The sequence below is a fragment of the Streptomyces thermospinosisporus genome (assembly GCF_039526425.1).
Lineage (GTDB): Bacteria > Actinomycetota > Actinomycetes > Streptomycetales > Streptomycetaceae > Streptomyces > Streptomyces thermocarboxydovorans.
Genome location: NZ_BAAAIZ010000067.1, coordinates 57,736 through 112,587 on the forward strand (window position 1 = coordinate 57,736; position 54,852 = coordinate 112,587).

47 protein-coding genes, 2 pseudogenes and 1 riboswitch are annotated in these 54,852 nt (G+C 72.0%); of the genes and pseudogenes, 29 read left to right on the plus strand and 20 right to left on the minus strand.

The features are described from left to right. Window positions 1-58: 58 nt before the first annotated feature. Entirely contained in the window at window positions 59-286 is a 228-nt protein-coding gene (locus ABD207_RS21605; RefSeq protein ID WP_344014746.1) for a DUF7455 domain-containing protein, read from the minus strand. 439 nt (window positions 287-725) lie between these two features. On the opposite strand from ABD207_RS21605, the gene ABD207_RS21610 reads away from it, so the two are divergent. The 3 genes from ABD207_RS21610 to ABD207_RS21620 all read left to right on the plus strand — a co-directional run bounded on the left by ABD207_RS21610 (window position 726) and on the right by ABD207_RS21620 (window position 5,043). Next, window positions 726-2,849: a DNA gyrase/topoisomerase IV subunit B gene (locus ABD207_RS21610; RefSeq protein WP_344014748.1), complete on the plus strand. Its 2,124-nt coding sequence runs from the start codon at window positions 726-728 to the stop codon at window positions 2,847-2,849. A 122-nt stretch (window positions 2,850-2,971) separates the two neighbouring features. Continuing rightward, on the plus strand, window positions 2,972-3,454 hold the full coding sequence (locus tag ABD207_RS21615) for a DUF485 domain-containing protein (RefSeq protein WP_344014749.1): 483 nt from the start codon (window positions 2,972-2,974) through the stop codon (window positions 3,452-3,454). Beyond that, complete coding sequence (locus ABD207_RS21620; RefSeq protein WP_344014750.1) at window positions 3,451-5,043, plus strand: solute symporter family protein; 1,593 nt, start codon at window positions 3,451-3,453, stop codon at window positions 5,041-5,043. Before ABD207_RS21615 ends, ABD207_RS21620 begins: the two co-directional genes overlap by 4 nt. A 293-nt stretch (window positions 5,044-5,336) precedes the next feature. Here ABD207_RS21620 and ABD207_RS21625 read toward each other — a convergent pair. The 7 genes and pseudogenes from ABD207_RS21625 to ABD207_RS21655 form a co-directional block, all read right to left on the minus strand. Then, window positions 5,337-6,031: pseudogene (locus tag ABD207_RS21625) on the minus strand (response regulator). Beyond that, a complete protein-coding gene (locus tag ABD207_RS21630) occupies window positions 6,028-7,701 on the minus strand; it encodes an ATP-binding protein (protein ID WP_344014751.1) in 1,674 nt (557 codons plus the stop codon). The pseudogene ABD207_RS21625 and the gene ABD207_RS21630 overlap by 4 nt, the downstream one beginning before the upstream one ends. A gap of 104 nt (window positions 7,702-7,805) precedes the next feature. Beyond that, window positions 7,806-8,744: a ferredoxin family protein gene (locus ABD207_RS21635; RefSeq protein WP_344014752.1), complete on the minus strand. Its 939-nt coding sequence runs from the start codon at window positions 8,742-8,744 to the stop codon at window positions 7,806-7,808. 88 nt (window positions 8,745-8,832) lie between these two features. Beyond that, on the minus strand, window positions 8,833-10,230 hold the full coding sequence (locus ABD207_RS21640) for an NAD(P)/FAD-dependent oxidoreductase (protein WP_344014754.1): 1,398 nt from the start codon (window positions 10,228-10,230) through the stop codon (window positions 8,833-8,835). Next, window positions 10,223-11,413 carry an MAB_1171c family putative transporter gene (locus ABD207_RS21645; protein ID WP_344014755.1) on the minus strand — a complete coding sequence of 397 codons (1,191 nt, stop codon included), beginning with the start codon at window positions 11,411-11,413 and terminating at the stop codon, window positions 10,223-10,225. The genes ABD207_RS21640 and ABD207_RS21645 overlap by 8 nt, the downstream gene beginning before the upstream one ends. Next, on the minus strand, window positions 11,410-12,018 hold the full coding sequence (locus ABD207_RS21650; protein ID WP_344014756.1) for a toxin: 609 nt from the start codon (window positions 12,016-12,018) through the stop codon (window positions 11,410-11,412). The genes ABD207_RS21645 and ABD207_RS21650 overlap by 4 nt, the downstream gene beginning before the upstream one ends. Continuing rightward, window positions 12,015-12,497: a hypothetical protein gene (locus ABD207_RS21655; protein WP_344014757.1), complete on the minus strand. Its 483-nt coding sequence runs from the start codon at window positions 12,495-12,497 to the stop codon at window positions 12,015-12,017. The genes ABD207_RS21650 and ABD207_RS21655 overlap by 4 nt, the downstream gene beginning before the upstream one ends. Before the next feature lie 407 nt (window positions 12,498-12,904). Between ABD207_RS21655 and ABD207_RS21660 the strand changes: the two genes are divergently transcribed. Beyond that, window positions 12,905-13,183 carry a hypothetical protein gene (locus ABD207_RS21660; RefSeq protein WP_344014758.1) on the plus strand — a complete coding sequence of 93 codons (279 nt, stop codon included), beginning with the start codon at window positions 12,905-12,907 and terminating at the stop codon, window positions 13,181-13,183. A 63-nt stretch (window positions 13,184-13,246) separates the two neighbouring features. Here ABD207_RS21660 and ABD207_RS21665 read toward each other — a convergent pair. Together ABD207_RS21665 and ABD207_RS21670 are read right to left on the minus strand one after the other, a co-directional pair. Next, window positions 13,247-13,438 (minus strand): annotated as a pseudogene (locus ABD207_RS21665) (beta-glucosidase); the annotation flags it as partial. Between the two features lie 182 nt (window positions 13,439-13,620). Continuing rightward, a complete protein-coding gene (locus ABD207_RS21670) occupies window positions 13,621-14,181 on the minus strand; it encodes a DUF6082 family protein (RefSeq protein WP_344014759.1) in 561 nt (186 codons plus the stop codon). Window positions 14,182-14,495: 314 nt separating this feature from the next. Between ABD207_RS21670 and ABD207_RS21675 the strand changes: the two genes are divergently transcribed. Then, window positions 14,496-15,611, plus strand: a complete 1,116-nt coding sequence (locus tag ABD207_RS21675; protein WP_344014761.1) for a CobW family GTP-binding protein — start codon at window positions 14,496-14,498, stop codon at window positions 15,609-15,611. A gap of 125 nt (window positions 15,612-15,736) precedes the next feature. Here ABD207_RS21675 and ABD207_RS21680 read toward each other — a convergent pair whose 3' ends face one another. Next, window positions 15,737-18,196 (minus strand): DNA gyrase/topoisomerase IV subunit A, encoded by a 2,460-nt coding sequence (locus ABD207_RS21680; RefSeq protein WP_344014762.1) that lies wholly within the window; start codon window positions 18,194-18,196, stop codon window positions 15,737-15,739. 477 nt (window positions 18,197-18,673) lie between these two features. On the opposite strand from ABD207_RS21680, the gene ABD207_RS21685 reads away from it, so the two are divergent. The 4 genes from ABD207_RS21685 to ABD207_RS21700 all read left to right on the plus strand — a co-directional run bounded on the left by ABD207_RS21685 (window position 18,674) and on the right by ABD207_RS21700 (window position 23,622). Continuing rightward, on the plus strand, window positions 18,674-20,053 hold the full coding sequence (locus ABD207_RS21685; protein ID WP_344014763.1) for a M16 family metallopeptidase: 1,380 nt from the start codon (window positions 18,674-18,676) through the stop codon (window positions 20,051-20,053). Further along, window positions 20,050-21,438 (plus strand): M16 family metallopeptidase, encoded by a 1,389-nt coding sequence (locus tag ABD207_RS21690; RefSeq protein WP_344014764.1) that lies wholly within the window; start codon window positions 20,050-20,052, stop codon window positions 21,436-21,438. Before ABD207_RS21685 ends, ABD207_RS21690 begins: the two co-directional genes overlap by 4 nt. A 275-nt stretch (window positions 21,439-21,713) precedes the next feature. Further along, window positions 21,714-21,879, plus strand: a riboswitch (cyclic di-AMP (ydaO/yuaA leader). Window positions 21,880-21,891: 12 nt separating this feature from the next. Continuing rightward, window positions 21,892-22,665 (plus strand): M23 family metallopeptidase, encoded by a 774-nt coding sequence (locus tag ABD207_RS21695; RefSeq protein WP_344014765.1) that lies wholly within the window; start codon window positions 21,892-21,894, stop codon window positions 22,663-22,665. 258 nt (window positions 22,666-22,923) lie between these two features. Further along, window positions 22,924-23,622 (plus strand): GntR family transcriptional regulator, encoded by a 699-nt coding sequence (locus ABD207_RS21700; RefSeq protein WP_344014766.1) that lies wholly within the window; start codon window positions 22,924-22,926, stop codon window positions 23,620-23,622. A 179-nt stretch (window positions 23,623-23,801) separates the two neighbouring features. On the opposite strand, the gene ABD207_RS21705 is transcribed toward ABD207_RS21700, so the two are convergent. Continuing rightward, complete coding sequence (locus ABD207_RS21705; RefSeq protein ID WP_343997917.1) at window positions 23,802-24,083, minus strand: HPr family phosphocarrier protein; 282 nt, start codon at window positions 24,081-24,083, stop codon at window positions 23,802-23,804. A gap of 178 nt (window positions 24,084-24,261) precedes the next feature. Here ABD207_RS21705 and ABD207_RS21710 point away from each other — a divergent pair, with 178 nt between their 5' ends. The 4 genes from ABD207_RS21710 to ABD207_RS21725 are packed head-to-tail and all read left to right on the plus strand — an operon-like array spanning window position 24,262 to window position 29,835. Then, complete coding sequence (locus ABD207_RS21710; RefSeq protein WP_344014767.1) at window positions 24,262-27,282, plus strand: GNAT family N-acetyltransferase; 3,021 nt, start codon at window positions 24,262-24,264, stop codon at window positions 27,280-27,282. A 51-nt stretch (window positions 27,283-27,333) separates the two neighbouring features. Further along, window positions 27,334-27,921 carry a DUF5998 family protein gene (locus ABD207_RS21715; RefSeq protein ID WP_344014768.1) on the plus strand — a complete coding sequence of 196 codons (588 nt, stop codon included), beginning with the start codon at window positions 27,334-27,336 and terminating at the stop codon, window positions 27,919-27,921. Next, window positions 27,921-29,141, plus strand: a complete 1,221-nt coding sequence (locus ABD207_RS21720; RefSeq protein WP_344014769.1) for an alkaline phosphatase family protein — start codon at window positions 27,921-27,923, stop codon at window positions 29,139-29,141. The genes ABD207_RS21715 and ABD207_RS21720 overlap by 1 nt, the downstream gene beginning before the upstream one ends. A gap of 43 nt (window positions 29,142-29,184) precedes the next feature. Continuing rightward, window positions 29,185-29,835, plus strand: a complete 651-nt coding sequence (locus ABD207_RS21725; protein WP_344014770.1) for a thymidine kinase — start codon at window positions 29,185-29,187, stop codon at window positions 29,833-29,835. A 46-nt stretch (window positions 29,836-29,881) separates the two neighbouring features. Here the strand turns inward: ABD207_RS21725 and ABD207_RS21730 are convergent, their stop codons facing one another. Further along, complete coding sequence (locus ABD207_RS21730) at window positions 29,882-30,685, minus strand: VOC family protein (RefSeq protein ID WP_344014771.1); 804 nt, start codon at window positions 30,683-30,685, stop codon at window positions 29,882-29,884. 357 nt (window positions 30,686-31,042) lie between these two features. Here ABD207_RS21730 and ABD207_RS21735 point away from each other — a divergent pair, with 357 nt between their 5' ends. Further along, the gene (locus ABD207_RS21735) at window positions 31,043-31,891 is read left to right on the plus strand and encodes a sulfurtransferase (protein ID WP_344014772.1); all 849 of its coding nucleotides are present in this window, start codon (window positions 31,043-31,045) and stop codon (window positions 31,889-31,891) included. Between the two features lie 88 nt (window positions 31,892-31,979). Here ABD207_RS21735 and sepH read toward each other — a convergent pair whose 3' ends face one another. The 3 genes from sepH to ABD207_RS21750 form a co-directional block, all read right to left on the minus strand. After that, complete coding sequence (gene sepH / locus ABD207_RS21740) at window positions 31,980-33,023, minus strand: septation protein SepH (protein WP_344014773.1); 1,044 nt, start codon at window positions 33,021-33,023, stop codon at window positions 31,980-31,982. Between the two features lie 415 nt (window positions 33,024-33,438). Beyond that, complete coding sequence (locus tag ABD207_RS21745) at window positions 33,439-34,758, minus strand: D-arabinono-1,4-lactone oxidase (RefSeq protein WP_344014774.1); 1,320 nt, start codon at window positions 34,756-34,758, stop codon at window positions 33,439-33,441. Next, entirely contained in the window at window positions 34,718-35,956 is a 1,239-nt protein-coding gene (locus tag ABD207_RS21750) for an MFS transporter (RefSeq protein WP_344014775.1), read from the minus strand. The genes ABD207_RS21745 and ABD207_RS21750 overlap by 41 nt, the downstream gene beginning before the upstream one ends. 230 nt (window positions 35,957-36,186) lie before the next feature. Between ABD207_RS21750 and ABD207_RS21755 the strand changes: the two genes are divergently transcribed. Together ABD207_RS21755 and ABD207_RS21760 are read left to right on the plus strand one after the other, a co-directional pair. Continuing rightward, window positions 36,187-37,314, plus strand: coding sequence for a ferrochelatase (locus ABD207_RS21755; RefSeq protein WP_344014776.1), 1,128 nt, complete (start codon window positions 36,187-36,189; stop codon window positions 37,312-37,314). Between the two features lie 8 nt (window positions 37,315-37,322). Next, window positions 37,323-38,138 (plus strand): inositol monophosphatase family protein, encoded by an 816-nt coding sequence (locus tag ABD207_RS21760; protein ID WP_344014777.1) that lies wholly within the window; start codon window positions 37,323-37,325, stop codon window positions 38,136-38,138. A gap of 203 nt (window positions 38,139-38,341) precedes the next feature. Here the strand turns inward: ABD207_RS21760 and ABD207_RS21765 are convergent, their stop codons facing one another. Continuing rightward, on the minus strand, window positions 38,342-38,515 hold the full coding sequence (locus ABD207_RS21765) for a hypothetical protein (RefSeq protein WP_167998296.1): 174 nt from the start codon (window positions 38,513-38,515) through the stop codon (window positions 38,342-38,344). Between the two features lie 394 nt (window positions 38,516-38,909). Here ABD207_RS21765 and ABD207_RS21770 point away from each other — a divergent pair, with 394 nt between their 5' ends. The 4 genes from ABD207_RS21770 to ABD207_RS21785 all read left to right on the plus strand — a co-directional run bounded on the left by ABD207_RS21770 (window position 38,910) and on the right by ABD207_RS21785 (window position 42,484). Next, a complete protein-coding gene (locus tag ABD207_RS21770) occupies window positions 38,910-39,563 on the plus strand; it encodes a response regulator transcription factor (RefSeq protein ID WP_010353034.1) in 654 nt (217 codons plus the stop codon). 7 nt (window positions 39,564-39,570) lie between these two features. After that, complete coding sequence (locus ABD207_RS21775; RefSeq protein ID WP_344014778.1) at window positions 39,571-40,812, plus strand: sensor histidine kinase; 1,242 nt, start codon at window positions 39,571-39,573, stop codon at window positions 40,810-40,812. 393 nt (window positions 40,813-41,205) lie between these two features. After that, the gene (locus ABD207_RS21780) at window positions 41,206-41,502 is read left to right on the plus strand and encodes a DUF4193 domain-containing protein (protein WP_003993510.1); all 297 of its coding nucleotides are present in this window, start codon (window positions 41,206-41,208) and stop codon (window positions 41,500-41,502) included. A gap of 13 nt (window positions 41,503-41,515) precedes the next feature. Beyond that, window positions 41,516-42,484 (plus strand): hypothetical protein, encoded by a 969-nt coding sequence (locus ABD207_RS21785; RefSeq protein WP_344014779.1) that lies wholly within the window; start codon window positions 41,516-41,518, stop codon window positions 42,482-42,484. Window positions 42,485-43,412: 928 nt separating this feature from the next. Here the strand turns inward: ABD207_RS21785 and ABD207_RS21790 are convergent. Then, window positions 43,413-43,892, minus strand: coding sequence for a DUF3093 domain-containing protein (locus ABD207_RS21790; RefSeq protein WP_344014780.1), 480 nt, complete (start codon window positions 43,890-43,892; stop codon window positions 43,413-43,415). A gap of 58 nt (window positions 43,893-43,950) precedes the next feature. Between ABD207_RS21790 and ABD207_RS21795 the strand changes: the two genes are divergently transcribed. The 6 genes from ABD207_RS21795 to ABD207_RS21820 all read left to right on the plus strand — a co-directional run bounded on the left by ABD207_RS21795 (window position 43,951) and on the right by ABD207_RS21820 (window position 48,194). Beyond that, the gene (locus ABD207_RS21795; protein ID WP_344014782.1) at window positions 43,951-44,535 is read left to right on the plus strand and encodes a PaaI family thioesterase; all 585 of its coding nucleotides are present in this window, start codon (window positions 43,951-43,953) and stop codon (window positions 44,533-44,535) included. After that, window positions 44,532-45,083, plus strand: coding sequence for a dUTP diphosphatase (dut, locus tag ABD207_RS21800; RefSeq protein ID WP_344014783.1), 552 nt, complete (start codon window positions 44,532-44,534; stop codon window positions 45,081-45,083). Before ABD207_RS21795 ends, dut begins: the two co-directional genes overlap by 4 nt. Window position 45,084: 1 nt before the next feature. Next, entirely contained in the window at window positions 45,085-45,837 is a 753-nt protein-coding gene (locus ABD207_RS21805) for a DUF3710 domain-containing protein (protein ID WP_344014784.1), read from the plus strand. 190 nt (window positions 45,838-46,027) lie between these two features. Then, window positions 46,028-46,720 carry an ABC transporter ATP-binding protein gene (locus ABD207_RS21810; RefSeq protein WP_344014785.1) on the plus strand — a complete coding sequence of 231 codons (693 nt, stop codon included), beginning with the start codon at window positions 46,028-46,030 and terminating at the stop codon, window positions 46,718-46,720. A gap of 292 nt (window positions 46,721-47,012) precedes the next feature. Continuing rightward, complete coding sequence (locus tag ABD207_RS21815) at window positions 47,013-47,411, plus strand: OB-fold nucleic acid binding domain-containing protein (protein WP_167998288.1); 399 nt, start codon at window positions 47,013-47,015, stop codon at window positions 47,409-47,411. A 3-nt stretch (window positions 47,412-47,414) separates the two neighbouring features. Further along, window positions 47,415-48,194, plus strand: coding sequence for a DUF3159 domain-containing protein (locus ABD207_RS21820; RefSeq protein ID WP_344014786.1), 780 nt, complete (start codon window positions 47,415-47,417; stop codon window positions 48,192-48,194). A gap of 128 nt (window positions 48,195-48,322) precedes the next feature. Here the strand turns inward: ABD207_RS21820 and ABD207_RS21825 are convergent, their stop codons facing one another. Together ABD207_RS21825 and ABD207_RS21830 are read right to left on the minus strand one after the other, a co-directional pair. Continuing rightward, the gene (locus ABD207_RS21825) at window positions 48,323-49,000 is read right to left on the minus strand and encodes a potassium channel family protein (protein WP_344014787.1); all 678 of its coding nucleotides are present in this window, start codon (window positions 48,998-49,000) and stop codon (window positions 48,323-48,325) included. Then, the gene (locus ABD207_RS21830; protein ID WP_344014788.1) at window positions 49,000-49,671 is read right to left on the minus strand and encodes a potassium channel family protein; all 672 of its coding nucleotides are present in this window, start codon (window positions 49,669-49,671) and stop codon (window positions 49,000-49,002) included. The genes ABD207_RS21825 and ABD207_RS21830 overlap by 1 nt, the downstream gene beginning before the upstream one ends. A gap of 264 nt (window positions 49,672-49,935) precedes the next feature. Here ABD207_RS21830 and ABD207_RS21835 point away from each other — a divergent pair, with 264 nt between their 5' ends. The 3 genes from ABD207_RS21835 (at window position 49,936) to ABD207_RS21845 (ending at window position 54,841) form a co-directional block, all read left to right on the plus strand. Further along, window positions 49,936-50,865 carry a PfkB family carbohydrate kinase gene (locus ABD207_RS21835; RefSeq protein WP_344014789.1) on the plus strand — a complete coding sequence of 310 codons (930 nt, stop codon included), beginning with the start codon at window positions 49,936-49,938 and terminating at the stop codon, window positions 50,863-50,865. Between the two features lie 372 nt (window positions 50,866-51,237). After that, window positions 51,238-53,295 carry an APC family permease gene (locus tag ABD207_RS21840; RefSeq protein ID WP_344014790.1) on the plus strand — a complete coding sequence of 686 codons (2,058 nt, stop codon included), beginning with the start codon at window positions 51,238-51,240 and terminating at the stop codon, window positions 53,293-53,295. A gap of 217 nt (window positions 53,296-53,512) precedes the next feature. Next, window positions 53,513-54,841: a class I SAM-dependent RNA methyltransferase gene (locus tag ABD207_RS21845; protein WP_344014791.1), complete on the plus strand. Its 1,329-nt coding sequence runs from the start codon at window positions 53,513-53,515 to the stop codon at window positions 54,839-54,841. The last annotated feature ends 11 nt before the right edge of the window (window positions 54,842-54,852 follow it).

Genomic DNA, 54,852 nt, shown 5'->3' on the forward strand with positions numbered 1-54,852 from the left:
GGAGGCGGCCGCCCGTGTGCCGGCCTGTGCCGGGCTGCTCGTCGTCGTACGCGAGATGTCAGCGCTCTTCGCCGGAGGCGTTGCCCGGGGCGGTGAGCCGCTCCGTCTCGTCCTGTATCTCAGCGGCGATCTTCTTGAGTTCCGGCTCGAACTTGCGACCGTGGTGGGCGCAGAAGAGCAGTTCTCCGCCGCTCAGCAGGACGACGCGCAGGTAGGCCTGGGCGCCGCAGCGGTCGCAGCGGTCGGCGGCCGTCAGCGGGCTCGCGGAAGTCAGAACAGTAGTCACGTCGCCTCTTCTCTAGCTCGACGAGCTGTCGTACCAGGGTCAACATCCAACCAGCCCCAAAACGTTCCCGCTCGTGGCTTTCTCTCGAAAAAATCTTCCGAGACGGCTGGCTGTTGCCGGTTGGCGGCGAATGTGCCGTATTGCGTGTCTCTGTGTCGTACGGATTCGCGTCGTATTCGGTGGTCGGCCCTCCCGGCTGGGTTGCCGGTTGTTCATGAGGACGTGCCCGGAGCCTAAATGGTTCATGCCCGGAAGGGAACGTGATGTGTGCTTCACTCCATCGAGGGATCGAACAAGTATACGACTCGGGACTATGCTGTGGTCAGTCGAGGGTGGCGTTACAACGGCTCTACCAGGCCTCGGTACCCTCCTACCGGTGACTGAAGCGGTGCCCTTACCCACGAGGGCCCCAACTGAAATTCAGCGAGGAGCGAACCGCGTGACCGCCGAGACGTCCGTGCCGTCCACAGCGCTGCTGGCAGGAGCAGACCGCGACGGTTCCAACTACACCGCGCGGCACCTGCTCGTCCTCGAGGGGCTCGAGGCCGTGCGGAAGCGCCCCGGCATGTACATCGGATCCACCGACAGCCGCGGTCTGATGCACTGCCTCTGGGAGATCATCGACAACTCCGTGGACGAGGCCCTCGGCGGATACTGCGACCGCATCGAGGTGATCCTGCACGACGACGGCTCGGTGGAGGTCCGGGACAACGGCCGCGGCATCCCCGTGGACGTCGAGCCCAAGACCGGCCTGTCCGGCGTCGAGGTCGTGATGACCAAGCTGCACGCCGGCGGCAAGTTCGGCGGCGGCTCCTACGCGGCCTCCGGCGGCCTGCACGGCGTCGGCGCCTCCGTGGTCAACGCCCTCTCCGCCCGCCTGGACGTCGAGGTGGACCGCGGCGGGCACACCCACGCCATCAGCTTCCGCCGGGGCGTGCCCGGAGAGTTCTCCGGCCCCGGGCCGGACGCGAAGTTCGAGGCCAAGAGCGGGCTGCGCAAGATCAAGAAGATCCCCAAGAGCCGCACCGGCACCCGCGTGCGCTACTGGGCCGACCGGCAGATCTTCCTCAAGGACGCCAAGCTCTCCCTGGAGAACCTGCACGCCCGCGCCCGCCAGACCGCCTTCCTGGTGCCCGGCCTGACCATCGTCGTCCGCGACGAGTACGGGCTCGGCGAGGGCGGCAGCAAGGGCGAGGAGTCCTTCCGCTACGACGGCGGCATCAAGGACTTCTGTGAGTTCCTGGCCTCCGACAAGCCCATCTGCGACACCCTCCGCTTCACCGGCCAGGGCACCTTCAAGGAGACCGTCCCGGTGCTCGACGAGCGCGGGCAGATGACCCCCACCGAGGTCACCCGCGAACTCGGTGTGGACGTGGCGCTGCGCTGGGGCACCGGCTACGACACCACCGTCAAGTCCTTCGTCAACATCATCGCCACCCCCAAGGGCGGCACCCATGTCGCCGGCTTCGAGCAGGCCGTCACCAAGACGCTGAACGAGGTGCTGCGGGCCAAGAAGCTGCTGCGCGTCGCCGAGGACGACATCGTCAAGGACGACGCGCTGGAGGGCCTCACCGCGGTCGTCACGGTGCGCCTCGCCGAGCCGCAGTTCGAAGGTCAGACCAAGGAGGTCCTCGGCACCTCCGCGGCCCGCCGCATCGTGAACAATGTGGTCTCCAAGGAGCTCAAGGCGTTCCTGACCTCCAGCAAGCGGGACGCCGCCCAGCAGGCCCGGGCCGTCCTGGAGAAGGCCGTCGCCGCGGCCCGCACCCGCATCGCGGCCCGCCAGCACAAGGACGCCCAGCGCCGCAAGACGGCCCTGGAGTCCTCCTCGCTGCCCGCCAAGCTCGCCGACTGCCGCAGCGACGACGTCGACCGCAGCGAGCTGTTCATCGTCGAGGGCGACTCCGCGCTCGGCACGGCCAAGCTCGCCCGGAACTCCGAGTTCCAGGCGCTGCTGCCGATCCGGGGCAAGATCCTCAACGTCCAGAAGTCGTCCGTCACGGACATGCTGAAGAACGCCGAGTGCGGCGCGATCATCCAGGTCATAGGAGCCGGCTCCGGGCGGACCTTCGACATCGACGCGGCCCGCTACGGCAAGATCATCATGATGACCGACGCCGATGTGGACGGCTCCCACATCCGCACCCTGCTGCTGACCCTGTTCCACCGCTACATGCGCCCGATGGTCGAGGCCGGCCGGGTGTTCGCCGCGGTGCCGCCGCTGCACCGGATCGAGATCGTCCAGCCCAAGAAGGGCCAGGACAAGTACGTGTACACGTACTCGGACCGGGAACTGCGCGACAAGCTCATGGAGTTCCAGAGCAAGGGCATCCGCTACAAGGACTCCATCCAGCGCTACAAGGGCCTCGGCGAGATGGACGCCGACCAACTGGCCGAGACCACCATGGACCCGCGCCACCGCACGCTGCGCCGGATCAACCTCACCGACCTGGAGGCCGCCGAGAAGGTCTTCGAGCTCCTCATGGGCAACGAGGTCGCCCCGCGCAAGGAGTTCATCTCCAGCTCGGCCGCCACGCTGGACCGCTCGCGCATCGACGCCTGACCGCCGCACGGGGCCGTTGCCGGGCGCAACGGCCCCCGTGACCAGCACGACGCGTCACCTGATGGGGTGAAGGCGCCGGGGAAGAAGAGTCAGGGATCTTCCCGTTCTGTCCATCCTTGGACATGCAGTCAAGCAATGGACGGCCCGGCGTTCCGTCACGGGACGCCGAGTACGACGACCCGTGGTACGACGCCCTCGCCGCGGGCTGGGGCGAGTCCGCCGAACCGCCCGCGCCGGTGCCCCCGGCGCGGGCGGGGGACGCAGCCGCCGCCGACCCCGCCGACGTGTATCTCCAGGTCCAGCGCAGCGCGGCCTTCCAGGAGGTCCGCAGCCGCTACCGCAGGTTCGTCGTCCCCGGCGTCGTCGCCTTCCTCGTCTGGTACGTGGCTTATGTCGTCACCGCCACCACCGCGCCGGAGCTGATGGCCCGGCAGGTCACCGGAGCGGTCAACGTGGCCATGCTGGCAGGACTCGGACAGTTCCTCACCACCTTCCTGCTGACCTGGGCCTACGCACGCCACGCCAGGCTCCGCCGGGACCGGGCCGCGCTGGACCTGCGCTGGGACACCCAGGAGCTGTCGCGCTCCAGAGGCGGTGCCGCATGACGGGTGACCACCAGACCCTGGCCCTGCTGCTGTTCAGCGCGTTCGTCGCGATCACCCTCGCCATCACCACCTGGGTGAGCCGGCACCGGCAGGGCTCGGCGGAGGAGTTCTACGCGGGCGGGCGGCTCTTCACCCCGATGGAGAATGGTTTTGCCATCGCGGGCGACTACATGTCCGCCGCCTCCTTCCTCGGCATCTCCGGACTCATCGCCCTGGTCGGCTACGACGGGATGCTCTACTCCGTGGGCTTCCTGGTCGCCTGGCTGGTCGTGCTCTTCCTCGTCGCCGAGCTGGTGCGCAACTGCGGCCGGTTCACCCTCGCCGACGTCGTCGCGTCCCGCATGCGCGAGCGGCCGGTGCGGATCGCCGCGGGCACCTCCTCGGTCACCGTGTCCGTGCTCTACCTGGTGGCGCAGATGGTGGGCGCCGGCAGCCTGGTCGCGCTGCTGCTCGGCGGCAGCAGCGAGGCGGCCCGCGCCTGGACCGTCATCGGCGTCGGAGCGCTCATGGTGATCTATGTGTCGGTGGGCGGCATGCGGGCCACCACCTGGATCCAGATCGTCAAGGCGGTCCTGCTGCTCGGCGGCACCGTCGCCCTGACCGTCGGCGTACTGCTGCGCTTCCACGGCGACATCAACCGGCTGCTGTCCACCGCCGCCGAGCGCAGCGGCCACGGCGAGGCCTTCCTGGCCCCCGGCCTGTCCTACGGCGGCGACTGGACCGCCCGCTTCGACTTCATGAGCCTCGGCCTCGCCCTGGTGCTGGGCACGGCCGGTCTGCCGCACATCCTCTCCCGCTTCTACACCGTGCCCACCGCGCGGGCGGCGCGCCGGTCGGTGATCTGGGCGATCGGACTCATCGGCGGCTTCTACCTGATGACCATCGTCCTCGGCTTCGGCGCCGCCGCCATCGTCGGCACCGAGACCGTCCGCACTTCGCACGCCTCCGGCAACACCGCGGTGCCGCTGCTCGCCCTCGACCTGGGCGGCGGCGCCGGCTCCACCGGCGGAACGGTCCTCTTCGCGGTCGTCGCGGCGGTCGCCTTCGCCACCATCCTCGCCGTGGTCGCCGGCATCACCCTCGCCTCCTCGGCGTCCGTCGCCCACGACCTGTACGCCACGCTGCGCCGCCCCGGCGGAAAGCAGCGCAGCGAGGTCGCCGTGGCCAAGGCCGCCGCCGTGGCCATCGGCGCGGTCGCCATCGCCCTCGGCCTGCTGGCCCGCGACCTCAACGTCGCCTTCCTGGTCGGCCTCGCCTTCGCGGTCGCAGCCTCCGCCAACCTGCCCGTGCTGCTGTACTCCCTGTTCTGGCGCGGCTTCACCACCCGGGGTGCCGTCTGGGCCGTCTACGGCGGTCTCGTCCCCTCGGTGCTGCTGGTCCTGCTCTCACCGGTGGTCTCCGGCAGTCCCGAATCCCTCTTTCCCGGCGTCGACTTCCAGCTGTTCCCGCTGCAGAATCCGGGCCTGCTCTCCATCCCGCTCGGCTTCCTCGCCGGCTGGCTCGGCACCGTCACCTCCGACGAGGAACCGGACGCGGCACGCCACGCGGAGACCGAGGTGCGCTCCCTGACCGGGGCCGGGGCGGTGTGAGCACCGGGGGCGTGACCGAGGCGCCGGGCTCGGTGCGAGGACCGGCCGGTGACCAGGGCGCCGGGCGCGCAGCGAGGAACGGCCGGTGACCGGGCACCCGGCCCGGTGTGAGGAACGGCCGGTGACCGGGGCACCCGGCCCTGTGTGAGGAACGGCCGGTGACCGGGCACCCGGCCCTGTGTGAGGAACGGCCGGTGACCGGGGCACCCGGCCCGGTGTGAGGACCGGCACGTCATGGAGACGCACGGCGCCCCCGTCCGTATGTAGGGAGGGCACGGTTCCTTCCCCCGCCCCTATGGGCCGTGTCCCGAGGCGCGGGTCGCCCACACATAACGGTGTTCCGGGCGGCCCGCGTCGCCGTACTTCAGCGTCAGCGTGGCCCGGCCGGTGCGCTCCAGCAGCTTCAGATAGCGCTGCGCGGGCTGCCGGCTCACCCCGGTGAGTCCGGCGATCTCCTGGGCGGACAGCGGCCCTCGGCGTTCATCAGCGACCGCCGCACCAGGTCGGCCGTGGTGGGCGAGTGTCCCTTGGGCAGCTGGGGCTCCCCGGAGGCGGACAGGGCGCCGAAGATGCGGTCCACCTCCGCCTGCTCCGCCTCACCGCCGCCGTCCAGCGTCCGCCGCAGCTCCGCGTACGCCTCCACCTTGGCGCGCAGGCCCGCGAAGGCGAACGGCTTGACCAGGTACTGCAGCGCACCGTGGCGCATCGCCGCCTGCACGGTGGACACGTCCCGTGCCGCCGTCACCATGATCACGTCGGTCTGGTGGCCGCGCCGGCGCATCTCCCGCACGACCGCCAGCCCCGTGTCGTCCGGCAGATAGTGGTCCATCAGCACCAGGTCTGGCACCGGCCGCCGCTCCAGTCCGGCAAGCGCCTCGGCGGCGGAGTGCGCGAGCCCGGCGACATGGAAGCCCGGGACCTTCTCGACATAGGCGGCGTTGACCCGCGCCACCCGGACGTCGTCGTCCACCACCAGGACCTCGATCATCGCGACTCCTCCTCGGCGGCCCCCGGGCCTGCCGTGCCGGACAGGGCGGGCTGCGGCTCGGTGTCCGTCAGCGCCTCCGGCAGGACCACGGTGAACTCGGCACCGCCGCCGGGTGCCTCGCCCACGGTCGCGCTGCCGCCCTGACGCTCGGCGGACCTGCGCACCAGGGAGAGTCCGATGCCGCGCTCGCGGTGCTCCGGCGCCCGCTTGGTGGACCAGCCCTCGGTGAACACCACCTCGCGCTGCTCGGGCGCGATCCCGGGCCCGGTGTCGCGCACCACGAGCACCACCGTTCGCCCCTCGGTGCGCAGCTCGACCTCCACCCGCGCCCCCGGAGTGCCCGCGGTGGCGTCCAGGGCGTTGTCCACCAGGTTGCCCACGACCGTCACCAGCCCCCTGGGGTCGATCAGCCGGTCCGGCAGCCGGGTGCCGTCCGAGACCTTCAGGGCCACACCCCGCTCGGCGGCGACCGTCGCCTTGCCCACCAGCAGCGCGGCGAGCAGCGGGTCACGGATCCTCTCGGTGACCTGCTCGGCGGTGGCCCGGTGATCCCCGACGACCTCGCCGACGAACTCCACCGCCTCCTCGTACATCTCCAGCTCGAGCAGCCCCAGCAGGGTGTGCATGCGGTTGGCGTGCTCGTGGTCCTGGGCGCGCAGCGCGTCGATCAGACCGCGGGTGGAGTCCAGCTCCCGGCCCAGCTGGTCCAGCTCCGTGCGGTCGCGCAGGGTGGCCACGGCGCCGCCGTCGTCGGTCGGCATCCGGTTCGCCACCAGCACGCGGGGCCCGCTCACCGTCAGCAGATCGGTGCCCGTCACCCGGCCCGCCAGCACATCGGCCGTGCGGCCCGCGCCGAGCGCCTCGTCCGGGGTGCGGCCCACGGCCTCGCCGCCGATGTCCAGCAGCCGTTGCGCCTCGTCGTTCAGCAGGCGGATGCGCCCGGCGCGGTCGAGGGCGACGACGCCCTCCCGGATGCCGTGCAGCATGGCCTCCCGCTCGGCCAGCAGGGCAGCGATGTCCGAGAAGGCCAGGTCACGGGTCTGCCGCTGCACCCGCCGGGAGATCAGCCACGCGGCGAGCGCGCCGACGGCCAGCGCGCCGCCCGCATACGCGAGCAGCCCTGGGATCGCCTGGATGAGCCGGGCCCGCACACTGTCGTAGGCGATGCCGACCGAGACCGCCCCGACGATCTCGCCGCTGTCGTCGCGCAGCGGCACCTTGCCCCGTGCGGAGCGCCCCAGGGTGCCCTCGTCGATCTCCATGACCTCGTGGCCGGCCAGGGCCCTGCCCGGGTCGGTCGAGACATGGCCGCCGATCCGGCGCGGGTCGGTGTGCGACCAGCGCACCCCGCGCTTGTCCATCACCACCACGTACTCGGCCCCGGTGGTCTTGCGGATCCGCTCCGCCTCCTGCTGCACCGGCCCGTCCGGCGACGGGGGAGTGCTGCGCAGGTCCTCGGCGATCCGGTCCTGCTGGGCCGTGGTCTGTGCGATCGCCAGCGCGCGGCGCATGGCCTGGTCGTCCAGCTGATCGCCGAGCGGCGCGAGAAACAGCCCGGTCGCCAGCACAGCGACTCCCGCGGCGATCGCCAGCTGCATCAGCAGCACCTGCGAGAACACCCGCCGGGGCAGTCCCAGACGCAGCCGGCGAGCGGGGGGAGTGGCGCTCATGCCCATGACGGTACGTGCGCGGGCGCGAGGCGCCGTAGGGGTGTGGCGTGGATCTCGCCCGACGTTCGCATGCCGACCGCGAGCGGCCCCGGCCCTGCCCCTGCTCAGCTCGCCAGTGCCGCCATCGTCACCTCGTGCAGCGCGACCACGTCCATGCGCGTGGGCGAGCCCAGCACCGAGCCGCAGCTCTCCGGGCGCGGCGGCAGGGACGCACCCTGGGCCACCTCGACGAGCCACCGGCGGCCGTCGGCGTGGGCGACGGTCACCCGCCAGCGCGGAGCCGCGCCGTCCGTCCGCACCACGCGCAGCGCCTCCGCCGCGTACTCGCCCGCCGCCTCGCGCACGGCCAGCTCCGCCGCCTGGCCGGGACGCTCCCAGGCGGAGCTCCCGCGGCAGCCGTCCACCACGACCCTGCCCTCCCGCGCCGCCTGCAGGACCTCCTTGACGGAGTGCGCCTCGGCCCTGCCGTACGCGTAGCCGTACGGCAGCACCAGCACCGTCGGCGCGAAGCGGTGCCCGCCGAGATGCGTCACCTCCCAGACCCCGTCGACACCGGAGGAGACGAGCTCGGCCGCCAGCGGACGCCCGAGCAGTGCGCAGCAGCGGTCGCGCTTGCCGTTGGTGCAGACGAGGGTCAGCGGATCGCCATCGTGCGGCCGGCCGCCGAGCGCCGAGCCGAAGGTGGCGTGCTCGCCCCTGCCGAGCGCGGCGAAGTCGAGGCCGAGGAGCTGCCCGGGATCCGTGGTGGTGGCGGAGTGCAGCCATACGTTCCCCGGAACGATGTGGGCCGCATACACCTGGCGGGTAGCAGGTGCGTGGAAGTCCGCGTGCCGCCCCGGGCGGCGGATCAGCGCGATGCGCACCCCGGTGCCCTGCGCGGCCGCCTCCAGGGCCCGGCCCAGAGCCGGGTCGAGATGGCTCGACGTCAGCGCCTTTGCACCCCAGGGTCCTGGCTGCTCCAGCAGCAGCCAGGTCCTCGCGGTCGCCGCGGTTCCCGCGACGGGCTCGTCGAGCTCGCGGGAGACGGTTGAGCACGTACTCACAGAGGTGAGCCTAACCTGACTTGCTCCGGCGTGCCGTGGCACCCCACCGTGTCCCCGGCCGGGGCCGCCCGAGGGAGCGGCACCCGGGTCAGGAGACGGCCGACTTCCGTTCGTGCTCGGCGAGCGGTGGGCCCTGCAGGAGCGGCTTCCTCGGGCCGAACAGCATGGGGACGAGCATGTCCCGGGAGAGGAAGCGGGTCGGCGGCTTCTCCAGGCTCATGACGTCGAGCAGAGCCGTCATGGCGCGGGGGTTGCGGGCGCCGGTGACCACGGCCCGGTCGACGAGGCGTGCGAGGAACCTCTCCAGGGCGGTGGGCGGCGAGTCCGTGGCGCCGGGGTAGAAGGCGTCCTGCCCCACCGCCAGGTCCCAGGCGGCGGCGACGGGACGGGCCGCGGCGCGCTGGAGGAGGCGTGCGGTGCCGGGGGCCGTGATGCGGTGGTCACGCAGCACGCTGCGGACGGCGAGGGCGCACTGGGCGGCGACGGTCAGACCGTGCCCGTAGACGGGGTTGTAGCCGGCGACGGCGTCACCGAGAACGGTGAACCCGTCGGGCCACCGGCGGAGTTTCTCGTAGTAGCGACGGCGGTTGGCGGTGGAGCGGGTGGTGACGACGTCGCTGAGCGGTTCGGCGGCCTTCAGCAGTTCGCCGATGACGGGGTCGCCGAGTCCGAGCGCGAAGTCGAGGAACCCGTCGGGGTCGGCGGGGGGTTCACCACCTCGGGATCCGGCGAGGGTGACGATCCAGCGACCGCCCTCGACGGGGAGGATGACGCCGCCCTGGCCCGGGGGCTTGGCGGGGTTGGCCTGGACGTTGATGAGCGGGAAGTCCGTGTCGGCGGTGCTGCCGGGGGCGCGGTAGAGGCGGGTGGCGTAGGCGATGCCGGCGTCGACCTCGCGTTCGGCGACCTGCGGGAGGCCCAGGCCGGTGAGCCAGCGGTGGGCGTGGGAGCCGCGGCCGGAGGCGTCGACGACCAGATCGGCGGTCAGGGTGGTCTCCTGCCCGCCGCTGCGTATCCGGACGCCGGTGATGCGGTCGGCGTCGCCCGCCAGGCCCAGGACGGTGGTGTCCTGACGGACGGTGACGTGGTCGCGGGTCAGGACGTGCTGTCGGGTGACGTGGTCGAGGAGGTCGCGGGAGCAGACCAGATTGCGGTGGTGGCCGTGCTCGAAGCGGCGGAACCAGACCTCGTTGGGCGCGCGGGAGACCATGTCGGCCATCACGCGGATCAGCCGGCCCCCGTGGGCCACGACGTCCTCGACGAGACCGGGCAACAGGTCCTGGAGGGCGAGCACCCCTCCGCTCCACACGAGATGAGCGTGCCGCGCCTGGGGCACGCCCCGCCGGGGCGCCGGGCCGTCGGGGAGCATGTCGCGTTCGACGAGGATGACGTCGGCGTGGTCGGCGAGTGCGGCCGCGGCGAACAGGCCCGTGGAGCTGGCGCCGATGACGACGGCGGTGGGCCGGCAGGTGGCTGTGTCAGGCATGTGCGTTCACGCTTTCTGTGCTGGTCACCCGCTGGCGGATGCGGTCGAGGGTGCGGGGCCGGTACAAGGACCGGGAGATGTCGTCGATGTGGTCGGTGACGGCGGGGCCGATCTGCGAGGGCAGGTCGCTCGTGCTGCGAGGGGTGCCCGCGCGGTACGCCTCGACGGCTGCGCGGATGGCGACGGCACCCGCGATGCCGCGTGCCCGGGCCGGGTCGTGCCCGGCCGCCGCCACGGCGTGGACGCGTTCGTACAACGCGGGGTCGAAATAAGGGGCGAGCAGACGGAGGGCGTCATGGATGCGTTGCTGACGCTGCATCAGACGCAGGTCCAGAGGCGCCCACCAGCCGAACCGGGCGGGTGCGGCGGCCGGCCGGACGACGCGGACCGTGCGCCACAGGGGGCGCAGCCGCAGGTGCTCGCGCTGGTCGCGGCTCCACGTCCGCAGAAAGGGCCCGACCTGCGGAACCAGGAAGCCCAGCGCCACCAGGCAGGCCTGGGTCAGCGCGAAGGGGGGAGCCACATGGGTGCTCAGGATGTCCAGGTCGTTGCCGGTCCAGCGGGCTGCGACGGCGATCAGCTTGCACGCGTCGAAGACGAGCCCGGTGGCGTACCCGGCTTGCAGCAGCACGACCCCCCACTTGATCCACCGGTTGGAGATCTCGGAGAACCAGGTCCACAGCATGGAGGCGGTGACCAGGCACGACACCATGTGGGCCAGCACGTAGAGCAGGGTGTGCTCCCGCATCCACGGGGTGGTGGCGTAGTAGGTGTCGAGGTCGTAGACCCGCGGCTCGGGCACGTCGGCCAGGAGGAACGTCACCCACAGGGCGACGATGACGCCTCCGTAGATGCAGTAGATCGCGATCATGCGCCGCCGGCGTCGTTCGGAGGGCGCCTCCCGCCACCGGATGATCATGATGAGGGCCGCCGCGCAGAACCCGGTGAGGAAGCTGTAGGCCCACGGTGCCGCGATGTTCGGGACTCCGGTCCAGACGTTCAGCCGGTGGATGTTGACCGGGGTGATGACGACGAGGACGGCCGTGGCGCAGGCGAGCAGCGCGGTCGTCGCCCGGATGTGAGGGTCGCGCCAGGCCCGCAGCAGCGTGGGGAATTTGCAGAGCAGCGCCAGCGCCAGGAGCAGCGTCGGTACGGTGTAGGGGATGTGGATGCGGGGGCTCATCGGATGATGCGCCCGCCCCGGCCGAGCAGCGACAGATTGAGCCGGCCCTCGACGGTGGTGGGATTGACGGGATCCTGTGCGTAGCGCCCCGTCATCCAGGTGCGCACCTCACGGCCGAACAGCAGCCCGAAGGTCTCGGCGGTGACCTCGTGGTCGTCCACGGACCCGGCGCGGGCGGCCACGGCCAGCAGGGCCTCGCGGGATACTTCCCCGGTGGTGAGAATCTGCTCCACCGCCCGCTGAACCGCGTCGGAGGGCTGGTCGGTGAGGGCGCGCGCCGCAGCGGGCATCCCGGCGACGTGGTGCCCGCAGTCGCCCTGCTCCTCGTGCCACAACTCGTGTCCGAGAATCACGAGCTGTGCCTCGGGCACCGTGTTCCCCTCGACCACGATGATGGTGCTCTCCCCGAGGTCGAGGCGCATCCCGGAGACGGGTATGTCCGCCGGGAAGGCACGGAACAGCAGTTGGATCGGGCGGCCCGTTCGTGCGCTCATCGCCTGGCAGAACGCACGCATGACGACCCGTGGTTCGGCGGGTCGTTGTACGAACCTGCTCGCCTCCTTCCCGAGCGCGGCGAGCAGGGACTTCATTAATCGGGTGCTCAACGTGCGGTGCCTCCCTCCGGTGGCAGGACGGACTTGATCACACCCTCGAGGAGGGTCTCGAGCTGCTCGGGCGTCAGACAGCCGTGCGAGCGCAGGTCCGTGGCCCGCACGCCGTACTTCCGCAGCAGGGCCTGGACCGGGTCGGACGCGGGATTCTCGTACTTCTCCAGCAGCGGCAGCAGGGTCCGGTTCAGCGCGTCGGCCGCGGGTGCGGTGAAGAAGACCTCTCCTCCAACGACGTCGAAGAAGTCGGCGAGGCCGTGCAGGAGCGGCACATTGGGCAGCTTCTCGCCCTTGAGCAGTTTGCGGGCCCAGACCTGGGAGATGCCGAGGCGGGCCGCGATCTCGGAGACCAGATCGCCAGGCCTCCTGCCGGTGCGGACCACATGGGCCTCGGCGAGCGTCCTGATGCGCTCACAGACGCGTTCCTCCACCGTGTCGGCAGGTCCCTCCTCACCGTGCAGCAGAGCGCGCACCACGTGCTCGGGAAGGGCCGTCCGGGCAGCCAGGTCCGCAGGATCGAGGCCGTCCTCTCCGACGTGCGCCCTCAGTCGCCGGAGTGTCTCAGCCAGCGGGTGCTCCACCGATCCGCTCCCGGGTGTGTGACGGTGTCGATCGCACAGTACGCGGCGAGCCCATGGCGTTCAAACGATTGTTTCGTCGTGAGAAAGGACCGTTACGGTCGACGGGCGGGCTGTGGCACGTCGGCCGACGCGATGTTCTCTGCCCAAGTGGGCGCGGACACCTGCGAGGGGACCCTAAGATTCCGTCAAGTTTCAGCCCTTTGTTCTCGTTGTTAACAGGGGCGATGTGGGTGCTGCTCGCGCGGCGAGCAGCACGCTCCAACCAGCGTGTGGGTCCATGATTGCCCCAGGGCGACCGCAGCATGGCGAGACGCTCGTGCCAAGAACAGAGGAGATTTACAGTGAGTCAGATCATCCGCCGCCTCGGTGTCGCTCCCCGCTTCCGGGGAAGCACCACGGGTGGGACGTGCCCAGACATCTTCGAGCTGGCGAACGGGAAGTTCGCGGTCATCGGCACGGACATGACTGACTCACTGGAGGCCGATCTCCCCGCCGACGCCGTCCGCGCCGACTACGAGCGCATCGTGGTGATCACCCGGGAGACCCTCGTCAGAGCGAAGGCCGACATCCCGGACGCCTGAGGGCTGTTGCCGATGGCGCCGGGACCGCCCGGGGAGGGCGTTCCCGTCCCGGTGGTCAGCGGTCAGTCGCCGGGCAGCACGCCGGTCCGCGCGACCTCGGAGTACCAGCGCGCGGGCGTCGGCGGGCAGCCGGTCGCGCAGGGCCTCCGGCAGCCCGTGGCCGAGGCTGAGGTGGTGGGCGGCGCGCAGCGCGGCGACTGTGCGGCCAGGGGCGTGCACCCCCGAGCCGTAGCCGAGGAAGTCGCTCGGCCTGGGTGCCTACCGCTTCTCCCTCGCCTGTGCCTGGCGCCTGCCCCGTGCGGACGGGGTCACGGGGGCGGACCGATGGTGGGTGGCCGGTGGGGGTGGCGTTCACCGGCCTTCGCCCGGGGAGGGGGCGGGTACCGCTGATCGGGCGGCATGCCGCGGATCCGTTCCGGCAGCGCGTGGAGAATCGTTCACTCGTCGGCGGGCGGCGGTTCCCCGACCACCCACCACTCGTCGGTGTCCGCCTCCTCGAGCTGCAGCAGCAGATGGTCGACGAGCGCGCCGAGCTCGGCCTCCTCGGTCCCCGTGAGGCTCGCCCTGAGGTGCCGGGTGGCGTACCAGTACTCCCGGACGACCGGGTTCTGGAACATGGCCCGTACGTGCTGGAAGAACTCCTCGCGGGTGAGATTGCCGATGCGGTGGTAGCAGAGGAGGTTGGTGTAGAGGGCGTTGGCGAAGAGGTACTGGCGCCGCCGCTGGGGGCTGACGGGTGTGTCGTAGATGTCCAGGACTTCGGTCAGGTCCGGGTCGTCCATCGCCTTGCTCAGCAACTCCCAGTGCTGGCGCTGCTGCCAGGCCAGGTTGGACCGCTGCTGCGCCCGCGCCTGCTCCTCCAGTTCCTCCACGCGCTGGCGCATCGTCTCCATGGCGTGCCGTTGGGCGGCGATGGCCGCGAGTGCACCCGCGGCCATGAGCAGAGCGCCCGCGGCGGCGGAGCGCAGCATCTGAAACCCCACATTCTGTGTGGCCATGTCAAAAACCCCAGGCGGCCGTCCGCCGGTCGTCGGATGCAGGGTGGGCGGGCAGGACCGGCGAGCGATGGGCGGCGCTTGCCACCTTCCAGGGTGCCGAGCGGCTCTGATCGGCAGGAAGGCGGAGAGGAGGCGCACGGATGGATGCGAGGGTCGCACAATCCGGCTCCTTGCCCAACGTCTGCCCAGTAAATGCTGCTAACAATCGTTCACTGGGCCGCTGTTCTTACGGCTCGTATCCTGGGGCGTCAGCCAATCCTGAAGTCTTTGCGCCGGTTCGGCGCCGGGGTGCGCGTAGGTGGAAGAGGGGTCGCGTGGTGGAGCGGAGCAGCGGTCGGCAGATTCCGGTCGTGGTCTTGACCGGGTTCCTCGGCTCCGGGAAGACCACGCTGCTGAACCATCTTCTCCACCACCGCGGCGGCAGCCGTATCGGCGCGCTGGTGAACGACTTCGGGGCGATCGAGATCGACGCCATGGCGGTGGCCGGGGCGCTCGGGGACTCGACCGTCTCCCTGGGCAACGGCTGCCTGTGCTGCGCCGTCGACAGCAGCGAACTGGACACCTACCTCGAACGGCTCGCCCGCCCCTCCGCCGGGATCGATGTGATCGTGATCGAGGCCAGTGGCCTGGCCGAGCCGCAGGAGCTGGTGAGGATGGTGCTCGCCAGCGAGAACCCCGGCATCGTCTACGGCGGGCTGGTGGAGGTCGTGGACGCCGCCGAGTTCGACGAGACCCGAGCCCGGCACCCGGAGATAGACCGCCACCTCGCACTCGCCGATCTCGTCGTCGTGAACAAGCTCGACCGGGCGGCGGACGCGGACCGGGTTCTCGAAGCCGTCCGCTCGCTCGCCGACCGCGCCCCCGTGGTGCCCGCCACCTACGGCCGCATCGACCCCGAGTTCCTCTTCGACTGCCGTCCCGCCACCGAGCGCATCGGGCAGCTTTCCTTCGACGACCTGCCCCGGCACGAGGACGAGGAGCCCGATCACGCCGGGCATCTGCACACGGAGTACGACAGCCTGTCGTTCGTCTCGGGCGAGCCGCTCGATCCGCGGCGGACGATGGACTTCCTCGACAGCCGGCCCGAGGGGCTGTACCGGATCAAGGGGTACATCGACTTCGGGCCGTACGACACCCGCAACCGCTACGAGGTGCACGCGGTCGGGCGGTTCCTGCGCTTCTACCCGGAGCCCTGGCCGGCCGGGGCGGAGCGGCTCACCCAGCTCGTGCTCATCGGGACCGGCATCGACACGGGGAAGCTCCGCAAGGAGCTGGAGGCGTGCACGAGCGGCGCCCCACCGGCCGACGAGCACGGCATGTGGGGCGTGCTGCGATACGTGCAGGCGCCGGAGGACGGTCAGGCGCCGGAGGCGACCGGTTCGGAGCCTGTGGACGACTGGGAGCCGACGGGACCGGACGAGCCGGCCTGAGGGCAAGGAGGCTGAGGGCAAGGAGGCTGAGGGCAAGGAGGAGTGATCGGCCGGACCGGCCGCCACGGAGCCGTCGCTCGCCCCGTGCGGCCGGTCCGCCCGTCGCCTCAGTCGGCCCGCACGCCCTACTGCACAGGTCCCGCGATCACCGCGACCGTCTTGCCCAGCGACGTGCCCGAACCGTCGCGCCGGGGGTCCAGTTCCGGCAGGGCCACCGGGGAGCCGTTCTTCTGGGCCGCGCGGGCCGGGGCGGGGCCCGCCCAGGCCAGGGAAAGGCAGTCCTCGCCCTTCAGGAACCGCTGGCAGCGCACACCGCCGGTGGCGCGGCCCTTGCGCGGGAACTGGTCGAACGGGGTCAGCTTGGCCGTGGTCTGCACCGAGTCGTCCAGTGTGCCGCGGGAGCCCGCGACGGTGAACACCACCGCGTCCTTGGACGGGTCGACGGCGGTGAAGCTGATGACCCGCGCGCCCTGGCCGAGCTTGATGCCCGCCACGCCGCTCGCCTGGCGGCCCTGCGGACGCACCTGGGAGGCCTGGAACCGCAGCAGCTGGGCGTCGTCGGTGATGAAGACGAGGTCCTCCTCGCCGGTGCGCAGCTCGGCCGCGCCGACGACCCGGTCGCCCTCCTTGAGGGTGATGACCTCCAGCTCGTCCTTGTTGGCCGGGTAGTCGGGCACCACGCGCTTGACCACGCCCTGCTCCGTGCCGAGCGCCAGGCCCGGCGAGGACTCGTCGAGGGTGGTCAGGCACAGGACCTCCTCGTCGTCCGCCAGGGAGACGAACTCCGCCAGCGGCGCCCCGCCGGAGAGGTTCGGCGTGGCCATGTCCTCGGGCAGCTGGGGCAGATCGACCACGTCGAGGCGGAGCAGGCGGCCCGCCGAGGTGACCACACCGACCTCGCCGCGTGCGGTGGCCGGCACCGCGGAGACGATCACGTCGTGCTTGACCCGCTTGGCGCCCGCGTCCGCCGGGAACGGCCGGTCGTCCGCCGTGCGGGCCAGCAGGCCGGTCGAGGACAGCAGCACCCGGCACGGGTCGTCCGCCACCTGCAGCGGAACCGAGGCGGACGGGGTCGCGGCCGACTCCAGCAGCAGCGTGCGCCGGTCGTCGCCGAACTTCTTCGCCACCGCGGCCAGTTCCGCCGAGACCAGCTTGCGCAGCTCCGCGTCCGACTCCAGGATCCGGGTCAGCTCCTCGATCTCCGCGGTCAGCCGCTCCTTCTCCGCCTCCAGCTCGATCCGGTCGTACTTGGTCAGGCGGCGCAGCGGCGTGTCGAGGATGTACTGGGTCTGGACGTCGCTCAGCCCGAACCGCTCGATCAGGCGCTCCTTGGCCTGCGCGGAGTTCTCGCTGGAGCGGATCAGGCGGATGACCTCGTCGATGTCCAGCAGGGCGGTGAGCAGGCCCTCGACCAGGTGCAGCCGGTCCCGCTTCTTGCCGCGGCGGAACTCCGAGCGGCGGCGCACCACGTCGAAGCGGTGGTCGAGATAGACCTCCAGCAGCTCCTTCAGGCCCAGGGTGAGCGGCTGGCCGTCCACCAGGGCCACGTTGTTGATGCCGAAGGACTCCTCCATGGGCGTCAGCTTGTACAGCTGCTCCAGGACCGCCTCCGGCACGAAGCCGTTCTTGATCTCGATGACCAGGCGCAGCCCGTGCTCGCGGTCGGTGAGGTCCTTGACGTCCGCGATGCCCTGCAGCTTCTTGGCGTTGACCAGGTCCTTGATCTTGGCGATCACTTTCTCCGGGCCGACCGTGAACGGCAGCTCGGTGACGACCAGGCCCTTGCGGCGCGGCGTCACGTTCTCCACGCTGACCGTGGCGCGGATCTTGAAGCTGCCACGGCCCGTCTCGTAGGCGTCGCGGATCCCGGACAGGCCGACGATCCGGCCGCCCGTGGGCAGGTCGGGGCCGGGGACGTGCTTCATCAGGGCGTCGAGGTCGGCGTTCGGATGCCGGATCAGATGCCGGGCGGCCGCGATCACCTCGCGCAGATTGTGCGGCGGCATGTTGGTTGCCATGCCGACGGCGATGCCCGAGGCGCCGTTGACCAGCAGGTTCGGGAAGGCGGCGGGCAGCGCCACCGGCTCGCGCTCCTGGCCGTCGTAGTTGGGCGCGAAGTCGACGGTGTCCTCGTCGATGGACTCCGTCATCAGGCCCGTGGCCTCGGTCATCCGGCACTCGGTGTACCGCATGGCGGCGGGCGGGTCGTCGTTGCCCAGCGAACCGAAGTTGCCGTGGCCGTCCACCAGCGGCACCCGCATGGAGAAGGGCTGCGCCATGCGCACCAGGGCGTCGTAGATCGACGCGTCACCGTGCGGGTGCAGCTTGCCCATGACCTCGCCGACGACGCGGGCGCACTTCACATAGCCGCGGTCGGGGCGCAGCCCCATCTCGTTCATCTGGTAGACGATGCGGCGGTGCACCGGCTTGAGACCGTCGCGCGCGTCCGGCAGGGCGCGGGAGTAGATGACCGAGTACGCGTACTCGAGGAAGGAGCCCTGCATCTCGTCGACGACGTCGATGTCGAGGATCTTCTCCTCGTACGGCTCGTCGGGCGGCGGGGTCTTCGTGCTGCGGCGGGCCATCGCTGCCGGCTCCTCTTGTTCTGGTCACTCGGGCGTATGACGGATCTGTCGCGGACCATTGTGGACCGCCGTACTGACAACCGGGACGCAGGACCCGGTCTGAGGCCGTCCGGCACGAGCGGGGACGGCGGCGCGAGAAGAGTACGCGCACCGGCCGCGGGTGCATCCGCGCGGCACCGGCTCAGCCGTCCCGGCGCCCCCGGCTCGGCCGTCTCTACGCCTTCGGCTCAGCCGTCCCGGCGCCCCCGGCTCGGCCGTCTCTACGCCTTCGGCTCAGCCGTCCCGGCGCCCCCGGCTCAGCCGCCTCTACGCCCCCGGCGGCCACTTCCGCCCCACTGCTCACCCGGGGCTGCTCGCTCTGGGCGAATCCCGGCCGCCGCGGGAACGCCACCGGCTCCTCGCGCGCTTGCATACAGTGGCAGGACCGGCAGAAACGGCGGTCCGGCACGCACCGCCTCCGCGATCGAAGGGACGTACATGCCCATGGGTCACACGGCCACAGCCCAGGCAGGCTCCGGCGGCCTGACAGCGACCGAGCACCGCCTGGCCAACGGTCTGCGCGTGGTGCTCTCCGAGGACCACCTGACCCCTGTGGCGGCGGTGTGCCTCTGGTACGACGTCGGTTCACGCCACGAGGTCAAGGGACGTACCGGCCTGGCTCACCTTTTCGAGCACTTGATGTTCCAGGGTTCCGCCCAGGTGAAGGGCAACGGACACTTCGAGCTGATCCAGGGCGCCGGCGGCTCCCTCAACGGCACGACCAGCTTCGAGCGGACCAACTACTTCGAGACCATGCCCGCCCACCAGCTGGAGCTCGCCCTCTGGCTGGAGGCCGACCGCATGGGCTCCCTGCTCGCCGCCCTGGACGAGGAGTCCATGGAGAACCAGCGGGACGTCGTCAAGAACGAGCGCCGCCAGCGCTACGACAACGTCCCCTACGGCACGGCCTTCGAGAAGCTGACCGCCCTCGCCTACCCGGAGGGCCACCCCTACCACCACACGCCCATCGGCTCGATGGCGGACCTGGACGCGGCCACCCTGGAGGACGCCCGCGAGTTCTTCCGCACCTACTACGCGCCGAACAACGCGGTGCTCTCCGTGGTCGGCGACATCGACCCCGAGCAGACGCTGGCCTGGATCGAGAAGTACTTCGGCTCCATCCCCGCGCACGACGGCAAGCCCGAGCCCCGCGACGGCTCCCTGCCCGACGTGATCGGCAAGGAGCTGCGCGAGGTCGTCGAGGAGGAGGTCCCCGCGCGTGCGCTGATGGCCGCCTACCGGCTGCCCCACGACGGCACCCGCGCCTGCGACGCGGCCGACCTGGCGCTCACCGTCCTCGGCGGCGGCGAGTCCTCCCGCTTGTACAACCGGCTGGTGCGGCGCGACCGCACCGCCGTGGCGGCCGGGTTCGGCCTGCTGCGGCTGGCCGGGGCGCCCTCGCTCGGCTGGCTGGACGTGAAGGCCTCCGGCGACGTGGAGGTGCCGGTGATCGAGGCCGCCATCGACGAGGAGCTGGCGCGGTTCGCCGAGCACGGCCCCACCCCCGAGGAGATGGAGCGCGCCCAGGCCCAGCTGGAGCGCGAGTGGCTGGACCGGCTCGGCACGGTCGCCGGCCGCGCCGACGAACTGTGCCGCTACGCCGTCCTGTTCGGCGACCCGCAGCTCGCCCTGACGGCCGTGCAGCGCGTCCTGGACGTGACGGCCGAGGAGGTCCAGGAGGTCGCCCAGGCCCGCCTGCGGCCGGACAACCGCGCGGTGCTCGTCTACGAGCCCGTCGCCACGGAAGACAGCGCCGAGGGCGCGGAGGAAGCCGCTGCCCTCGCCGGCAGCGACGAGATCGAGGAGGCGGCGAAGTGACCGAGCTCGCCACGATGGAGTTCCACCCCCAGCCGCAGGCGGGCGAGGCCAAGCCGTGGGCGTTCCCGGCCCCCGAGCGCAGCACGCTCGGCAACGGCCTGACCGTGCTGCGCTGCCACCGCCCCGGCCAGCAGGTCGTCGCCGTCGAAGTGCTGCTCGACGCGCCCCTGGACGCCGAGCCGGCCGGTCTCGACGGCGTCGCCACGATCATGGCGCGCGCCTTCTCCGAGGGCACCGACAAGCACTCCGCCGAGGAGTTCGCCGCCGAGCTGGAGCGCTGCGGCGCCACCCTGGACGCGCACGCCGACCACCCGGGCGTCCGTCTGAGCCTGGAGGTCCCCGCCTCCCGGCTGGCCAAGGGCCTGGGCCTGATCGCCGACGCGCTCCGGGCGCCCGCGTTCGCCGACAGCGAGGTCGAGCGCCTGGTGCGCAACCGGCTCGACGAGATCCCGCACGAGCTGGCCAACCCCTCCCGCCGTGCCGCCAAGGAGCTCTCCAAGGAGCTGTTCCCGGCCGACTCCCGCATGTCGCGCCCCCGCCAGGGCACCGAGGAGACCGTCGCCGGCATCGACTCCAAGGCCGTACGCGCCTTCTATGACCGGCATGTCCGCCCGGCCACGGCGACCGTGGTGGTCGTCGGCGACCTCACCGGCGTCGACCTCGACGCGCTGCTCGGCGACACGCTGGGCACCTGGACCGGCTCCACGGCCCAGCCGCGGCCCGTCCCGCCGGTGATCGCGGACGACACCGGCCGCGTGGTGATCGTGGACCGCCCCGGCGCCGTCCAGACCCAGCTGCTGATCGGCCGGACCGGCCCCGACCGGCACGACCGCGTCTGGCCCGCGCAGGTGCTGGGCACCTACTGCCTCGGCGGCACCCTCACCTCCCGCCTGGACCGCGTGCTGCGCGAGGAGAAGGGCTACACCTACGGCGTCCGGGCGTTCACCCAGGTCCTGCGGTCCGCGCCGGACGGCACCGGCGCCGCGATGCTCGCCATCAGCGGCTCCGTGGACACCCCGAACACCGGGCCCGCGCTGCAGGACCTGTGGACCGTGCTGCGCACCCTCGCCGCGGAGGGGCTCACCGACGCGGAGCGGGACGTTGCCGTGCAGAACCTGGTCGGGGTGGCGCCGCTGAAGTACGAGACCGCCGCGGCCGTCGCGAGCACCCTCGCCGACCAGGTCGAGCAGCACCTGCCGGACGACTACCAGGCCGAGCTGTACCGGCAGTTGGCCGCCACCGGCACCGTGGAGGCCACCGCCGCGGTGGTGAACGCCTTCCCGGTGGACCGTCTGGTGACCGTGCTCGTCGGTGACGCGGCGCGGATCAAGGCGCCCGTGGAGGCCCTCGGCATCGGTGACGTCACCGTCGTGAGCGCCGAGTAGACGCCCGTGCGGGCGGCGAGTTGACGGTTGGTCGACGGCGCTGACAGCGCGGACACCGGGCGGACGGAGCGCCGGACGCCTCCGCGCGGCACGCGCGGGTGAGCCCTGGTGGCGGAAACGTCACCAGGGCTCACTTATGCCCGGATTGAGGCGGAGGGGGCCTGTCTGCCCTGTGGGATGCGCTACAAAAACCGGGATCCGTTTGGGAATTGAAACTCGCCCCGTTTAGCGTCGTGCGGGCTGTTCGTCAGGCAGTGCGCCGCACCCGCGGCACCGGACAGTCATCGCCGAGTCCCCGTACGGCGCGAGCCAGGGGAGCCGGGGACCCATAGGCAGTCCCTGGGGTGAATCGGACGCCCGCGCGCACCGCGAGGGGGTCCGTAGGAGACCTTCCTGCTCCGAACCCGTCAGCTAACCCGGTAGGCGAGAGGGAAGGAAAGGACCAGTCTGTACATGGCGTTGACCCGCGCCACGGGCAAGCATCGTCGTCCCAGCCGGATCCACCGCGGCACCGCGCGCGCCGCGGGCATAGCGGCCCTCACCGGCACCGGCGTCGTCGGTTCGCTCGCCGCTCCCGCCCTCGCCGCAGAGCCCGCCGCGGCGCAGACCGGCCTCACCCCCGTCATCGACATGGGCGACACGGTCGCCGACCGGATCGACGCCCAGGCCGCCGCCCAGCACGAGGCGGCGCGCGAGGCCGCCGAGGAGGCAGCCCGCAAGGCCGCCGAGGAGGCCGCCCGCAAGAAGGCGGCCAAGGCGGCCGCCGAGGCCCGGGCCGCCAAGGTGCGCGCCGAGCGCGAGGCCGAGCGCAAGCGCCTCAACACCTTCGTCTCCCCGATCGCCGGCTCCTACGTCTCCACCTCCTACCAGGCCGGCGGCGCCGTCTGGTCCTCCGGCAGCCACACCGGCATCGACTTCCACGCCGCGAGCGGCACCCCCGTCCGGTCCGTCGGCAGGGGCACCGTCGTGGAGGCCGGCTGGGGCGGCGCGTACGGCAACCAGGTCGTCATCAAGATGCACGACGGCACCTACACCCAGTACGCCCACCTGTCCTCGATCAGCGTCTCGGCCGGCCAGCAGGTCACCGCGGGCCAGCAGATCGGCAACTCCGGCGCGACCGGCAACGTCACCGGCGCCCACCTGCACTTCGAGGCCCGCACCAGCGCCGAGTACGGGTCCGACATCGACCCGGTCGGCTACCTCCGCGCGCACGGCGTCAAGCTCTGAGAGCACGCCCTTCGTCAAGCTCCGAACTGCGCGCCTCCGCCTTCCCCTTCTGGCCCCGGCTCCCCGAGCCGGGGCTTTCGGCTTCCCCGGGGCCGGGCGAGCCGGGGCTTTCGGCTTCCCCGGGGCCGGGCGCGCCCGGTTGTCCAAAAACAAGTATGAGTTCCGGCTCACCGTCGGAAATTCCTCCGGATTGCAATAGAGTCACGAAACAACACGTCCTTCGTCGGCGTGTCACGGGGATTGAGCCGGAGGTCGGTCATGCGTATTCCCGCGCACTCGGTGTGCACGGCGATCCGGGACGACATCGTCGCCGGTGTATTCGAGCGCGGAAGCCGGCTCACCGAAGAACTCCTCGCCCGCCGCTACGGCGTCTCCCGCGTCCCCGTCCGCGAGGCGCTGCGCACCCTGGAGGCCGAGGGCTTCGTGGTGACCCGGCGGCACGCCGGCGCCTGCGTGGCGGAGCCCACCGAGCAGGAGGCCGCCGACCTGCTGGAGATGCGTCTGCTGCTGGAGCCGCTGGGAGCCGCGCGCGCCGCCCAGCGCCGCACGGACGCCCATCTGAAGGTGCTGCGCGGCCTGGTGCGCCTCGGGCAGGAGCGTGCCCGCCGGGGCAGCAGCGATGAACTGCGCTCTCTCGGCAGCTGGTTCCATGAGACGCTCGCCCAGGCCTCCGGCAGCCAGGCGCTGGCCTCGATGCTGACCCAGCTGCGGCACAAGATCGCCTGGATGTACGCCCTGGACGCACCGGCCGACCCGGCGGAGTACTGGGCGGAGCACGGCGCGATCGTGGACGCCGTGGCGCGCGGCGACGGCGAGCGCGCCCGCTCGCTGACCGCGCAGCACACCGAGCGCACCACCGCCGCGCACCGGCTGCGCGCCGCCCCGGGCGGCGACCGCACCGGCGAGCCTGTGAGGAACACGCAACATGCCGTAAACACGACGAGCGCTCGGAATTAACACGGGGGCCGTATACAAAGAGCGCGGGAAATTCGCGGGGGGATTTTTCTGCTGCCCGGAAAGCCCAATAGCTGTGCCGACGGGGGATCGGCCGCCCGGGGGAAATGAAAAGTGAGGGGTCCGCCCGGCGTCCGGGCGAACCCCTCACTTTGTGCCGCAACCATTCCGTGCGGAGGAATTCAGACGGTCTCGGGAAGCTCCTCGAGGCCCTCGGAGACCAGCTTCGCAAGGCGGTCCAGAGCGGCGTCCGCGCCCTCGGCGTCGGAGGCGAGGACGACCTCCTCGCCGCCCTGGGCGCCCAGCCCCAGCACGGCCAGCATGGAGGCCGCGTTGACGGGGTTGCCCCCGGCCTTGGCGATCGTCACCGGGACGCCTGCGGCCGTGGCGGCTCGGACGAAGATGGAGGCGGGGCGGGCGTGGAGACCCTCGGCCCAGCCGACGTTGACGCGGCGCTCAGCCATGTGTTGCTGCCCTTCGGTGTTCCGGGTTGTCTAGACCAGTTTTCCATATCGTGAGGCATGCCGGGAGCGGCGCCCGCCCTCGGTGCCGCACGGCGGGCCGCCGCGGCCTGGGTCCCGCGTCCGTTTCTCCACAGACTGCCTCGCGCCGTTGCCGGACGCGAGCCGTACTCTGGGGCCCATGCAGACCTCGTCGGACCGGCACGAGTACCCCGCCCACTGGGAAGCCGACGTGGTGCTGCGTGACGGCGGCACCGCACGCATCCGGCCCATCACCGCCGACGACGCCGAACGCCTGGTGAAATTCTACGAACAGGTGTCGGACGAGTCCAAGTACTTCCGCTTCTTCGCCCCGTACCCGCGGCTGTCCGCCAAGGACGTGCACCGCTTCACCCACCACGACTACGTGGACCGGGTGGGGCTCGCGGCCACCGTCGGCGGCGAGTTCATCGCCACCGTCCGCTACGACCGGATCGGCACCGACGGAACACCCGCCTCCGCCCCGGCCGACGAGGCCGAGGTCGCCTTCCTGGTGCAGGACGCCCATCAGGGCCGGGGCGTGGCCTCCGCCCTGCTCGAGCACATCGCAGCCGTCGCCCGGGAACGCGGCATCCGCCGGTTCGCCGCCGAGGTGCTGCCCGCCAACACCAAGATGATCAAGGTGTTCACGGACGCCGGGTACACCCAGAAGCGCAGCTTCGAGGACGGCGTCGTCCGGCTGGAGTTCGACCTCGAACCCACCGACCGCTCCCTCGCCGTGCAGTACGCGCGCGAACAGCGCGCCGAGGCCCGCTCCGTGCAGCGGCTGCTCGCGCCCGGCTCCGTCGCCGTCATCGGCACCGGCCGCACACCGGGCGGCGTGGGACGCAACATCCTCGGCAACATCCGGGACGCCGGATACACCGGCCGCCTCTACGCGGTGAACCGGGCGATGCCCGAGGAGCAGAAGGAGCTGGACGGGGTCCCCGCCTACCGCTCGGTGCGGGAGATCGACGGGCCGGTGGACCTCGCGGTCGTCGCCGTGCCCGCCGAACACGTCCCCGAGGTCGTCACCGAGTGCGGCGAGCACGGCGTGCAGGGACTGGTCGTGATCTCCGCGGGCTACGCCGAGTCGGGTCCCGAGGGCCGCGAGCGGCAGCGCGCCCTCGTACGGCAGGCCCGCAGCTACGGCATGCGCATCATCGGGCCCAACGCGTTCGGCGTCATCAACACCGCCCCTCAGGTCCGGCTCAACGCCTCGCTCGCCCCCGAGATGCCCCGGCCCGGCCGGATCGGGCTGTTCGCCCAGTCCGGCGCCATCGGCATCGCCCTGCTGTCCCGGCTGCACCGGCGCGGCGGCGGCGTCACCGGGGTGACGGGCGTGTCGACCTTCGTCTCCTCCGGCAACCGCGCGGACGTCTCCGGCAACGACGTCCTGCAGTACTGGTACGAGGACCCCGACACCGATGTCGCCCTGATGTACCTGGAGTCCATCGGCAACCCCCGCAAGTTCACCCGGCTCGCCCGCCGGACAGCCGCGGCCAAGCCCCTCGTGGTGGTGCAGGGCGCACGCCACGGCGCCGGACCCCGGGGACACGCCGTGCGCGCGACACGGCTGCCGCACGCCACGGTGTCCGCGCTGCTGAGGCAGGCCGGCGTCATCCGCGTCGACACCATCACCGAACTCGTCGACACCGGCCTGCTGCTCGCCCGCCAGCCCCTCCCGGCCGGACCCCGCGTGGCGATCCTCGGCAACTCCGAGTCCCTGGGCCTGCTGACCTACGACGCCTGCCTGGCCGAGGGGCTGCGCCCGCACCCCCCGCTGGACCTCACCACGGAGGCCACGGCGGCGGACTTCCACGCGGCCCTGTCCCGGGCGCTGGCCGACGACAGCTGCGACGCGGTGGTCGTCACCGCGATCCCCTCGGTGGGGGAGTCCTCCGTCGGCGACGCCGCCCTGGCCGAGGCCCTCCGCTCGGCCGCCACCGCGACCCCCGCCAAGCCGGTCCTGGTCGTCCACGTGGAACTCGGCGGCCTCGCCGAGGCGCTGTCCGCCGCAGCCAGCACCGCCCGCCCACCCCGCCGGCCGGAACCGGCGGCAGCGGACCCGGACGACCCGTCCCCGGCACCGGGTGGGACCCCCGCCCCAGCCACGCCGTACGACCGGCCCTCCTCGGCCGGCCGTCCGGCGCCGGCGGAGCGGCCGCCCACCCCCGGCACACGTACCGCTCCTTCTGCGCCCCCGGCGCACGCGGGGGCCGCTGCGGCCGGAGGTGCGCCCACCCCCGCGCCCCCGGGCGCCGCAGGCGCTGCCGGTGCATCCGTGCCTCCTGCCTCCGCCCCCGCGCCCCCCAAGGGCGCCCTGCTCATCCCGGCCTACCCGGCCGCCGAACGGGCCGTGCGGGCGCTCGGGCACGCCGTCGCCTACGCGCAGTGGCGGCGGGACGCCGCCGAGCCCGGCAAGGTGCCCGAGTACGACGACATCGACGAGCGCAGGGCCGCCGCCCTCATCGACGGCATGCTCGCCCGCGGACAGGGCCTCACTCTCGGCAGCGAGGACACCTGCGAGCTGCTCGGCGCCTACGGCATCGACGTCCACCGCGCTCTCCCGGCCCCCACGCCCGACGCCGCCGCCGAGGCCGCCGCCCGGCTCGGCTACCCGGTCGCCCTGAAGGCCACCGCCCCGCACCTGCGGCACCGCGCCGACCTCGGCGGCGTACGCCTGGACCTCGCCGACGAAAACCAGCTGCGCCGCGCGTACACCGAGCTGACCGGCCTGTTCGGCACGGCCGAGGAGCTGCGCCCCGTGGTGCAGCGGATGGCGCCGCGCGGGGTGGACACCGTCGTCCGGGCGGTGATCGACCCGGCCGCCGGGGCCGTCCTCTCCTTCGGGCTGGCCGGGGCCGCCTCTCAGCTGCTCGACGACATGGCGCACCGGCTGATCCCGGTGACCGACCGGGAGGCCGCCTCCCTGGTGCGGTCCATCCGCACCGCGCCCCTGCTGTTCGGCTGGCGCGGCTCCGCGCCGGTCGACACCCCCGCCCTGGAGGAACTGCTGCTGCGGGTGTCCCGGCTGGTGCACGACCACCCGGAGGTCGTCGCGGTGACGCTGGAACCCGTGGTCGTCGCCCCGCAGGGCCTGAGCGTCCTCGGCGCCTCCGTCCGTCTCGCGCCCCCGCCCGCCCGCGACGATCTCGGCCCGCGGACCCTGCCCGCATACTGACCCGCGGCGCACGGTCTCTCGCAGTCAGTGGTCCCCCGTAGGATGGGCGTCATGGCCAAGACCAGTACGACGACCCAGGGGCTGCGGGCGGCGATCGAGCGCAGCGGCTACTACCCGGCTCTCGTGGCCGAGGCGGTGGAGGCCGCCGTGGGCGGCGAGCCCATCCGGTCGTACCTGGTCCATCAGGAGACGACGTTCGACCAGAACGAGGTGCGGCGCCATGTGACCGTCCTCGTCCTCACCGAAAACCGCTTCATCGTCAGCCACACCGACGAGCAGGCGGCGGACAGCACCTCCCCGACGCCGTACGCCACCACCTCCACGGAATCGGTCAAGCTCGACCGGATCTCGTCGATCGTGGTCAGCCGGGTCGTGGCGAACCCGGAGCAGTACACGCCGGGCACGCTGCCGCGCGAGATCGTGCTCACCATCGGCTGGGGCGCGGTCTCCCGCATCGACCTGGAACCGGCCGCCTGCGGCGACCCGAACTGCGAGGCGGACCACGGCTACACGGGCAACTCCACGGCGGACGACCTGAGCCTGCGTGTCAGCGAGGCCGGCGACGGCCCGGAGACCGTGCGCCAGGCGCTCGCCTTCGCGCAGGCCCTCTCCGAGGCGACCGCGGACCCGACGCGCTGATGGCGCAGCCGACCCGGCCCACGCCGCCGCACCACACGTCCGCCTGGGACGACCACCCCGAACCGCTCTCCCTGGACACCGCGCCCCTGCCCGAGTACGGCAGCGGTTCCCTCGCCGATCTGCTGCCCACGCTCGCCGCCGGCATGGGCGTCCCCGGCATGTCCGCGGCCATCCCGGAGCTGACGCCCGCCGACCGGGCGTGCGTGTTCCTGATCGACGGTCTTGGCTGGGAGCAGCTGCGGGCGCACCCCGAGGAGGCGCCCTTCATGACGTCCCTGCTGGCCTCCTCGCGCGGCGGCACCGGACGTCCCCTCACCGCCGGCTACCCGGCGACCACCGCCACCTCCCTGGCCTCCGTCGGCACCGGGCTCCCGCCGGGGGCGCACGGCCTGCCCGGCTACACCGTGCGCAACCCGGACACCGGCGAGCTGATGAACCAGCTGCGCTGGCAGCCCTGGACGCAGCCCGAGGCCTGGCAGCCCTACCCCACCATCTTCGAACTCGCCCACCGCGCGGGCGTGCACGCCGCCCAGGTGTCCTCCCCGGCCTTCGAGAACACCCCGCTGACCAAGGTGGCGCTCAGCGGCGGCACCTTCTTCGGGCGGCTGACCGGCGAGGAGCGGATGGACTTCGCTGCCGAGCAACTGGCCGCCGCCGACCGCGCCCTGGTGTACACGTACTACGCCGAGGTCGACGGCTCCGGCCACCGCTACGGCGTCGACTCCGACACCTGGCGCGGCCAGCTGATGTACGTCGACCGCCTCGTCCAGCGTCTGGCCGAGCAACTCCCGCCGCGCAGCGCGCTCTACGTCACCGCCGACCACGGCATGCTCGACGTGCCCTTCGACGAGCAGCACCGCATCGACTTCGACGAGGACTGGGAGCTGAAGGCCGGCGTCGCCCTGCTCGGCGGCGAGGGCCGCGCCCGCCACGTCTACGCCGTACCCGGCGCCGCCGGTGATGTGCTCGCCTGCTGGCGTGAGGTGCTCGGCGAGCAGTTCTGGGTGGCCTCGCGCGAGGAGGCGATCGCCGCGGGCTGGTTCGGGCCCCGGATCGACGAGCGGGTCCACGGCCGCATCGGCGACGTGGTGGCCGCCGCACGGGACGACGTGCTGCTCATCGCCTCCCAGCGGGAGCCCAACGAGTCGCAGATGGTCGGCAACCACGGCTCGATGACTCCTGCCGAGCAACTGGTCCCGCTGCTCGAAGTACGCTCCTGACCCGCGTCCGCCCACCGACCCCGCCGAAAGGTGCCGACTCACCATGCCAGAGCTGGTGTTCTTCTCCGGAACGATGGACTGCGGGAAGTCGACGCTGGCACTGCAGATCGAGCACAACCGCTCGGCGCGCGGCCTGGTGGGCATGATCTTCACCCGTAACGACCGCGCCGGAGCGGGCAAGCTCTCCTCCCGGCTCGGGCTCGTCACCGACGCCGTCGAGGTCACCGACGGCATGGACCTGTACGCCTACCTCGTCGACCACCTCTCGCAGGGCGGCCGCGCGGACTATGTGATCGCGGACGAGGCGCAGTTCCTCGCGCCGGAGCAGATCGACCAGCTCGCCCGCGTGGTGGACGACCTGGAGCTCGACGTCTACGCCTTCGGCATCACCACCGACTTCCGCACCAAGCTGTTCCCGGGCTCGCAGCGCCTGGTGGAGCTGGCCGACCGGGTGGAGGTGCTCCAGGTGGAGGCCCTGTGCTGGTGCGGCGCCCGCGCCACCCACAACGCCCGTACGGTGGGCGGGGTGATGGTCGTCGAGGGCGCCCAGGTGGTCGTCGGCGACGTCACCGACTCCGCGGAGGAGATCGGCTACGAGGTGCTGTGCCGCCGCCACCACCGCCGCCGCATGACCGCCGCGACGGCCCGCGCGGCCGCCCTGGCGCCGGACGTGCTGCCGGTGCCCAGAAGCTGACGTTCCGTCTGAAACCGGGCTTGCCCGGTTCCGTGGCCGCGGCCGATCAGGACGACTGCTGCAGCAGGGAGAAGCGCGCCCCCTCCGGATCTGCCACCGCCGCCGTGCGGCCGTGGTCGCCCTCGCGGGGCGGCTTGAGCACCTGGCCGCCCAGATGCACCACGAGCTCCACCGCCTCGTCCAGGTCGGCCACCGTGAAGTACGTCGTCCAGTGCGGCCCCCGGTCGCGGGGCACCGCCCCGCCCGCGCCGTACACCCCGGCCACCGGGCGGCCGTCGAGGCGGAGGGTGACATGGTCCAGGCCGGCGGAGACCACCGGCTCCTCGTCGTAGCCGAACACCATCGCGTAGAACTTCGCGGTCCTCGCCGCCTCGAAGGTGATCAGCTCGTTCCAGGCGGGGGTGCCGGGCACCTCGGTCACGGCCGTGCCGGTGTGCGCGGCCGCCTGCCAGATGCCGAAGACGGCGCCCGAGGGGTCCGAGCCGATCGCCAGCCGGCCCGCGTCGGAGGTGTCCAGCGGGCCGACGCCGATGGTGCCGCCGCAGCACCGGACGGCCTCGGCCGTCCGGTCGGCGTCGGCGGAGGCGAAGTAGGGCGTCCATGCGACGGGCAGATGCAGGTCCGGCGGCAGCACACCCATGCCCGCCACCTCCCGGCCGTCGAGCAGCGCCCGCACATACGGTCCGAGCTGCTGGGGACCGGGCCGGAACTCCCAGCCGAACAGCGCCCGGTAGAACTCCTGCGTCGCCTGAAGGCCGTGCACCATCAGGCTCACCCAGCAGGGCGTGCCGGGCGCGTACCGCGCGGGCCGCTCACCTTCCTGGCGGGCGGACCCCCGTGCGTCGGTCATCGTCACTCTCTTCTCGGCCGTCCTCGTCGGTGGCCGTGCTCGTCTCGACCCGGTGGGGGCCGCATCTCCCGACCCGGTGACGGTCGTGTCACGTCCGCTGCGCGGATCGTCCCCGTGCCCGCCCCGGCACCGGTGGTGTGGTGCCACGCTCCTGCGGGTGTGCCCCGTGTGCCGGCTCCTGTCCCCGGAGGATGCCCGATGTCCGGCTCCTTGCCGCTTTCGGCACGCTTGAGGCTCAGTGTCGATCACTTGTACAGCATGTGCCCGTTCCCGTACGCCTCGTGATCGGGCCTGCCCGGCGGAGCAGAGTAGCCGGACATGGACGAGACGGCCACCCCGTGCGCGAGGATGGGGGCCATGAACGCCATCATCTCCGCATCCGAACTCGCGAGCGAACTGGCGGGCGAGCACCCGCCGGTGCTGCTCGACGTCCGCTGGCAGCTCAGCACGGCCACCGCGAACGGTGAGCCGTTCGACGGCCGGGCCGAGTACCTCGCCGGGCACATCCCGGGGGCCGTCTTCGTCGACCTGGACAAGGAGCTGGCTTCGGCACCGGGGGAGCGGGGACGCCATCCGCTCCCGGACCTCGGGGTGTTCGGCGCGGCGATGCGGCGCGCGGGCGTCTCGGCCGGGCGGCCGGTGGTCGTGTACGACGGCGGCCTCGGCTGGGGCGCGGCCCGGGCCTGGTGGCTGCTGCGGTGGACGGGCCACCCGGATGTCCGGGTCCTGGACGGCGGGTTGCCCGCCTGGGAGGGGCCCCTGGAGACGTCGGTGCCGAGCCCGGCCGAGGGCGATTTCGAGCCGGTGCCCGCGGCGAGCGGGGTGCTGGACGCCGACGGTGCCGTGGCGCTGGCGCGTTCGGGCGTGCTGCTGGACGCGCGTGCGGGGGAGCGGTACCGCGGCGAGGTGGAGCCCATCGACCGGGTCGGCGGACACATCCCCGGGGCGGTCTCCGCCCCCACCACCGAGAACGTCGGCCCGGACGGCCGCTTCCGCCCGGCGGAGGAACTCGCCGCCCGCTTCAAGGAACTGGGCGTCTCCGCGGGCACCCCGGTCGGCGTGTACTGCGGCTCGGGCGTCTCCGGCGCCCACGAGGTGCTGGCGCTCGCGGTGGCCGGCATCCCGGCCGACCTGTACGTCGGCTCCTGGTCGGAGTGGTCCTCCGACCCGTCCCGGCCGGTCGCGACGGGACCGGACCCGCAGTAGGCGGCCCGGGGCGCACGGGCGGCTGCCGGTGCGTCAGAAAGCAGTCGAGGGGCGCTCACCGATGGCGGGCGCCCTCGACTGCTCTGTGTCACTCCTGTTTCTTGCGTCGTGTCCCGAACACGATCTCGTCCCAGCTCGGCACCGCCGCGCGGCGGCCCGGGCGGACGCCGTCCGCCTCGGCCTGGCGGTCGGTGGCCCCGATCAGGCGGTCGCGGTGGCTGCCGACGGAGCGGGGCATGAGCACGTCCGCGTAGGCGGAGCCGGCCGAGGCCGCGGGGGCCGGGGGCTCCTCCGCCCCGGGCTCGGAGCCGGGCTCCTCGGAGGCCGACTCGGAGGGTCGTTCGGGCACCACCAGGTCGCCGCGGAAGCTCGGCACCGCCTCCAGCAGGCTGGTCAGCGAGTCGCGTTCGCCCGAGGCCGTGACCGTCTCCTCCGGTGGTTCGGAGGACTGCGCCGGCAGGCTGGGGCGTTCGCGGTCGGCGGACCGGTCCAGCGGGCGGTCGCGCGGCAGCCGCGCGATGCGCGGGACGAAGGGCACGCTGGGCTCGGGCGCGGCGAAGTCGTCGGACTCCCCGATCAGCGAGCGCGCCTCGTCGTCGACGGCCTGCACCAGGCGGCGGGGCGGGTCGTACGTCCAGCTCGCCGAGTGCGGCTCGCCGGCCACCCGGTAGACCAGCAGGACCTCCCAGGTGCCGTCGTCGCGGCGCCAGGAGTCCCACTGGACGGTGTCCTTCTCGGCGCCGCGCAGCAGCAGACGCTCCTGGACGGCCTCGCCGAGCGGCGGACCGGAGTTCTCGCCGGGGCGGCGCACGGGCGTCTTGCGGGCGCGCTCGGCCATGAAGGCCCGCTCGGCGAGGACGGGGCCCTCGAAGCGGCGTACGCGGTCCACGGGGATGCCGGCCATCTGGGCGACCTCTTCCGCGGTCGCGCCGGCCCGTATACGCGCCTGGATGTCGCGGGGGCGGAGATGGCTCTCCACCTCGATCTCGATCTGGCCGAGGCGGGGACGGTCGCCGCGCACGGCGGCGCGGAGCCGTTCGTCGATCGGAAGCGTGTACTCCGTGCTGTCCGCAGCCTTCAGCACCAGCCGTGTGCCGTCATTCGAGACGGCCACGACACGCAGTTCGGGCATGGGGACCTCCCGGGTGGTGCCTGCCGACGTCACGTGCGTCGCTGCTTCCGCTAGTCGAGTGTGGCCTGCCCGGGTGCAGCCTGCCACAACCTTGCCGAGTTGCCCGGCGTGTCGGGCGCGGGCCCTGGATCGCCGTTATGGCACGGTTACCTATTCGCAACGCTAAGTGACCAACTGCGTCACCCTGTGCAACTAGCCCCCTCCCGGCGGTCCTCCAAGGTCCCGAGCACCCTGTCGGGAGACCGGACCCAGGGTTCGCAACAGTACTCCATTTGGGCCACGTGCGTGGATTGGCACGCCGCCCACTTTCTGGCAAGGGGTGCTACTCGGCCGCCTGTTGCCCGGTTCCGGTGATCGTCGACGTGGGAAAGTTCACGCGACCTCAACAAGCGGAGGCGCGTGTGCCGAGGGCTCGTCAGTCCCCGAGGACGCGGCGCAAGTAGGCGTTGCCGAAGCGGCGTTCGGGGTCGAGACGGTCGCGCAGCGCGGTGAACTCGGCGAAGCGCGGATAGACCCGGGAGAGGTACTCGGCGTCCCGCGTGTGGATCTTCCCCCAGTGCGGCCGGCCCTCGTGGGCGGTGAAGATGCGTTCTGCGGCGGTGAAGTACGCCTGATAGGGGGTACCGCGGAACATGTGCACGGCGACGTAGGCGGTCTCCCGGCCGGACGCCGTGGACAGGGTGATGTCGTCGGCCGGCGCGGTGCGCACCTCGACCGGGAAGCTGACCCGCAGCGGGGAACGGTCGACCATGGCCTTCAGCTCGCGCAGCGTGTCCACCAGGGCATCGCGCGGAACGGCGTACTCCATCTCCACGAAACGGACCCGGCGCGGGGACGTGAAGACCTTGTAGGGAATGTCCGTGTATGTCCGCGAGGACAGCGCACGGCTGGATATCTGCGCGATGGACGGGATGGTCGCGGGCACCGCACGGCCGACCAGGTTGGCCACCTGGAAGACACCGTTGGACAGGAACTCGTCCTCGAACCAGCCCCTGACCGGCGGCACTGGGCGCTCCGGGCCGGCGCTGCGGTTGTTGCGCTTGGTGTTGGTGTTCCCGGTGTGCGGGAACCAGTAGAACTCGAAGTGCTCGTTCTCCGCGTGCAGTTCGTCGAAGTCGGCCAGCACCCGCTCGAACGGCATCGGCTCCTCGCGCGCCGTGAGCAGGAAGATCGGCTCCACGGCGAAGGTGATGGCGGTGACGATGCCGAGGGCGCCGAGGCCGATGCGGGCGGCGGCGAAGACGTCCGGGTTCTCCTTCTCGGAGCACTGCAGCACCGAGCCGTCGGCGGTGACCAGTTCCAGCGCGCGGATCTGCGCGGCGATCGAGGCGGAGTCGCGGCCGGTGCCGTGGGTGCCGGTGCTGGTCGCGCCGGAGACCGTCTGCTCCATGATGTCGCCCATGTTGGTCAGCGACAGGCCCTCCCGTTCCAGAGCCATGTTGAGGCGCTTGAGCTGGGTACCGGCCCCGACCGTGACGGTACCGGCCGCGCGGTCGATGTCACGGATGCCGCTCAGCAGCTGAGGGCGTATCAGCACGCCGTCAGTGGCCGCTATGGACGTGAACGAGTGCCCCGTGCCGACCGCCTTCACCGGAAGCCCGTCCTCCGCCGCCCGGCGGACCGCGTCCGCCAGCTCCTCGACCGTGGCGGGCGTGACCTCCCGCGCGGGGCGGGCGGAGACATTGCCTCCCCAGTTATGCCAGGTGCCGTTCTTCGCGCTCGCTGTGCTGACCAACGGTGCCTCCCCGACCCGGCGCCGGCCGCTTGAGCCGGCGGTACCCGAGGAAACCGACCGCGACCGCGACGGCTCCGGACACCGCCGGAACCCCGTACCCGGCGCGCGCCCCGGCCGCGTCGATCACCCAGCCGGCCACGGAGGAGCCGAGCGCGACCCCGACCGCGAGCCCCGTGCTCACCCAGGTCATGCCCTCGGTGAGCTGCGCGCGTGGTACGTGCTCTTCGATGAGGGACATCGTCGTGATCATCGTGGGAGCGATGGACAGACCCGCGACGAAGAGCGCCACGGCCAGAAACGGCAAGTTTCCGACCAGTAGGAGGGGGATCATACTCACGGCCATGGCGAACACGCCCAGCAGCCAGCGACGTTCCGGCGGACCGGCGAAGTGCAGCAGCCCGAACACCACGCCCGCCACGCACGAACCCAGCGCGTAGACGGCGAGCACCACACTGGCGGCGGCCTTGTGGCCCTGCTCCTCCGCGAACGCCACCGTCACCACGTCCACCGCGCCGAAGATCGCCCCGGTCGCCACGAAGGTGGCCACCAGTACCTGCAGCCCCGGGGTGCGCAGCGCGCTGCCGCCGCCGGTGCGCTCCCGCGGACGCGGCTCGGGCTCGGTGGCGCGCTGCGCCGTCAGCCAGAAGACGCCGGTCGCCAGGAAGCAGGCGGCGAGCAGCGGTCCCGCCTCCGGGAACCAGGCGGTGGACAGCCCGATGGAGATGATCGGCCCGAAGATGAAGCACATCTCGTCGACCACGGACTCGAAGGAGTACGCGGTGTGCAGCTGCGGGGTGCCCCGGTACAGGGCGGCCCAGCGGGCCCGGACCATCGCGCCGACGCTCGGCACGCAGCCGATGCCCACGCAGGCGACGTACAGCACCCAGTCCGGCCAGCCGTAGTGCGCCGCGAACAGCAGCAGGGCCGCCGCGCTCAGCGCGAGCAGCGTCGCCGGTCGCAGCACCCGCCGCTGCCCGTACCGGTCGACCAGCCGGGACACCTGCGGGCCCGCCACCGCCGCGGACAGCGCGATGGTGGCCGACAGGGCGCCGGCCAGGCCATAGCGCCCGGTGAGCTGGGAGATCATCGTCACGACGCCGACGCCCATCATGGACAGCGGCATCCGGCCGAGGAAACCCGCGGCGGAGAAACCCTTCGTGCCGGGCACGGCGAAAAGGGCGCGATAGGGGCTGGGCACGGAGTCTCCGAGTACGTGTCAGTAAGGTGCGACCGCAGTCGATACAGCTTACTGGTGAGGCGACCCTAAGCGCACCGGGAATCCGGCTTCCCGCCTGCGGAGAAATCCGGCCTTCCGCTGCGGAGACATCCGGCTCCCCGCCGGCAGGGGATCCCGGTCCCGTCCGGGAGGGACCGCGGTGCCGGACCCGCCGTTTTCCGGCTGTCGGTGCAGGGTGGCAGGATCGAGACATGCCAGACGCGCTCGATGCCACCCCCTACGACGCCCTGCTCCTGCTCTCCTTCGGCGGCCCCGAGGGCCCCGACGACGTGGTGCCGTTCCTGGAGAACGTCACGCGGGGGCGCGGCATCCCGAAGGAACGCCTGAAGGAAGTCGGACAGCACTACTTCCTCTTCGGCGGGGTCAGCCCGATCAACGACCAGAACCGCGCCCTGCTGGACGCCCTGCGCAAGGACTTCGCCGAGCACGGCCTGGACCTGCCCGTCTACTGGGGCAACCGCAACTGGGCGCCCTATCTGACCGACACCCTGCGCGAGATGGTCCGCGACGGCCGCCGGCGCATCCTCGTCCTGGCCACCAGCGCCTACGCCTCCTACTCGGGCTGCCGCCAGTACCGGGAGAACCTCGCCGACGCCCTCGCCGCCCTGAAGGACGAGGGCCTGGAGCTGCCCCGGGTGGACAAGCTGCGGCACTACTTCAACCACCCCGGCTTCGTGGAGCCCATGATCGACGGGGTCCTCGAGTCCCTCGCCGACCTCCCCGAGGACGTCCGGGACGGGGCGCACATCGCCTTCACCACCCACTCCATCCCGACCTCCGCCGCCGACACCTCCGGCCCGGTCGAGGGCCACGGCGACGGCGGGGCCTACGTCCGCCAGCACCTGGACGTCGCCCGGCTGATCGCCGACGCCGTGCGCGAGCGCACCGGCGTGGACCATCCCTGGCAGCTCGTCTACCAGTCCCGCTCCGGCGCCCCGCACATCCCGTGGCTGGAGCCCGACATCTGCGACCACCTCGAGGAGCGGCACGCCGCCGGGGCGCCCGCCGTCGTCATGGCGCCCATCGGCTTCGTCTCCGACCACATGGAGGTCCTCTACGACCTCGACACCGAGGCGAAGGCCAAGGCCGAGGAGCTGGGCCTGCCGGTGCGCCGCTCGGCCACCGTCGGCGCCGACCCCCGGTTCGCCGCCGCGATCCGCGAGCTGATCGCCGAGCGGGCGGCCACCGAGCGCGGGGAGCGCGTCACGCCGTGCGCCCTGGGCACGCTCGGCGCCAGCCACGACGTGTGCCCTGTGGGCTGCTGCCCCGCCCGCGCCCCGCGCCCCGCCGCCGCGGGCGCCGACAGCCCCTACGCATGAGGAGCACCGTGACCGACCCCCTGCACGCGGAACTGCTTCAGCTGGCCCGGGAGGCGGCCCGCCGCGCCGGTGAGCTGCTGCGCGACGGCCGGCCGGCCGATCTGGCGGTCTCGGCGACCAAGTCCAGCCCGATCGACGTCGTCACCGAGATGGACATCGCGGCCGAGAAGCTGATCACCACGCTGATCGCCGAGCGCCGCCCGCACGACGGCATCCTCGGCGAGGAGGGCGCGTCGACCGCCGGCACCAGCGGCGTCCGCTGGGTGATCGACCCGCTCGACGGCACGGTCAACTACCTCTACGGGCTCCCCACCTGGGCCGTCTCCGTCGCCGCCGAGCTGGACGGCGAGACGGTCGTCGGGGCGGTGTCGGCGCCGATGCGGGGCGAGACCTACCACGCGGTGCGCGGCGGCGGGGCCTGGGCCACCGGCGCCTGGGAGGGCGAGCGCAGGCTGGCCTGCCGCCCCGCCCCGCCGCTGGACCAGGCCCTGGTCTCCACCGGGTTCAACTACGTCGCCGAGGTCCGCACCCACCAGGCCGAGGTCGCGCACCGGCTGATCCCGCTGCTGCGGGACATCCGGCGCAGCGGCTCGGCGGCCGTCGACCTGTGCGACGTGGCGGCCGGCCGCCTGGACGGCTTCTACGAGCGCGGACTGCACCCCTGGGACCTCGCCGCGGGGGACCTCATCGCCCGTGAGGCGGGCGCCCTGACCGGTGGACGGCCCTCCCAGCGCCCGTCGCGGGAGCTGGCGATCGCCGCCGCCCCGGGCGTCTTCGAGCCCCTCCAGGCCCTGCTGGAGGACTTCGGCGCCTGGCACGACTGATCACCCGTACGGGTGATGCGGCAGGTGGCGCGACGCGGGCGGTGCACCACGTTGCGCGACGCGGGCGGTGCACCACGATGCGCGACACGGGCGGTGCATGACGCTGCACGACGCGGGTCATGCAACCCGTTGCACGCAACGAGCGGGCCCCGGCGCTGGATTCGCCGGGGCCCGCTCGGGCAAAACAGCTGTCGCCGCGCGGATCAGACGCCGTAGGCGCTGACCTCCACACCGTGCTCGGCGGCGAGACGGCGCAGGTCCTCCAGCTCGCCCTGCTCCACCTCGACGAGGAACTCGTCGCCCTCGTCACGGGCGCGCGAAAGATCGGACTCGGTCGCCTTTATGCGCTGCAGAAGTCCTGCGGTGAATGCGTCCATGCTGCGCCCCCTCGTCCTGGGTTGTGGGTCGGTGGCACGGGGGTGTGCCGTTCGTCAGGGACGATCACGTCCGTTGCGGATGCCCAGCGCCGCTCGGCCGGGCGGCGACGGTGCCGGACATCCACGCCCCGCTCTGGTCGGGGAAGCGGGCCGAAGCGCACCGCATGGTGGTGCGGCACAAGCAGAGCGTGATCGTGGGATGTAAACCCGTCCTCCCCAAGCTCCCTTCCGTGGAAACCTCACCGCGCGAGAAAATCTCCCATTCGCTCCCGCGGCCCGGCGGTTCCGGGGGCCTCGCCGGGCCCCGCACCCCCTCTCACCTGCCTTACAGCCGACTTATGGAGGAAAAGGGCAGGATGGAGGCAACACACCACCATCAGGAAGGACCAGGGACGTGCGTGTACTCGTCGTCGAGGACGAGCAACTGCTCGCCGATGCGGTGGCCACCGGACTGCGCCGCGAGGCCATGGCCGTCGACGTCGTGTACGACGGAGCGGCGGCCCTGGAGCGCATCGGCGTCAACGACTACGACGTCGTCGTACTCGACCGGGACCTGCCGCTCGTGCACGGCGACGACGTCTGCCGCAAGATCGTCGAGCTCGGCATGCCCACCCGCGTGCTGATGCTCACAGCCTCCGGCGACGTCAGCGACCGGGTGGAGGGCCTGGAGATCGGGGCCGACGACTATCTGCCCAAGCCGTTCGCGTTCAGCGAGCTGATCGCCCGTGTCCGGGCGCTGGGCCGGCGCACCAGCGTGCCCCTGCCGCCCGTCCTGGAGCGCGCCGGGATCAAGCTGGACCCCAACCGCCGCGAGGTCTTCCGGGACGGCAGGGAGGTGCAGCTCGCCCCCAAGGAGTTCGCCGTGCTGGAGGTGCTGATGCGCAGCGAGGGCGCGGTCGTCTCCGCGGAGCAGCTGCTGGAGAAGGCCTGGGACGAGAACACCGACCCGTTCACCAACGTGGTGCGGGTGACCGTGATGACCCTGCGCCGCAAGCTGGGCGAGCCGCCGGTCATCGTCACCGTGCCCGGCTCGGGCTACCGGATCTGATCGCGCCATGGCCAGCACCCCCACACCCACCACCCCTCCGGCCCCGCCCAAACCCACCTGGGACCCGCGCCGGCCGGTGCCGCCCTTCCCCTGGCTGCGGCCCACCATCCGGATACGGCTCACGCTGCTCTACGGCGGCATGTTCCTGATCGCCGGCATCCTGCTGCTGTCGATCATCTACCTGCTCGCGGCCAACGCGCTGAACGTGGGCACCAACCTCCCCTTCCGGATCCTCTCCGGCGAGGTGTCCAGCGACGTCTGCCGGCTGCGCAGCAGCGAGCTGCCCGCCGAGGAGATGAACCGGGCGCTCAACGCCTGCGTCAACGAGCAGCGGCAGCACGCGCTGGACGATCTGCTCAGCCGCTCGCTGCTGGCCCTGCTGGGCCTGGCGATCATCGCCTTCGCCTTCGGCTACGCCATGGCCGGCCGGGTCCTGTCCCCGCTGGGCCGGATCACCCGCACCGCCCGCGCGGTGGCCGGATCCGATCTGTCCCGGCGGATCGAGCTGGACGGCCCGGACGACGAGCTGAAGGAGCTGGCCGACACCTTCGACGACATGCTGGAGCGCCTCCAGCGGGCCTTCACCGCCCAGCAGCGCTTCGTCGGCAACGCCTCGCACGAGCTGCGCACCCCGCTCGCGATCAACCGCACGCTGCTCGAGGTGCACCTCTCCGATCCGAACGCGCCGGTGGAGCTGCAGCAGCTGGGCAAGACGCTGCTGGCCACCAACGAGCGCAGCGAGCAGCTCGTGGAGGGCCTGCTGCTGCTCGCCCGCAGCGACAACCAGATCGTCGAGCGCAAGCCCGTGGATCTGGCGGAGGTGGCCTCGCAGGCCATCGACCAGGTGCACACCGAGGCCGAGGCCAGGGGCGTGGAGATCCGCGGCAAGCGGGAGCCCGCGGTGGTCCAGGGCAACGGAGTGCTGCTGGAGCGCATCGCCCTGAACCTGGTGCAGAACGCCGTGCGGTACAACGTGCCGGAGGGCGGCTGGGTCGAGGTCGGCACCGAGGTCCAGCACGGCCAGGCGGTGCTCACGGTGACCAACACCGGCCCGGTGGTGCCGGCGTACGAGATCGACAACCTCTTCGAGCCGTTCCGGCGGCTGCGCACCGAGCGCACCGGCAGCGACAAGGGGGTCGGGCTCGGCCTGTCCATCGCCCGGTCGGTGGCCCGTGCGCATGGCGGGCACATCTACGCCCAGCCGAGAGAGGGCGGGGGGCTCGTGATGCGCGTCACCCTGCCGATCTGACATCATTCCGCCGACACGCGGACGTGTTCGCTTTGCGCGGAATTTTCTGCCTCTCCGAACCGTTGGCTCCTGTGTGATCGATCACATGGGCGAATTTCCGGCCATCTACTCTCCGTGATCATGTGTGAGGTCGAAATGTCTGAAAGGTCCCGGTTTTCAAGGGCCTTGATCACGGGAAGTACACGGTGAGACGCCTTTGAAGCGCGGCGTTCGGACCGTGTACGGTCCCCTTCGCCATCCAAGCCGATCACTCTTGAGGAGTCCGGTTGGGTGTCGATTGAGTAACAGACCTTGATGTGAGGCAAAATCTCCGCCTCGGGTCGGGCACAAGTCCGGCCTCTCACGCGTTACGTGCGCTGGAGACACCGCAGACACCCAGAGGGGGAGAGCGACATGGCAACCGATTACGACACTCCACGCAAGACCGACGACGACGTCGACTCGGACAGCCTCGAAGAGCTGAAGGCTCGTCGAAACGACAAGTCGGCCTCCGCCGTGGACGTCGACGAGTTCGAGGCCGCCGAGGGCCTCGAGCTGCCCGGTGCGGACCTCTCGAACGAGGAGCTGGCCGTCCGGGTGCTGCCGAAGCAGCAGGACGAGTTCACCTGCATGAGCTGCTTCCTGGTGCACCACCGCAGCCAGCTGGCCCGGGAGAAGAACGGCCAGCCCATCTGCCGCGACTGCGACTGAGGACGGGTCGGCCGTGACCGGCTCGACCCCTCCCCGGAAGCGCCGCCTCCTGACGAGGAGGACGGACAAGGGGCCGCAGGACGGCCCGCAGCACACTGCGCGTGAGGACGAGCGAGGCTCAACCGGAACCGGGGCGGCCTCGCTCGAACCGGCAACCGGCCGGGGTGACCCTCCGGTGCCCGCGGAGGTCCCCGCCCCCGCGGCACGCAGGCGTGCCGCGGCGTTCCGCGAAAAGGCCAGAGAGGGCGCCCGCAAGAGCGGCGCCCGCGCCCGCGCGGGCCTGGCCTACCTCGCGGACCGGATCATCGAGATCGCCCCTCGTGTGCCCGTGCGGGACCTGCAGACGCTGCGCAGGCAGTTCCCGGGGCTCGGCCCCGAGGAGATCGCCGACCAGCTCGTGGCGGGCGCCGCGAGGGCCACGGCGACGGTCGGGGCGGGCGTCGGCGCGGCGGCGATGCTGCCCGTGCCGCCCGCGATGCCCACCGAACTGGCCGCCGAGGTCACCGGCGTCGCCGCGATCGAGCTGAAGCTCATCGCCGAGCTCCACGAGGTCTACGGCGTACGGCCGCCCGGGAACCTCGCCCAGCGCAGCACCGTGTATCTGAACTCCTGGTCCCAGGAGCGCGGGGTCGAGGCGACCAAGCCGTCGACGCTCAGCGCGGCGATGAACAGCCGCGCCAAGCGCGAACTGCGCCAGCGGATCATGAAGCGCATGGTCCGCAACCTGCCGAACCTGATGCCCTTCCTGGTGGGAGCGGCCGTCGGGGCGGCCATGAACCGCCGGGACACCCGGAAACTGGCCGGCCACATCCGCGACGACCTGCGCAGGATCCAGGTCCCCTGGGAGTCCCTGACCGACCTCCCCACCCTGGAGCAGCCCCCGGACGCCCTGGCGATGGACCACCTCCCCGAGGACGCCCTCAAGGAGCTGGGCGGCCACCGGGACGGCACGGGGCCGAAGGGCCGGCACGAGGACCGCTGAGGCGCTCGCCGACGCGGGTGGCGCCGGTCGGTACGGCTGACGCGAGGAGCTGCACGCACGCAGGCGCGCCCACACCGGGTGTCGTGGGCGCGCCCCGTCGTCTCATCCCGCTGAGTCCGCTGTCCGGCGCGTCCCCGGCCCACTGATCCGCCGCCCGGCCGTTTCCGGTGCACTGATCTGCCGCCCGGCTGTTCGCGGCTCACTGATCTGCCGCTGGGCTGTTCCCGGCCCGGTGATCCGCTACCTGGCTGTCCCCGGCTCACTGACCCGTCTCCGGGCCGTTCGCAGCCCGCCGATCAGTGTCCGACCGTCCCCTGGCACTGATCCGCCGCCGGGCTGTTTCCGGTTCATTGATCTGCCGCCCTGCTGTTCGCGGCTCACTGATCTGCCGCTGGGCTGTTCCCGGCCCGGTGATCCGCTACCTGGCTGTCCCCGGCTCACTGACCCGTCTCCGGGCCGTTCGCAGCCCGCCGATCAGTGTCCGACCGTCCCCTGGCACTGATCCGCCGCCGGGGCGTTCCGGTCTCACCGACCCGCGCCGGGCCGTTCCCGGCTCACCGCCCGTCCTCGGCTGTTCGCGGTCCGCCGATCCGCCGCCGGTTCGCTCCGGCTCCGCCGGTCTGTCGTCCGGTTCGTTCCCGCTCCGCGGGTCTGTCGTCCGGCCGTTCCGGCCGACAGATCCGTCGCCGGACGCCCCCGGCCCGCGCCGCTGCCGCGCCGCTGCCGCGCCGCTCCGGCCCGCGACATCGCCGCAACGCGGTCCCGGGCCCGCGAAGGTGCTGTGGTGCCGCTTCCAGCCTGCCGATCCGCCGTGGGGGGCGTCGCTCTGGCGACCCGACACCGACGGCGCACCCGGGGCTGCCATCCCGCCATCCCCCCGCAGTGCTGCTTCCCGACGTGCCGACCGCGGCCCCGTTCGCGTGCCGCGTTACTGGTCCGCCTGGTCCGTCGCCGCGGTCTTGGCCGCCCGGAGGGCGTCCGCCAGGCGCTCGGGTTCGCGGGTGGAGAGGAAGATGTACGGGGTCGGGTCCTCGGGGTCGGTGATGTCGATGCGCAGGGCGCGGGGGATGTAGGCGCGCAGCAGCATGAAGGAGCGCGGGTCGGCCTTGTATGTGCGCCAGGCGCGAGCCTCCTCGGCGTTCAGGATCTCCGGTTCGCCGAGGGCGGTGACCGGGATCTTCGCCTCGCCGGCGATCAGGTGGCCGCCGACGACGCGGATGCGTACCGAGCCGTAGGAGCTGGCCACGACGGCCGCCGCGGCGGTGCCGGCGGCCAGGCCGGTGAGCATCGGGAGGGTCCCGAGCGGCAGCACGATCAGCCCCAGTGACACCCCGGCCAGGAAGCAGATCAGCCACCAGGAGCGGGGAGCGGTCAGGCGTTCTTCGTAGGAGGGGGCGGAGAGCTGCATGGAGCCAAGCTTGACACGGTGTCCGGGCCGGGCGGACTCGCGGGTAAGGTCTGCGCCTGTGAGTGGTACTTCCCCAGCTCTTCAGCCCCCGGCCGACGCCGTGGAGCCGGTCCGCCATCCCGACGCGCCCGCGCCCGGCGAGCTGCTCGGCTCGCACTACGGCGGGTGTTTCGGCTGCGGCGACGAACAGGCCCACGGCCTGCACCTCCAGGCACGCGCCGGCGAAGGCGTGTCGATCACGGCCGAGTTCACCGTGCAGCCCGCCCACCAGGGCGCCCCCGGCCTCGCCCACGGCGGAGTGCTCGCCACGGCCCTGGACGAGACGCTGGGCTCGCTCAACTGGCTGCTGCGCACCATCGCGGTGACCGGCAGGCTGGAGACGGACTTCGTCCGCCCCGTCCCGGTGGGGACCACGCTGCACCTGGCGGCCGAGGTGACCGCGGTGGCGGGACGGAAGATCTACTCCAGCGCGACCGGACGCATCGGCGGCCCCGACGGCCCCGTCGCCGTCCGCGCCGACGCGCTGTTCATCGAGGTCAAGGTCGACCACTTCATCGACCACGGCCGCCAGGAGGAGATCCAGGCCGCCATGAACGACCCGGACCAGGTCCGGCGGGCCCGCGCCTTCGAGGTGAACCCGTGACCCTCGACGTGCTCATCCGCCGCATCGATCCGGACGTACCCCTTCCGGCTTACGAGCACCCCGGTGACGCGGGCGCCGATCTGCGCACCACCGAGCCCTGCGAACTGGCCCCCGGCGAGCGGGCCGTGCTGCCCACCGGGGTGTCGGTGGCCCTGCCCGAGGGGTATGCCGCCCTCGTGCACCCGCGGTCCGGTCTGGCCGCCCGCTGCGGTGTGGCCCTGGTGAATGCCCCGGGGACGGTGGATGCCGGGTACCGTGGAGAGATCAAGGTGATCGTGGTGAATCTCGACCCGCGCGAGACCGTGCGGTTCGAGCGCTTTGACCGGATTGCCCAACTGGTCGTCCAGCAGGTCGAGAGGGTGCGCTTCGTGCCGGTCGCGGAGCTGCCCGCGTCGGCCCGGGCCGATGGGGGCTTCGGGTCCACGGGTGGTCACGCCGCTGTGGAGACCGGGGAAGGCGTGAGCGGCACAAACGGTCAGGCCGCCGTGAGCGGCACAGCGGGTGGGAATCGATACGCTTCGGTCGTATCCGACCGGGAAGGACAGTGACGTGTTCGGACGTCGCAAGAAGAGGGTTGCCGCCAAGGACGCGGCCGGCGAGGCCGAGCAGGTCGTCGACGGTGTCGACAGTGAGACGGAGGCCGAGGCCGAACGGCTGAGGCTGGAGCCCGCGCCACGGCCCGACGGGCCCTGGGACGTCTCCGAGGTCAGCAACCCCGGCGAGGGCCGGGTCGACCTGGGCGGCCTGTTCGTGCCGGGCGTCGACGGCATGGAGCTGCGCGTCGAGGTCGCGGGCGACGCGATCGTCGCCGCCACCGTGGTGCTGAACGACAGCGCCATCCAGCTGCAGGCCTTCGCGGCACCCAAGCGTGAGGGCATCTGGACCGAGGTCCGCGAGGAGATCGCGGCCGGCATCACCCAGCAGGGCGGCATCATCGACGAGGTCGAGGGTCCGCTGGGCTGGGAGCTGCGGGCCCAGGTGCCGGTACAGCTGCCGGACGGCACCGGCGGCTTCCAGGTCGTGCGGTTCGTCGGCGTGGACGGCCCTCGCTGGTTCCTGCGCGGAGTGATCTCCGGCCAGGGCGCGGTGCAGCCGCAGGCCGCCGGGCTGCTCGAGCAGATCTTCCGGGACACGGTCGTGGTGCGCGGCGACGGCCCGATGGCGCCGCGCGACCCGATCGTCCTCAAGCTGCCCAACGACGCCCAGATGGTGCCCGAGGGCGTCCAGCAGGAGGAGGGCTCCCGCTTCTCGGGCGGCATGGGCCAGCTGCAGCGCGGCCCGGAGATCACCGAGGTCCGCTGATCCGGCGCACCGCGCCGGACCGTACGCGGGACCGTTTGTCCCGGCCGGGCGGCTGCGCCCGGCCGCCGGATCAGCCGACGCCGAGGGCCGGCCCGACCGGGGCGGCTCTCGGCGCATGCGTGCGCACTGTTGATCGTCCGCCCGGTCGGCGGGGATACTGTCGGCCGGTTCCGAGGGGGAGGGCGGGCGGATGACACAGGTGGCCACCGAGACGATGGTGCGCGTCGAGGACGTGCACAAGTCCTACGGCACCGGGGCCGCCGCGGTGCACGCGCTGCGCGGCGTCTCCTTCGAGGTCCCGCGCGGCGAACTGGTCGCCCTCAAGGGCCGCTCGGGCTCCGGCAAGACCACGCTGCTCAACATCGTCGGCGGCCTGGACTCGCCCGACCGGGGCCGGGTCACCGTGGACGGGCTCGACATCGCCGGCCTCGACGAGGACGGTCTGCTGGCGCTGCGCCGGGACCGGATCGGCTTTGTCTTCCAGTCCTTCGGGCTCATCCCGATCCTCACCGCCGCCGAGAACGTCGGTGTCCCGCTGCGGCTGCGCCGCGCAGACCCGCGGGAGCGCGAGGAACGCGTCGAGCTGCTGCTGTCCCTGGTGGGCCTCGCCGACCACGCGGCTCAGCGGCCCGGTGAGCTCTCCGGCGGCCAGCAGCAGCGGGTCGCCATCGCCCGCGCCCTGGCCAACAACCCCTCGCTGCTGATCGCCGACGAGCCGACCGGCCAGCTGGACGCGGACACCGGTCACGCGGTGATGGAACTCCTGCGGGCCGTGGTGCGCAGCGAACAGGTCACCGCCCTGGTCGCCACCCACGACCCCGCCCTGCTCGACCTCGCCGACCGGGTCCTGGAACTGCGCGACGGAGAAGTGGTCGCCCACTGAGGGCGGGGACGGCGGGGGACGGCTGGCGCGTCCGTGCGGCCGGGGGACTGCGCTCGAACCCGGTGATCAAGTCGCCGGACGTGGGCGTGCCGTGACCGTGAGTCGCGCCCCGAGGGTGTTGTGTCACATCCGCGGGCACTACGTTCCCGTGACCGGAAAGGGGCCCGGTCCGCAGGCGCTGCCCGGAAGGGGAGGTCAGGGCGGTGCGGGGCGACCATGGCCGACAAGGACCGGTTCGGTGCGCGGCGGCGGAGGGTACGTAACCGTCAGTGGCCCCCGGTAGGCTTCAGACATGAGTGCTGTTCCTCGTTCCGAGAAGCCGGCAGGCCGGTTCCGGCGCATGCTCGACCGGCTCTCCTCGTCGCAGGAGGACCTGGAGTCCGAGGAGCTGCGTGAAGACGCCGAGACCGCTGGATGTACGCGGATAGGTGACTGCCAGGACCGGCAGATCGTGACGGTTACTGGTACCTTGCGCACGGTCACGCTGCGGCCGCGCGCCGGAGTCCCGGCCCTGGAGGCCGAACTGTTCGACGGCTCCGGCGCACTGGACGTGGTGTGGCTCGGCCGGCGCTCCATCAGAGGGATCGAACCGGGCCGCAAGGTGATCGCATCGGGCCGGATCTCGATGAGCCGGGGCCGCCGGGTGCTGTTCAATCCGAAATACGAACTCAGACCCCTCGGACGGGAGTAGCCGGTGACGTCGCTCGACAAGCCGACAACCGAAGACACATCCGCGGACGACGCCCGGGCGGTGACCGAGGCCGCCTTGTTCGAGGCGTTCGGCGGAGTGCGGGGCATGGTCGAGACGGTGCTGCCCGGGCTTCTGTTCGTCAGCATCTACACGGTCAACAAGGACCTGCACATGTCGGCGATCGCGGCGCTGGCCGTGTCGCTGGTGCTGGTCGTGGTCCGGCTGGTCATGAAGGACACCGTCAAGCACGCCTTCAGCGGTGTCTTCGGAGTCGGCTTCGGCGTGGTCTTCGCGATGATGACCGGCAACGCGAAGGACTTCTACCTCCCCGGCATGCTCTACACGCTGGGGCTCGCACTCGCCTACATCATCACCGCGATGGCGGGGATCCCGCTGATCGGCCTGATGCTGGGGCCGATCTTCCGCGAGAACCTCTCCTGGCGCACCCGCAACCCGGGCCGCAAGAAGGCGTACACCAAGGCCAGTTGGGCCTGGGGTCTGATCCTGCTCGCGAAGAGCGCCATCCTCTTCCCGCTGTACTGGTGGGCGGAAACCGCCCAGCTGGGCTGGGTGCTGGTCGCGCTGAAGATCCCGCCGTTCCTGCTCGCGGTGTATCTGACCTGGGTGTTCCTGGCCAAGGCCCCGCCGCCGATCGATGTCTTCGCCGAGATGGAGGCGCGGGAGCGGGAGAAGGAAGAGGAGGAAGAGGAGGAAGAGGGGGAAGAGGGGGAGGCGGCGGCCACCGCCGCGGAGCCCGGAGGCAGGCACCGCCGCGAGGACTGATACGTCCCGCCGGCCGCTGCTCCCCGGTGATCCACTCGAGCGGCGACGCCGCCCGCGCACACGCACGTGAGAAGGGGCGCCCTGAACTCAAGGGCGCCCCTTGTCACGTCGTACGGCATGTCCGCCGGTCAGCCCGCCTCCGGCTTCTTCCGCACCGACAGCAGATCCTCCAGCTGCTCCTCCATGGCCTGGGCCGCCACGAAGAGCAGCTCGTCGCCGGCCTCCAGGGAGTCCTCCGGGGTCGGGGTCAGCACCCGGGTGCCGCGGATGATGGTGACCAGGGAGGTGTCCTGCGGCCACTGCACATCCCCGACCTGGGTGCCGGCCAGCGCCGACTCCTCGGGCAGGGTGAGCTCCACCAGGTTGGCGTCGCCGTGGCTGAAGCGCAGCAGGCGGACCAGGTCGCCGACGCTGACCGCCTCCTCCACCAGGGCCGACATCAGACGCGGGGTGGAGACGGCGACGTCCACGCCCCATGACTCGTTGAACAGCCACTCGTTCTTGGGGTTGTTGACCCGCGCCACGACCCGCGGGACGCCGTACTCGGTCTTCGCCAGCAGCGAGACGACCAGGTTGACCTTGTCGTCGCCGGTCGCGGCGATCACCACGTTGCAGCGCTGGAGCGCGGCCTCGTCCAGGGACGTGATCTCACAGGCGTCGGCCAGCAGCCACTCCGCCTGCGGTACCCGCTCGACCGAGATCGCGGTCGGCGCCTTGTCGATCAGCAGCACCTCGTGGCCGTTCTCCAGCAGCTCGCCCGCGATCGAGCGGCCGACGGCACCGGCCCCGGCAATGGCGACCCTCATCAGTGACCGCCCCCTTCTTCGGGTCCCTTGGCCAAGGCCGCCTCGACCCGGTCGACCTCGTCGGTGCGCATCATCACGTGCACCAGGTCACCCTCCTGCAGCACCGTCTGCGAGCTGGGCAGGATCGCCTCGCCGAGCCGGGTCAGGAAGGCCACGCGGACTCCCGTCTCGTCCTGCAGCCTGCTGATCTTGTGGCCCACCCAGGCCGGGGAGGTGTAGACCTCGGCGAGCTGCACCCCTCCGGTGGGGTCGCGCCACAGCGGCTCGGCGCCCGAGGGCAGCAGCCGGCGCAGCATCTGGTCGGCCGTCCAGCGCACCGTGGCGACGGTGGGGATGCCGAGGCGCTGGTAGACCTCCGCGCGGCGGGGGTCGTAGATGCGGGCCGCCACGTTCTCGATGCCGAACATCTCGCGGGCCACCCGTGCGGCGATGATGTTGGAGTTGTCCCCGCTGGAGACGGCGGCGAAGGCACCGGCCTCCTCGATGCCCGCCTCGCGCAGGGTGTCCTGGTCGAAACCGACCCCGGTGACCCTGCGGCCGCCGAAGGAGGAGCCCAGGCGGCGGAAGGCGGTGGGGTCCTGGTCGATCACGGCGACCGTGTGACCCTGTTCCTCGAGGGTCTGGGCCAAGGCGGAACCCACCCTTCCGCAGCCCATGATGACAATATGCATCGCGTCACACCGCGCTTCCTGCAGGCCCGTCGACCTTCATGACTCTCGTGCTCATGTCTCTCTTTCGGCTCGCCAGGCTGGTCTTCCCACACATCGCGGCGCAGGCCGCCAGGCAACATCATGCCGGGGGATCGCGGTCCTGACGCCCTCCGGGGCCCGGCCGCCGTGTATCGCGTGCCCGAGTCCAACGTATCCGCACCGTTCGCGCACCGCCGGGGCACGAATCCCGCCGGGCGAGAAGAGGCGAGAAGAGAGGAACCGCAGATGACGGCCGAGATCGACGTGCTGGTCCTGGGAGGCGCCGGCGTGGACACGATCGTGCACGTGCCCGAGCTGCCCGTGCCGTTCGCCGACAGCCTCATGATCCGGCCCGGCATCGTCACCCGCGCCGGACAGAGCGGGGACTTCGTCGCCCTGGCGGCCGCCGCCCTCGGCCTGCGCACCCACCATCTGGACCTCATCGGCGACGACCACGAGGGCGACCTCGTCCGCGCCCTGCACCGCGACCACGGCATCCCGCTCACCGCGGTGCCCCAGCCGCGCGGCACCAAGCGCGCGGTGAACCTCGTCGGCCCCGACGGCCGGCGGCTCTCCCTCTACGACGCGACGCGCGCCGCGGACACCGACCCGCTGCCCGAGGAGACGGTACGGAAGCTGGCCGCCGCCAGCCGGCACGCCCATGTCGTCATCACCCAGCCCTGCGCCGCCGCACTGCCCCTGCTGCGGGCCGCCGGCCCGACCATCTCCACCGACCTGCACGACTGGGACGGCGTCAACCCCTACCACGAGCCCTTCGCCCTCGCCGCGGACCTCGTCTTCCTCTCCGCCGCCGCCCTCCCGGACCCGGAGCCCGTGATGCGCTCCCTCACCGAACGGGGCCGGGCCCGGGTGGTCGTCGCCACCGCCGGAGCCGAGGGCGCGTATCTGCTGGCCGACGGCAGGCTGAGCCATGTCCCCGCCGCCGAGCCGCCCGCCCCGGTCGTGGACTCCAACGGCGCCGGCGACGCCTTCGCGGCGGCGTTCCTCCACGGCTGGCTGCGCGGGGAGCCCGCCGAGCGCTGCGCCCGCTACGGCACGGTGGCCGGGGCGTACGCCTGCACCGTCCCTTCCACCCGGGTGGACGGCATCACACGCGCGGAACTGCACGCACGCCTCGCCGAGTTGACGGACGACCGGCCGGTCAGCGGCGCGTGATGCTGCGCACGCTCGCCAGGGTGAGGAGCCCGAGGCCGAGGAGGGCGACCGCGGCGCCGATCAGTTCTGCACCCGAGTGCATGGGACCTCCCAAGAGCGGCGACGGCGCCCGGACCGGCCGGGCGAACGGAGCGTGGCGTTCGTCATGATCGTCATGATCGTCATGAAGCAGTACGGAGCCCGCCATGGCAGGACTCAGTCATGACCGTCACGGCGGGCTCCGTCATATAGGCATGAAAGCGGCCCGGCGTGCGCAATCCGGGGCCCCGGCGGGGCCGTTTTTCACCCGGAGAGCAGAGGGCGGGTGGAGGTCGTGCGGATCTGGGGTGGCGATTGGGCGCGCTGGCGTTCGAAGGCTTACGATCCTCTGTTGTGTCCAAACTGACCGACGTGCCCAAACGGATCCTGATCGGGCGCGCACTACGCAGTGACCGGCTGGGCGAGACCCTCCTCCCCAAGCGCGTCGCACTGCCCGTCTTCGCCTCCGACCCGCTGTCCTCCGTGGCCTACGCGCCCGGCGAGGTGCTGCTGGTCCTGTCCGTCGCGGGCCTGTCGGCCTACCACTTCAGCCCCTGGATCGCCGCCGCGGTCGTCGTGCTGATGTTCACCGTCGTCGCCTCCTACCGGCAGAACGTGCACGCCTACCCGAGCGGCGGCGGCGACTACGAGGTGGCCGGCACCAACCTCGGCCGCAAGGCCGGGCTGACCGTCGCGAGCGCCCTGCTCGTCGACTACGTCCTCACGGTCGCCGTGTCGATCTCCGCCGGCATCGAGAACCTGGGCTCGGCCATCCCCTTCATCGTCGAGCACAAGGTGGCCTGCGCGATCGGCGTGATCGTGCTGCTGACCCTGATGAACCTGCGCGGGGTCAGGGAGTCCGGCACCCTCTTCGCCATCCCCACCTACGTCTTCGTCACCGGCATCTTCGCCATGATCGCCTGGGGCGCCTTCCGCGGGCTGGTGCTCGGCGACGAGATGCGCGCCCCGACCGCCGACTTCGAGATCAAACCGGAGCACCCCGGGCTCGCCGGCTTCGCCCTCGTCTTCCTCCTGCTGCGCGCCTTCTCCTCCGGCTGCGCCGCGCTCACCGGGGTGGAGGCCATCTCCAACGGCGTACCGGCCTTCCGCAAGCCCAAGTCGAAGAACGCGGCGACCACGCTGGCGCTGATGGGCCTGCTCGCCGTCACCATGTTCTGCGGGATCATCGCGCTGGCCGCGGCCACCAAGGTCCGCATGGCCGAGAACCCCGCCAAGGACCTGCTGCGCGACGGCACCCCGGTCGGCGCCGGCTACATCCAGCACCCGGTGATCTCCCAGGTCGCCGAGGCCGTCTTCGGGCACGACTCGGTCCCGTTCATGATCCTCGCCGCGGCCACCGCGCTGGTCCTCTTCCTCGCCGCCAACACCGCCTACAACGGCTTCCCGCTGCTCGGCTCGATCCTCGCCCAGGACCGCTACCTCCCGCGCCAGCTGCACACCCGCGGCGACCGGCTCGCCTTCTCCAACGGCATCGTGCTGCTCGCCGGAGCCGCCGGACTGCTGGTCTGGGTCTACGGCGCCGACTCCACCCGGCTGATCCAGCTCTACATCGTCGGCGTGTTCGTGGCCTTCACGCTCAGCCAGTCCGGGATGGTCCGGCACTGGAACCGCCTGCTGGCCACCGAGACCGACAAGGCCGCCCGCCGGCACATGATCCGCTCCCGGGCCATCAACGCCTTCGGCGCCTGCCTGACCGGTTTGGTCCTGGTCGTCGTCCTGGTCACCAAGTTCACCCATGGAGCCTGGGTCGCGCTGCTCGGCATGTGCATCTTCTACGGGACCATGACGGCGATCCGCCGCCACTACGACCGCGTCTCCGAGGAGATCGCCGCCCCGGAGACCCCCGGCGACGACATGGTGCGCCCCTCCCGGGTCCACTCCGTCGTCCTGGTCTCCAAGATCCACCGCCCCGCCCTGCGCGCCCTCGCCTACGCCAAGCTGATGCGCTCCGACTCCCTGGAGGCGCTCACCGTCAATGTCGACCCGGAGGAGACCAAGGAACTGCGCGAGGAGTGGGAGCGGCGCGGCATCGACGTACCGCTGAAGGTGCTGGACTCCCCGTACCGGGAGATCACCCGGCCGGTCATCGAGTACGTCAAGTCCCTGCGCAAGGAGTCACCCCGCGACGTGGTCTCGGTCATCATCCCGGAGTACGTGGTCGGCCACTGGTACGAGCACCTTTTGCACAACCAGAGCGCGCTCCGCCTGAAGGGCCGGCTGCTGTTCACGCCCGGTGTGATGGTCACCTCGGTGCCGTACCAGCTGCGCTCCTCCGAGGCCGCGAAGCGGCGGGCCCGCAAGCGCCAGGAGTGGACGGCCCCCGGCTCGGTCCGCCGCGGCCCCGCCGAGCGCACGAAGGAGAACTCGACGCACACCCGGTCCGACACGTAGCCCCGAGCCGCCGGCCTTCTCACGCGCACCCGGACCCTCCCACGCTCGGCAGGGCCCTGCCGAGCGCACCGCCCCCTCCCATAGGGCACCTCACACCCGGCACGGACCTCTTTCTCACCCACGTAGACTGGTGGGCTGTTGTCGCGGACCGCTGGCGCCGGCCACGACCGCGACCGGACAGGCCCCAACCCTCTCGACGTAGTGGAGTCACCCCGCCATGCAGGCAGAACCGAGGAAATCGCTGGTGGGGGAGGAGTACGAGGTCGAGGTCGGCCCCGTCGCCCACGGAGGCCACTGCGTGGCCCGCACGCCGGAGGGCCAGGTGCTCTTCGTCCGGCACGCCCTGCCCGGTGAGCGCGTCGTCGCCCGCGTCACGGAGGGCGAGGAGGGCGCCCGTTTCCTGCGCGCCGACGCGGTGCAGGTGCTGGAGGCCGCCAAGGACCGCATCGACCCGCCCTGCCCCTACGCCGGCCCCGGCCGCTGCGGCGGCTGCGACTGGCAGCACGCCAAGCCGGGCGCCCAGCGGCGCCTGAAGGGCGAGGTCGTCGCCGAGCAGCTGAAGCGGCTGGCCGGGCTGACTCCCGAGGAGGCCGGCTGGGACGGCACCGTGGTGCCCGCCGAGGGCGACAAGGTGCCCGCGGGCGAGGTCCCGGCCTGGCGGACCCGCGTCCAGTACGCGGTGACCCCGGACGGCCGCGCCGGCCTGCGCCGGCACCGCTCGCACGAGGTCGAGCCGATCGACCACTGCCTCATCGCCGCCGACAGCATCAGCGAACTCGGCATCGAGAAGCGCGACTGGACCGGCATGGACTCCGTCGAGGCGATCGCGGCGACCGGCTCCCAGGACCGCCAGGTGGTGCTGACCCTGAAGCCGGGCGCCCGCCTGCCCCTGGTCGAGCTGGACCGCCCGGTGTCCGTGCTGCGCGTGAACGAGCGCACCGGCGGCGTCCACCGCGTGCACGGCCGCCCCTACGTCCGCGAACGCGCCGACGGCCGCACCTACCGGGTCGGCGCCGGCGGCTTCTGGCAGGTCCACCCGAAGGCCGCCGACACCCTGGTCACCGCGGTCATGCAGGGCCTGCTGCCGCGCAAGGGCGACATGGCGCTCGACCTGTACTGCGGAGTCGGCCTGTTCGCCGGCGCCCTGGCCGACCGGGTCGGCGAGTCGGGCGCGGTCCTCGGCATCGAGTCGGGCAAGCAGGCGGTGGAGGACGCGCGGCACAACCTCGCGGACTTCCCGCGCGTCCGCATCGAGCAGGGCAAGGTCGAGTCGGTCCTGCCGCGCACGGGCATCACCGAGGCCGACCTGATCGTCCTGGACCCGCCCCGCGCCGGCGCCGGCCGCAGGACGGTCTCCCTGGTGTCCTCCCTCGGCGCCCGCCGCATCGCCTATGTGGCCTGCGATCCGGCAGCCCTGGCACGGGACTTGGGCTACTTCCGGGACGGGGGGTACCGGGTGCGGACGCTGCGGGTGTTCGACCTGTTCCCGATGACCCATCACGTGGAGTGCGTCGCCATCCTGGAGCCGGTCCGAGAGAGCCTCTGACCTGGTCTTTA

What these genes read in the sequence shown, in the direction of transcription:
- sepH (WP_344014773.1), bottom strand. Translation starts at nt 33,023, where the DNA reads ATGCCCGAACTGCGTGTCGTGGCCGTCTCGAATGACGGCACACGGCTG.
- ABD207_RS21700 (WP_344014766.1), top strand. Translation starts at nt 22,924, where the DNA reads ATGCGTATTCCCGCGCACTCGGTGTGCACGGCGATCCGGGACGACATC.
- ABD207_RS21765 (WP_167998296.1), bottom strand. Translation starts at nt 38,515, where the DNA reads ATGGACGCATTCACCGCAGGACTTCTGCAGCGCATAAAGGCGACCGAG.
- ABD207_RS21780 (WP_003993510.1), top strand. Translation starts at nt 41,206, where the DNA reads ATGGCAACCGATTACGACACTCCACGCAAGACCGACGACGACGTCGAC.
- ABD207_RS21670 (WP_344014759.1), bottom strand. Translation starts at nt 14,181, where the DNA reads ATGGCCACACAGAATGTGGGGTTTCAGATGCTGCGCTCCGCCGCCGCG.
- ABD207_RS21790 (WP_344014780.1), bottom strand. Translation starts at nt 43,892, where the DNA reads ATGCAGCTCTCCGCCCCCTCCTACGAAGAACGCCTGACCGCTCCCCGC.
- ABD207_RS21775 (WP_344014778.1), top strand. Translation starts at nt 39,571, where the DNA reads ATGGCCAGCACCCCCACACCCACCACCCCTCCGGCCCCGCCCAAACCC.
- ABD207_RS21685 (WP_344014763.1), top strand. Translation starts at nt 18,674, where the DNA reads ATGCCCATGGGTCACACGGCCACAGCCCAGGCAGGCTCCGGCGGCCTG.
- ABD207_RS21730 (WP_344014771.1), bottom strand. Translation starts at nt 30,685, where the DNA reads ATGACCGACGCACGGGGGTCCGCCCGCCAGGAAGGTGAGCGGCCCGCG.
- ABD207_RS21705 (WP_343997917.1), bottom strand. Translation starts at nt 24,083, where the DNA reads ATGGCTGAGCGCCGCGTCAACGTCGGCTGGGCCGAGGGTCTCCACGCC.
- ABD207_RS21810 (WP_344014785.1), top strand. Translation starts at nt 46,028, where the DNA reads ATGACACAGGTGGCCACCGAGACGATGGTGCGCGTCGAGGACGTGCAC.
- ABD207_RS21725 (WP_344014770.1), top strand. Translation starts at nt 29,185, where the DNA reads ATGCCAGAGCTGGTGTTCTTCTCCGGAACGATGGACTGCGGGAAGTCG.
- ABD207_RS21825 (WP_344014787.1), bottom strand. Translation starts at nt 49,000, where the DNA reads ATGAGGGTCGCCATTGCCGGGGCCGGTGCCGTCGGCCGCTCGATCGCG.
- ABD207_RS21845 (WP_344014791.1), top strand. Translation starts at nt 53,513, where the DNA reads ATGCAGGCAGAACCGAGGAAATCGCTGGTGGGGGAGGAGTACGAGGTC.
- ABD207_RS21755 (WP_344014776.1), top strand. Translation starts at nt 36,187, where the DNA reads ATGCCAGACGCGCTCGATGCCACCCCCTACGACGCCCTGCTCCTGCTC.
- ABD207_RS21735 (WP_344014772.1), top strand. Translation starts at nt 31,043, where the DNA reads ATGAACGCCATCATCTCCGCATCCGAACTCGCGAGCGAACTGGCGGGC.
- ABD207_RS21815 (WP_167998288.1), top strand. Translation starts at nt 47,013, where the DNA reads ATGAGTGCTGTTCCTCGTTCCGAGAAGCCGGCAGGCCGGTTCCGGCGC.
- ABD207_RS21615 (WP_344014749.1), top strand. Translation starts at nt 2,972, where the DNA reads ATGCAGTCAAGCAATGGACGGCCCGGCGTTCCGTCACGGGACGCCGAG.
- ABD207_RS21830 (WP_344014788.1), bottom strand. Translation starts at nt 49,671, where the DNA reads ATGCATATTGTCATCATGGGCTGCGGAAGGGTGGGTTCCGCCTTGGCC.
- ABD207_RS21660 (WP_344014758.1), top strand. Translation starts at nt 12,905, where the DNA reads ATGGCGAGACGCTCGTGCCAAGAACAGAGGAGATTTACAGTGAGTCAG.
- ABD207_RS21695 (WP_344014765.1), top strand. Translation starts at nt 21,892, where the DNA reads ATGGCGTTGACCCGCGCCACGGGCAAGCATCGTCGTCCCAGCCGGATC.
- ABD207_RS21680 (WP_344014762.1), bottom strand. Translation starts at nt 18,196, where the DNA reads ATGGCCCGCCGCAGCACGAAGACCCCGCCGCCCGACGAGCCGTACGAG.
- ABD207_RS21630 (WP_344014751.1), bottom strand. Translation starts at nt 7,701, where the DNA reads ATGAGCGCCACTCCCCCCGCTCGCCGGCTGCGTCTGGGACTGCCCCGG.
- ABD207_RS21640 (WP_344014754.1), bottom strand. Translation starts at nt 10,230, where the DNA reads ATGCCTGACACAGCCACCTGCCGGCCCACCGCCGTCGTCATCGGCGCC.
- ABD207_RS21620 (WP_344014750.1), top strand. Translation starts at nt 3,451, where the DNA reads ATGACGGGTGACCACCAGACCCTGGCCCTGCTGCTGTTCAGCGCGTTC.
- ABD207_RS21715 (WP_344014768.1), top strand. Translation starts at nt 27,334, where the DNA reads ATGGCCAAGACCAGTACGACGACCCAGGGGCTGCGGGCGGCGATCGAG.
- ABD207_RS21710 (WP_344014767.1), top strand. Translation starts at nt 24,262, where the DNA reads ATGCAGACCTCGTCGGACCGGCACGAGTACCCCGCCCACTGGGAAGCC.
- ABD207_RS21720 (WP_344014769.1), top strand. Translation starts at nt 27,921, where the DNA reads ATGGCGCAGCCGACCCGGCCCACGCCGCCGCACCACACGTCCGCCTGG.
- ABD207_RS21645 (WP_344014755.1), bottom strand. Translation starts at nt 11,413, where the DNA reads ATGAGCCCCCGCATCCACATCCCCTACACCGTACCGACGCTGCTCCTG.
- ABD207_RS21835 (WP_344014789.1), top strand. Translation starts at nt 49,936, where the DNA reads ATGACGGCCGAGATCGACGTGCTGGTCCTGGGAGGCGCCGGCGTGGAC.